Here is a 55,649-nt window from a genome sequence, read left to right on the forward strand (position 1 = left end):
TACGCGGCCAGATCGGCGATGTCCTGGTCGCTGAGCTTTTGCGCCTGCGGGGTCATCAGCATGTGGTCGCGGGTGCTTGCCCGGTAGGCCTGCAGCGCGTGGGCGAGGTAATCGCCGTATTGGCCGCCGAGTTTGGGATAGGTTGGGTCGATCGGGTTGTTGCCGTCGGCGCCGTGGCAGTCGATGCAGCTCTGCCCGGTGGCCTTGCCCTTTGCTGCTGCCAGATGCTCACCGGCGGCGATGCGACCAGCGGGCAAGCCTGCTGAGGAGCTGGAACCGTGTTCGCCACTGGCGTGGCCCGGGTCGGCCGCGGATTTGCCGCTGGACTCGACCTCCGACTGCGTACAGGCAGCCAGACCCATGACGGCGAACAGGGCGATGGACAAACGCAGTGCGTGCGTGGCTTTCGTCATGGTCGGCGCTTATTTGAGGGTGGACAGGTAGGCGGAGAGATCAGCAATGTCCTGCGGGCTGAAACTCATGGATTGCGCCTGCATCGTTGGATGCTTGCGCTTGCCTTCGCGGTACTCGGTCAGCGCCTGGGTCAGGTATTGCGGCGACTGCCCACCGATCTTCGGCACACGGTAGCTGGGGTAGGCGTTCTTGTAGCCGGTGATACCGTGGCAGCCCTGGCAGGTATAGGCCAGAGTCCGGCCGGTAGCAGCATTGCCCGTGCTGGCTGGTGCCGGTGTGGCGGCGGGGGCAGTAGCGGCGGGGGCGACGGCGGGTGTAGCAGACTGCGGATCAGCCTGGGCGGCCCCGAAGGTCAGGGCAAAAGCCAGAGCGAAACAAGCGGCGAGCGGCTGCGAGCGCATGGTTTCCTTATCCGGTGAGCGGGTCTGGGGTTCCGCCGTGGGATACGGAACGGGCCGAGTATAGCCCGCGTATTTACCCGTTCGGAACAGGCACTTGGATGTTGCAATGCGGTAGGCGGAAGCAAAGGTGCAGGTACCCATGACTTTCGGGGCATGGTGTTGGTGTGGGGTGGTGCAATACTTTGCTACAACACCTGCCTACGCATCCCCAGGGACAAGACGATGTCGCGACTTTTCACTCTGCACGCCCGCACCGGAAGCTGCGCTGCTGCACTCCTGATCACCACTTCCCTGTTGCTCGGCGGCTGCAAAGCCGGTGGCGAGGAGGCCAAGGCCAAGACGCCGGATGAGCAGAAGGCCAGTGACGCCGTACCAGTGGAAGTGGCCAAGGCCGAGCGCCGTGCCATTGCCGCCAGCTATACCGGTACCGCGGCGCTGGAGCCGCGCGCTGAGTCGCAGGTGGTCGCCAAGACTTCCGGTGTGGCGCTGGCGGTGCTGGTCGAGGAAGGCCAGCAGGTCCGCGCCGGCCAGCCGCTGGTACGGTTGGACCCGGACCGTGCGCGCCTGAGCGTGGCGCAGAGCGAGGCGCAGATGCGCAAGCTGGAGAACAGCTATCACCGCGCCGAGAAGCTGGTGCAGCAGCAGCTGGTCAGCGCTGCCGACGTGGACCAGTTGCGCTATGACCTGGAGAACGCGCGGGCGATGTACCGGATGGCGACGCTGGAGTTGTCCTACACCACGGTAGTCGCGCCGATTTCCGGAGTGGTCGCTTCGCGCGACATCAAGCCGGGCAACTTCGTGCAGATCAACTCGCCGATCATCCGCATCGTCGACAGTGCCCAGCTCGAAGCAACCCTCAATGTGCCGGAGCGCGAGATCGCCAAGCTCAAGCCGGGCCAGGCGGTGTCGCTGCAGGTTGATGCGCTGCCGGGCAAGCCGTTCACCGGCACGGTGGATCGCGTTGCGCCAGTGGTGGACAACGGCACCGGCACCTTCCGCGTGGTGACTACGTTTACCGGCGAAGATGCATTGCAGGCCGGTATGTTCGGCCGCCTGAGCATCAATTACGACCAGCGCGCCGATGCACTGGTGGTACCGCGTACCGCGTTGCTGGAAGACGGTGGCAAGCCGGCAGTCTATGTGGTGCGCGATGGCAAGGCCGTGCGTACCGAGTTGGCTCTTGGTTACGACGATACCGGCTTCATCGAGGTGCGCAACGGTCTGAAACAGGGTGATGAAGTCGTCATCGCTGGCAAGGCAGCTCTGCGCGAGGGCAGTGCGGTGCAGGTGATCGGCAAGGAGAAGGCGGTCGCAGCGGCGGCCAAGGCGCCGGCAGCTGCACAGGCGACCAAGCAATGAGTGACCACGGACCGTCGGCTTCCGGCGGTGGCTTCGATCTGATCGAGTTCGCCACCCGCCGCCGCGTCACCATCGCGATGATGACGCTGACCCTGGTGTTGTTTGGCCTGATCTCGCTGTCCAGCCTGAAGGTCGAACTGCTGCCGGACCTGAGCTATCCCACCCTGACCGTGCGTACCGATTACGAAGGTGCGGCACCGGCCGAGGTGGAAACCCTGATCTCGCAGCCGGCCGAAGAAGCGCTGGGCATCGTCAAGGGTCTGCGCAAGCTCAAGTCGATCTCGCGCACCGGTCAGAGCGACGTGGTGCTGGAGTTCGCCTGGGGCACGGACATGCAGCAGGCGGGCCTGGACGTACGCGACAAGATGGAGACGCTGCAGTTGCCGCTGGAGGCCAAGCCGCCGGTACTGCTGCGCTTCAATCCCTCGACCCAGCCGATCATGCGGCTGGCACTGTCCTCCAAGCAGGAAGCCGGCAACGACGCCGATGCCGTGCGTCGCCTGATGGAACTGCGTCGCTATGCCGATGAAGACCTCAAGCGCAAGCTCGAGCCGGTCAGCGGTGTGGCCGCGGTCAAGGTCGGCGGTGGTCTGGAGGATGAGATCCAGGTCGATATCGACCAGCGCAAGCTGGCTGCTCTGGGTCTGTCGTTGGACACGGTGATCCAGCGCCTGCAGCAGGAGAACGTCAACCTGTCCGGCGGTCGTCTGGAAGAGGGTTCGCAGCGTTACCTGGTGCGTACCGTCAACCAGTTTGCCACCGTTGAACAGATGCGCGAGATGCTGCTGACCACGGCAAGTGGGTCCAGCACTGCAAGCTCGGCCGGGGAAAACCGCCAGCTGATGTCGGCCATCCTCGGCAGCAGCGATCCCAACGTGATCGCTGCGATGCGCAGCGATGGCAGCAGCAGTGCGCCCAGCGTGCGCTTGAAAGATGTGGCACAGGTAAGCCAAGGCTATAAGGAACGCGAGGCGGTGATCCGCGCTGGCGGTCATGAGGCTGTTGAGCTGGCGGTCTACAAGGAAGGCGATGCCAATACCGTTTCCACTGCCGATGCGTTGGAAGCCAAGCTCGAAACGATCCGCAAGGAAATGCCCAAGGACATCGAGATGACGATGGTGGAGGACCAGTCGGTCTTCATCCGTCACGCCATCAAGGACGTCAAGATCGATGCGGTGATCGGCGGCCTGCTGTCGGTGCTGATCATCTTCCTGTTCCTGCGCGATGGCTGGAGCACCTTCGTGATCTCGCTGTCGCTACCGATCTCGATCATCGCCACCTTCTTCTTCATGGGCCAGCTCGGCCTGAGCTTGAACGTGATGTCGCTGGGCGGCCTGGCGCTTGCCACCGGTCTGGTGGTAGATGACTCGATCGTGGTGCTGGAATCGATTGCCAAGGCGCGTGAGCGCGGCATGGGCATTCTGGAAGCGGCGATCAAGGGCACCCGTGAAGTGTTCATGGCGGTGGTTGCCTCGACCCTGACCACCATCGCGGTGTTTCTGCCGCTGGTGTTCGTCGAAGGCATCGCTGGTCAGCTGTTCCGCGACCAGGCCTTGACCGTGTCGATCGCCATTGCGGTGTCGCTGGTGGTGTCGATGACGCTGATTCCGATGCTGAGCGCGCTGAAGGGCCGCCCGCCATTGGAGTTCCCGGCCGAGGATCCGCGTGAGCCGTGGCGTCCTGAAAGCCGTTGGAAGAAGCCGGCTGCGTATGCAGGCCGTGGCATCGGCGCGATGTTCCGCTATGGCTTCTATTTCCTGGCCTGGAGCGTGGTGCGGATTTTCCGTGGCATTGCTGCGGTGGTCGGCCCGGTGATGCGCAAGGCCAGCGACCTGGCGATGGCGCCGTACGGCCGTGCTGAAGCCGGCTACCTGCGCGCGCTGCCGGCGGCATTGAAGCGTCCGTGGCCGATCCTGGGTTTCGCGACGCTGGCCTTCGGTCTGACCTTGGCCGCACTGCCGCTGCTGGGCGTGGACCTGCTGCCGCAGCTGGCCCAGGACCGCTTCGAGATGACTGCCAAGCTGCCGCCAGGCACCCCATTGGCGCAGACCGATGCACTGGTGCGCGAAGTGCAGCGCAAACATGCAGGCGAAGAAGGTGTGCGTCTGCTGTACGGCGTCTCCGGTACCGGTACGCGACTGGATGCCAGCCCGACCGAGAGCGGCGAGAACATCGGCAAGCTGTCGGTGGTGATGAATGACACCAAGCTGGAGCCGGCACTGACCGAGAAGCTGCGCGAAACCATGAAGGCCTGGCCGTCGGCGCAGGTGGATTTCGCCCGCCCGGAACTGTTCGCGCTGTCGCCGCCGCTGGAGATCGAAATCGAGGGCAATAATCTCGAAGACATCCGCGTCGCCGGCAATCGTCTGGCCGGCATGCTGCGCGAGAACCCGCACTACGCCGACGTCAAGTCGACGGTGGAGCAGGGCTTCCCGGAAATCCAGGTGGTGTTCGACCAGGACCGCGCTGCGGCACTTGGCCTGACCACGCGCCAGATCGCCGATGCGGTAGTCAACAAGGTCAAGGGCAATGTCGCCACCCGCTACAGCTTCCGTGATCGCAAGATCGACGTGCTGGTGCGTGTGCAGGAGTCGGAGCGTTCGTCGGTGAATGACATCCGCCGCCTGATCGTCAACCCGACCGGCGCCAAGGCGATTGAACTGGGCTCGGTGGCTGACGTCATCGCCACCACCGGCCCGAGCGAAATCCACCGCGCCAACCAGCGCCGCGTGGCGATTGTCTCGGCCAACCTGCGCGATATCGACCTGGGCAAGGCCATCACCGAAGTGCAGAACATGGTGGCCAAGAACCCGCTGGGCACCGACGTAGGCATGCACATCGGTGGCCAGGGCCAGGAGCTGGGTGAGTCGATCCGCTCGCTGCTGTTTGCCTTTGCATTGGCGGTGTTCCTGGTCTACCTGGTGATGGCATCGCAGTTCGAATCGCTGCTGCATCCCTTCGTCATTCTGTTCACCATTCCGCTTGCCTTGGTTGGCGCGGTTGCGGCCCTGCTGCTGGCGCGCTCGCCGGTCTCAGTGGTGGTGTTCATCGGTTTGATCCTATTGGTCGGTCTGGTGGTGAAGAACGCCATCATCCTGATCGACAAGGTCAACCAGCTGCGCGAAGAGGGTGTGGCAAAGCGTGACGCATTGGTGGAAGGCGCACGTTCGCGTCTGCGTCCGATCATGATGACCACGCTGTGCGCGGTGTTCGGCTTCCTGCCGCTGGCCCTGGCCTTCGGTGAAGGTGCCGAAGTGCGCTCGCCGATGGCGATCACGGTGATCGGTGGCCTGCTGGTCTCGACCATGCTGACCCTGCTGGTGATCCCGGTGGTGTACGACCTGCTGGACCGCAAGCCGGACGAGTATTACGCCGAGCGCGGCCGTCGGGCGCGCCAAGCGATGGCCCAGGCCGAGCAGGTGCTGAGCCATGAGCAGGACCCCATCGGCGGCATCAAGGACTGAGCGGATGAATATCACCGAGCTGTCCATCCGCCGCCCCGTCACCACCATCATGCTGTTCGTATCGATGGTGGTGATCGGCCTGATCGCTGCGTTCAAGCTGCCGCTGGAGTCGGAGCCGGAAGCATCGATCCCGTTCTTCTTCATTGCACTGCCGTACCCGGGCTCGACCCCGGAAGAAGTGGAACGCAACCTGCTGCGGCCGGTTGAAGAGGCCATCGCCACGATGCCCGGCATCAAGACGATGAACTCGCGTGCCAACGCCGAGGGCGGCCAGATCCAGGTCGAATTCAGCGATTGGAACCGCGACATCGCCATGGCCGCATCCGAAGCGCGTGAGCGTATCGACGCGGTGCGCGACGAGTTGCCGGATGACTTCCGCCGTTATTACGTGCAGCGCTGGAGTACCAGCGACCAGGAGGCTATCAGCCTGCGCCTGAGCAGCGCCGAGGACCTGACCGCGCGCGCTGACATGATCGAACGTGCCATCAAGCAGCGCCTGGAGCGTCTGCCTGGCGTGGCCCGAGTCGAAGTGGAAGGTGTGGCCAAGCAGGAAGTGCTGATTGCGTTGGACAAGGATCGCATCAGTGCGCACGGCGTGGCGCTGAACGATCTTGTGCAGAAGCTGCAGGCAGCCAACTTCGCGGTATCGGCCGGGCAGATCACCGAGGATGGCCGCCGTCTGCGTGTGCAACCCAGGGGTGAGCTGCTGGAAGTGCAGGAGCTGCGTGACCTGCCGGTCAACAACCGCGGTACCCGCCTGTCCGATATCGCCGAAGTCAGCCTGCAGCCGCAGCGCATGAGCTATGTGCGGCGCATGGAAGGCAAGCCCAGCGTAGGCGTGGACATCTACAAGGAGCGCTCGGCGAACCTGGTGGACCTGTCGCGCGCTGTGACCAAGGAGGTCGCGCTGTTGGGCGAGGACCCGGCCCTGCGCGGTGTCGATATCGAGATTGCATGGGACTCGGGCAAGGCGGTCACCAGTTCGCTGCTGGCGCTGGCCGAGGCCGGTGCGATCGGTTTGTTGTTGTCGGTGATCGTGCTGTACGCCTTCCTGCGCCATTGGCCGTCAACGCTGATGGTGTCGATGGCGATCCCGATCTGTTTCATCATGACGCTGGGCTTCATGTACTTCACCGGTATCAGCCTGAACATCATCTCAATGATGGGCTTGTTGCTGGCGGTGGGCATGCTGGTCGACAACGCCGTAGTGGTGGTGGAGAGCATCTACCAGGAGCGCGAGAAATACCCTGGCAAGCCGGAGATGGCGTCGATCATTGGTACCCGCCACGTGGCGATCGCGCTGTCGGCAGGCACCTTGTGCCACTGCGTGGTGTTCCTGCCGATGATGTTCGGCGAGAAGAACATCATCACCATCTACCTGACCCAGCTGGCGTTGACCATCTCGTTCTCGTTGCTGGCCTCGTGGCTGGTGGCGGTGAGCTTGATTCCGATGCTGTCGGCACGGATGAAGACCCCGCCGGCATTGAAGTCGCCGTTCATCAGCCGCCTGCAGGAACGCTATGCGCGGATCCTGCGCTGGACCTTGCAGAATCGCGGCTGGAGCGTGGCGGGTATCGTGCTGGTGTCGGTGCTCAGCGTGTGGCCGATGACCCATACCACCGGTGGTGGCGATGACAATGATCCGGATGAGATCAACATCTTCTACCAATGGAAGGGCTCCTATTCCAAGGAGGAGATGGGCAAGGAAGTGCAGCGGGTCGAGGACTTCGTCAATGCCAACCGCGACGAGTTCAAGATCAAGCGCGTCTACAGCCGCTTTGCCGAGCAGGGCTGGGCGCAGACGCGCCTGTACCTGACCGTGGACGACCGCGAGCAGAGCAAGAAGATCGAGGAAGAGGTGCGCAAGGGGTTGCCGCAGTCGGCGCGCGCCAAGATCGGTATCGGCTGGCCGGGTGGCATGGGCAGCGAGGGAGGAGGGCTGCGTTTCAGTCTGGTCGGTGATTCGAGCCAGACCTTGCGCGAGCTGGCCGATGACATCGTGCCGATTCTGGCGCGTGACCCCAAGTTGCGCGACGTGCGTGTGGACGTGGGTGATGCCAATGCCGAGCTTGCGGTGCGGGTAAACCGCGAACGTGCAGCTTCGTATGGCTTCAGTGCCCAGCAGGTGGCGCAGTTCGTCGGTATGGCGTTGCGTGGCTCATCGCTGCGCGACTTCCATCGTGATGACGTCGAGATCCCGGTCAACGTGCGCTTCTCGGGCTCGGAGAACTACAGCATCGAGGACTTGTCGTCGTTCATGGTGCGCAGCTCCAGTGGCAAGGAGATTCCGTTGCTGGCGATGGTGGACGTGAACGTCAATCCGGCGGCCAACTCCATCCAGCGCCTGAACCGGCAGACCATGCTGCGGATCGAGGCCGGGCTGGCCAAGGACGTGCCGATGGACCAGGCGCGCAAGTCCGTCGAGGAGACCTTGGACCGCGTGCAGTTCCCGCCCGGCTATGGCTATACGTTCAACGGTGCGGGCTTCAACATCAACTTCGACGGCATGGACCAGATGGTGAGTGCGATCTTCATCGCCCTGATCCTGATGGTGGTGATCATGGCCGCGGTGTTCGAGTCGCTGTTGTTCCCGGCCGCGATCATGTCCTGCGTGCTGTTCTCGATCTATGGCGTGTACTGGCTGTTCTGGCTGACCGGTACCGAGATGAACATCATGGCGGTGATCGGCATCCTGGTGCTGATGGGCGTGGTGGTGAACAACGGCATCGTGATGATCGAGCACATCAACAACCTGCGCCGACGTGGGGTGTCGCGGACCGAGGCGTTGATTGAGGGCAGCCGGGAGCGGTTGCGGCCGATCATGATGACGATGGGCACGGCTATCCTGGCGATGGTGCCGATTGCCTTGAACACGACCACGGCTGATGGCATGCCGCCGTACTACCCGATGGCGCGTGCGATTGCTGGCGGTTTGGCATTCTCGACGGTAGTGAGCCTGCTGTTCCTGCCGACCATCTATGCGTTGCTGGATGATATGCGTACGGGCACTGCACGGCTGGTGCGGCGTGCGCGCGGCTTGCCGCCGGTGGAACATGCGGCTGTTGCAGAGGGCTGATTGCTTGATGGGCAGGGCGGCTGTAGCTGCTGCGATTGCAAGCAGCGAAGGCAATAGCAACAGCTGAAGCAAGAGCTGCCCTCACCCCAACCCCTCTCCCGCATGCGGGAGAGGGGACAGCCAAGGCAAAGGCTGGATCAAAGGCCGAAGCAACAGCCAAAGCTGGCGATCGCGCTTCCGCAGCCGAAGCCGGCGATGCAGCAGCAAAAGAAAATGCAGGAGAGCCAATCCCCTCTCCCGCATGCGGGAGAGGGGTAGGGGTGAGGGCGCTTCTAAGCTTTTAAAGCACTTATAGCTTTTAAACCAAAGCTCAAGGCCAAAACCTCACCCAGCCAACTTTCCATAAACACTGAAGCCGGTCAGCCACAAACCGAGCATGCTGCCAAGATTGGTCAGCATGAAAGTCAGCACGATCCGGGTAACACGGTTCCGATACCAGCCTTTCACGCTCTGCGCATCATCACGCAGCTGCAGGAAGTCCTGATACGTCGGCTTGCGCAGCCGCGTCTCCACCAGCGCTGAAAACGCACCGGTGGGAATGCTCAAACGGAAAGGCTTGAAAGGCGCAACCACGATCGCGGTCAGAATGCTCAGCGGATGGCTGGCAGCAAGCAATGCACCCAAGCCAGCCAAGCCGCCGGTAAACATCGCCCAGGTCAGCAGCATGTTGGCACCCATGCCCATGCCGCCCTTCCAGAAGCCAAAGGCAATACCGCCTAGCACGATGGCCAGAATGCCCAGCGTGATCCACGGGATGTTGCGCTTCTTTGGCACCGACTCCAGCTGCTCGCGCAGCGGGCCAGGAGCGTCGGTGTCGGTCTCCAGATAGCGGGCCAGGCCAGCCAAGTGACCAGCACCAACCACCGCCAGCACATTGCGCTGCTCGCTGTTGTGCTCTTCGCGCAGGCGCGTGGCCATGTAGCGGTCGCGCTCGCCGATGATGGCCTTATAAAGCTCCGGGCTCTCGTTGGCGAACTCGCCGAAGCTCGACTCCAGCATGTCACCCTGCTTGAGCTTCTCGATCTCTTCTTCGCCCACATCTTCGGACGAGAACAGGCCGGCGCCCAGGCCCATCACCAGTTTCAATTTTCCGAAGAAACCCAGGCTCTGCGAGGCGCGGCGGAAGGTCAGGCCGACATCGCGGTCGATCAGATGTACCGGCAGGTCGTTGGCATTGGCCAGTTCGACTGCACGCTTGAGTTCGGCGCCAGGCTCGATGCCCAGCTGCTCGGCGAGACGGCGCTGATAAGCGGCCAGCGCGAGGTTGGCAGCAAACAGCGCCACGCGACCCTTGCGGATCACCTCGACCAGGTCCAGCTGGGCAAGTGCGTTGGGATTGGTCAGTGCCTGCAGGCGCTGCGGGTCCAGCTCGACCGCGACCGCGTCGTACTGACCGCTGGCGATGGCCTGCTCAACCGCTTGGACGCTGGCGGCCGAAACGTGGGCAGTCCCCAGCAAGGTGTAGCGCACGCCGTCGCGTTCAACCACGCGCACGGGCTGGCCGGCCAGCAGTTCGCCGCCGGTTTCAATAGAGGAGTCAGTCATTGCTTCATTCATTGGAGGGGGCGCTGTCGGCACCGTCGCCGAGTGCGCGTTGCATCTGTACCGTGTCCAGCCAGCGGCCATGCTTGCGGCCGAGGCCGCGGAACACACCGACCAGCTCGAAGCCGAAACGTTCGTGCAGCTTGATCGATGCGGTATTGGTCGGCTCGCCGATCACCGCGATCATCTGCCGGAAGCCACGTGCGGTGCATTCATCGATCAGCGCCTGCATCAAGGCTTTGCCTACGCCTTTGCCCTGGAAGCGGGCATCGACGTAGACCGAGTTCTCCACGGTCCATTGATAGGCGATGCGGGCACGGTAGCTGTTGGCGTAGGCGTAACCGGCTACCTCGCCGTCGATGGTGGCGACGAGATAGGGGAAGCCGCGTGCGGTGATGTCCTGCATGCGCTGCGCCATTTCCGACGCGGCGGGAACTTCGTACTCGTAGGTGTTGACCAGCTCGCGCACCTCCACCGCGTAGATCGCGGTGATGGCCGGGATGTCAGCGGGTGTGGCGGTGCGCAGCTGGAGAGTCATGTCAGGTCCGGTCAGTCGATGTAGCGCTTGAGCAGGTCGCCGTAGGCATCAATGCGGCGGTCACGCAGGAACGGCCAGATGCGGCGCACGTGCTCGCTGCGCTGCAGGTCGACTTCGCAGACCAGCAGGGTTGCGTCGGTGCCGGCTTCGGCGATGAATTCGCCCTGCGGGCCCAGCACGTGGCTGTTGCCCCAGAAGTTGATGCCCGATGCGCCCAGCGGCGAGGCTTCGTGGCCGACGCGGTTGCAGCTCAGTACCGGCACGCCGTTGGCGACGGCGTGGCCACGGTGGCTCAGCACCCAGGCATCGCGCTGGCGGTTTTTCTCGTCCTGCACGTCGGCCGGGTCCCAGCCGATCGCGGTCGGGTAGAGCAGCAGTTCGGCACCAGCCAGCGCCATCAGGCGTGCGGCTTCCGGATACCACTGGTCCCAGCAGACCAGCACGCCGAGGCGACCGACCGAAGTCTCGATCGGCTTGAAGCCGATGTCGCCCGGGGTGAAATAGAACTTTTCGTAGAAGCCCGGGTCGTCGGGGATGTGCATCTTGCGGTACTTGCCCAGCAAGGTGCCGTCCTTCTCGAAGACCACGGCGGTGTTGTGGTACAGGCCAGCGGCGCGGCGCTCGAACAGCGAGCCGACGATGACCACGCCGTGTTTCCTGGCCAGTGCGCCGAGGTGCTCGGTGCTGGGGCCGGGGATCGGTTCGGCCAGATCGAATTCGTCCACCGATTCGTGCTGGCAGAAGTACGCGCCGTTATGCAGTTCCTGCAGCAGCACCAGTTTCGCGCCCTGCGCGGCAGCCTCGGCGACGCGTGCGTCGATCACGGCCAGGTTGGCGGCGGCATCACCGTGGTTTCGCTCCTGCACCAGGGCGACGGTAAGAGGGCTGCGCGAGTTCATTGCTGCGATCCTGCGGGGGAAAACATCAATGTTAACGCGGATGCGCGTCGGCAATGCGGTCAGGGCTGAACGGATGGGGAGGTGGATGTACGCGGTTGCTGGCGCTTCTTATGTAGAGCCGAGCCATGCTCGGCTGAGCAAGCACCTGACAGATCCGGTTTGCATGGCGTCGAAACGAAAGGCTGCCGAGCATGGCTCGGCTCTACGCTTTGAGCCCCTCTCCCGTGTGCGGGAGAGGGGGTGGGGTGAGGGCGACTTTTCGCTCGTAGAGCCCCTGCCGAGCATGGCTCGGCACTACGCTTGCGCCCCTCTCCCGTGTGCGGGAGAGGGGGTGGGGTGAGGGCGGCTTTTCGCTCGTTAAGCCTCTGCCGAGCATGGCTCGGCACTACAGGTGCGGCGTTTAGTTTTTTAGCAGGCCGGCTGGCAGCTGCATGGTGATGCAGTGCAGGCTGCCGTTCTGCCAGATCAGCGAGCGGCAGGGAACCTGCACGATTTCGCGGTCCGGGAAGGCCTGGGCCAGTACGTCACGCGCGACATCATCGGCAGCATCGCCATAGGCTGGCATCAGTACCGCGCCATTGATGATCAGGAAGTTGGCATACGAGGCTGCCAGGCGGCGGCCTTGGTCGAGAACAGGTTCGGCCCACGGCAACGGGAACAGGCGGTAGGGCTTGCCCTCGGCGGTGCGCAGGGCGGCCAGTTCGGCGCCCATGGCCTGCAGCTCGGCGTAATGCGAGTCCTGTGGGTCGTCGCAGTTCTGGTAGACGATACTGTCGACCGAGGCAAAGCGGGCGAGGGTGTCGATATGGGCGTCGGTGTCGTCGCCTTCCAGGTAGCCATGGTCCAGCCACAGCACGCGGTCCTGCTGCATCCAGGCGGCCATGTCGGCGCTGAGCGAGTCGCGCTCGCGTTCCGGGTGGCGTTCGTGCAGGCACTTCCAGGTGGTCAGCAGGGTGCCGGCACCGTCGGTGTCGATGGCGCCGCCTTCCAGTGCGAACGGAATGCTGCGGACCTGCGCGTTGTTGAACACCTGCTCCTGGTCGAGCGCGCCGACCAGCTGATCATCAAGGCTGGCCTCGAACTTGCCGCCCCAGCCGGTGAAGCGGAAATCCAGCAGCTGGAAGCTGCCGTCGGCACGCTTGAGGGCGATCGGACCGGAGTCGCGCAGCCAGGTGTCGTCGTAAGGCGCGGTGACGAACTGCACGCGCTCCATGTCCACGCGGTTCGAGCGCAGGCGCATTTCCGCGTAGGTCTCGATGTCGTCATCGGCCACGCAGATCAGCACCGGCTGGTAGCGGGTGATGGCGCTGACCAGCGCGATGTAGGTTTCCTCAACCTCGGCCAGGCGCTCGGCCCAGTCGGTGTCGGCGTTCGGCCAGGCGATCAGTACGCCGGACTGGGTTTCCCATTCGGCTGGAAAGCGGAGCGTGTCGTTCATTCTTCTCGGATGCGTTCGGCCCGGGTGGGCATTGGAGCAGCAGGCCAGGGCCTGCTGCCGGGAAAGGATTCAGCGGATCGGCGGCTTGGGCCCGACTTCATCCGGGCTGGCCTGGCGGGCCACCACGTCGATCACGCGCTGCTTTTCGAAGTACACGGTAAACGCCGGGTAGACCCAGCGGTTGATGGTCGGCCATTGGCGCTTCTGGCCGCCGCGCGGGTCCATGCGTTCGCTGGGTGCGCCGAAGCGGGCTTCCACCTCGGCCATGCTCTGGCCACGGGCCGGAATGGCCTGGGCAGGCTTTTCCTGCGCGCGCTCGATCAACAAGGTATCGGCGTGCACTGCCGGTGCGGTAGCCAGTACGGCGATCAGGCTCAAAATCTTGAATGCGTGGTTCATGGTCACATCTCCCCAGAGGACAGGGTGCGATTACAGCAAAAAATGGCAACGAAAGTGCAGTCCTGCGTCGGTATTGCTGCACGCACTCAGCAATGCGTCATTGCCGTACTCGGCCCGGTACGCAAAAAGCCGCCCAAGGGCGGCTTTTTGGCGTTGCCCGATCCTTGCGGATCAAGCGCTGGCTTGCGCCAGTTGGCTCAGCGCTGGCGAGCCTTGAAGCGCGGGTTCGACTTGCAGATCACGAAGATCTTGCCGCGACGGCGCACAACTTTGCAATCACGGTGACGGGTCTTCGCCGACTTCAGGGAGGACAGAACTTTCATGACATACCTCGGCGGATACTGGTAAGGAGATCTTAGGAGCGTGGCCGCGGATATGCAGGATAACGCCCGTTCAAGCCCGCCATTCTACTGGGTATTTCTGCGCCAGTTCAAGTGCTTGCGTGCAAGCGGGTGCAGTCAGGGTGGTGCGGGGCGTTAGAATAGCCTGATTCTCGTTCCAGACAGGCCTTTAAATGAGCCAGCTGCCCCCTGTTCTTACCATTGATGGCCCGTCCGGGGCCGGCAAGGGTACCGTCAGTCGCATCGTTGCCCGTCAATTGGGCTGGCATTACCTCGATTCCGGCGCGCTGTACCGCGCGGTGGGCGTGGCTGCCAGCTGGGCCGATATCGATACCTCCGATGCCTCGGCGCTGGTGCGCTGCACCTTTGACACCAAGGTGCAGTTTGTCGAGCAGGGCGAGAGCCTGCGGGTGCTGGTCAATGGTACTGACGCCACCGATGAGTTGCGTCTGGAGACCACCGGTGCGCTGGCATCGGCCATTGCGGCCATCCCGGAGGTGCGGGCTGCGCTGAAGGAGCGTCAGCGCGCATTCAGGGTTTTGCCTGGTTTGGTGGCCGATGGTCGCGATATGGGCACCGTCATCTTCCCGGACGCCCCATTCAAGGTTTTCCTGACTGCGAGCGCCGAGGAGCGGGCGGAGCGGCGGCATAAACAGTTGAAAGAAAAAGGGGTTTCGGTTAACTTTGAAGACCTCCTGCGTGAGATCATGGCCCGCGACGCCCGTGATGCACAGCGCGCAGTGGCGCCCCTGAGGCCGGCCGACGACGCCATCCTCATCGACACCAGCGGTATTGGCATCGACGACGTCGTTGCCAAGGTGCTGGGTCTGGTTTCCAAGGAAGCCTGATCCCCGCAGCGTTGAGTGCGATCAGTTGATCGATCGCAGTCGTAGCAAAGATGTTGCAACAACCCGCTGCGCAATGGTGCGTGGTGGGCTTTTTCATTCACATTCGGCCGCTGCCATGGGGTCGTCCAACAGGCTGGACAGTACGGGTTTTCGCAACAGATCCGCTGTCCATATGTTCAACTGAGTAAATCTAATGACCGAATCATTTGCAGAACTGTTTGAAGCCAGTCAGGCCAATCTGGCCAAGCTGAAGCCCGGTGCCATCGTTATCGGTACCGTCGTTGAAGTCCGCGGCGACGTGGTCGTGATCAACGCCGGCCTGAAGTCCGAAGGCATCGTGCCGATCGAACAGTTCCGTAACGACGCTGGTGAAATCGATGTGGGCGTGGGCGACCAGGTAAAGGTTGCACTGGACTCGATCGAAAACGGCTTCGGCGAAACCATCCTGTCGCGCGAGAAGGCAAAGCGCGCCATGGTGTGGGACGAGCTGGAAGAAGCGTTGGAAAAGAACGAAACCATCACCGGCCGCATCAGCGGCAAGGTCAAGGGTGGTTTCACCGTGGACATCAAGGATGTCCGCGCATTCCTGCCTGGTTCGCTGGTCGATGTGCGCCCCGTGCGCGACCCGGCCTACCTGGAAGGCAAGGAGCTGGAATTCAAGCTCATCAAGCTGGACCGCAAGCGTAACAACGTGGTCGTGTCGCGTCGTGCAGTTGTCGAGAGCGAGCACTCGGAAGAGCGCGAGCAGCTGATGGACAAGCTGCAGGAAGGCGCAATCCTGAAGGGTGTCGTCAAGAACCTGACCGATTACGGCGCATTCGTGGACCTGGGCGGTATCGACGGCCTGCTGCACATCACCGACATGGCATGGAAGCGCGTGCGCCATCCGTCCGAAGTCGTGAACGTCGGCGACGAGCTGGACGTGCGCGTGCTGAAGTTCGACCGCGAGCGCAACCGCGTTTCGCTGGGTCTGAAGCAGCTGGGCGAAGATCCGTGGGACAACATCGCACGTCGTTACCCGGCCAACAGCCGCGTGTTCGGCAAGGTCTCCAACGTGACCGATTACGGCGCATTCGTTGAGATCGAGCCGGGCGTTGAAGGCCTGGTGCACGTGTCCGAGATGGATTGGACCAACAAGAACGTCAACCCGTCCAAGGTTGTCCAGGTTGGTGATGAAGTCGAAGTGATGGTGCTGGACGTTGATGAAGAGCGTCGTCGTATCTCGCTGGGCATGAAGCAGGTTGCTGCCAACCCGTGGGAAACCTTCGCCGCCATCTTCAAGAAGGGCGACAAGGTTTCCGGTCAGATCAAGTCGATCACCGATTTCGGTATCTTCATCGGTCTGGACGGCGGCATCGACGGCCTGGTTCACCTGTCGGACATCAGCTGGAACACCACCGGCGAAGACGTGGTTCGCAACTTCAAGAAGGGCGACACCCTGGACGCAGTGGTCCTGGCCGTCGATCCGGAGCGCGAGCGCATCTCGCTGGGCGTCAAGCAGCTTGAGCAGGACCCGTTCGGCCAGTACATGGCTGCCAACCCGAAGGGTTCGAAGGTCGAAGGCGTTGTCAAGGAAGTTGATGCCAAGGGCGCAACCATCGAGCTGGCTGACGGCATCGAAGGCTACGTTTCGGCACGTGACGTTGCCAACGAGCGCGTCGACGACGCGACCCAGTTCCTGAAGGTCGGCGACAAGGTCGAAGCCAAGTTCGTGGGCATGGACCGTAAGGGCCGTACCCTGCAGCTGTCGATCAAGGCCAAGGATGATGCCGAAATGCGCGAAGTGCTGGAGGAATACCAGTCCTCTTCGGCTTCCAGCGGCACCACCCAGCTGGGCGCGCTGCTGCGTGCACAGCTGAACGGCAACAAGTCCGAGTAATCGGCTTCCTGTTGTAGATTTGACCTGGCGGCCCGGACATCAGTCGGGGCCGTTTCAGGGTAAGACCCTGCCATTGACGAGTACGCAATGACCAAATCCGAATTGATCGAAATCCTCGCGCGCCACCAGGCGCACCTGAAGGCTGATGATGTCGATCTGGCGGTGAAGTCGTTGCTGGAAATGATGGGTGGGGCGCTGTCCTCCGGTGACCGCATCGAGATCCGCGGTTTCGGTAGTTTTTCCCTGCATTACCGCCCGCCGCGCCTGGGCCGTAACCCGAAGACGGGTGAGTCGGTTGCGCTGCCGGGTAAGCATGTTCCGCACTTCAAGCCGGGCAAGGAGCTACGCGAGCGCGTGAGCTCGGTGGTGCCGCTGGAAAGCGACCCTGCCTGAGTAAGCTTGTCTGAGTGCTTCGTAGCAGATTGACTGCTGCCATTTCATCCGCTGAACGGTAAGCTACGGGCTCTTGTAACAGGAGTAAGCCGGCGCATGAAGACCGTTCGATTAGTGATTCTGCTGGCGGTGTTGATAGGTGGCCTGGTGATTGGCTCGCTCAACTCGCAGCCCATCGAAATCAGCCTTGCGTTCTGGGTGCTCAAGACCACCTCGGGTATCGCAATCATTGCATCGCTGTTGCTCGGCGCCCTGGTTGGCGGTGGTATGGTGATGGCTGCCCTTGTGGTGCCGATGTACACCAAGCTGCGCCGCGCCAATAAAGCGGCCGCCGTAACGGCGACCGAGCCTGCTGCGCCTGCCGCGCAGACGCCTTCTCCTTTTGACGGACGCTGAGCAACGATGGACTTCATCAGTGAGTGGTTCTGGTTTTTCCTGTGCTTGCCGGTTGCCGCGATCGCCGGCTGGGTGATTGGTCGCCGCAGTGGCCAGCGCCATAGCGAGAATCAGGTCACTCGACTTTCCAGTACCTATTTCCGAGGCTTGAACTATCTGCTCAACGAGCAGCCGGACAAGGCCATCGAGTTGTTCCTGCATATTGCAGAGCTGGACAAGGAAACCTTCGAAACCCAGGTTGCGTTGGGACATCTGTTCCGCCGCCGTGGCGAAGTGGATCGTGCGATCCGCCTGCATCAAGGTCTGGTCAATCGCAACGATCTGAACGACACACAGCGCGTGCAGGCTTTGCTCGCGCTCGGCGAGGACTATATGAAGTCCGGCCTGCTGGATCGCGCCGAAACCGTATTCACCGAGTTGGCGCAGCTCGACCAGCGCGCCCCGCAGGCATTGAAGCATCTGATCGGCATCTATCAGGCCGAGCGTGATTGGGAAAAAGCCATCGAGAACGCAACCCGCTATGAAGCGGTCACCGACGAGCCGATGGGCAAGTTGATCGGTCAGTTTGAATGCGAACTGGCCGAGCGCTACCGCGCGGCGGGGCGGTTGGATGATGCGCGTGCGGCGATCAATCGGGCCAATGTCGCCGATGCGATGAGCGTGCGCGCCGGCATCATCGAAGGACGTCTGGAAAGTGATTTCGGCAATGACGAAGCGGCGGTGCGCGCGTTTGAAAGGGCTGCACGCAATGACCCGGACTACCTGCCTGAGATCCTGCCGCAGCTGTTGAAGAACTACCGCAATGTCGGTGATCTCGCCGGCGCGCGCGCGTTCCTGGCTGAAATGACCGAGCACTATCGAGGCATCGCGCCGGTATTGGCGCTGACCCGCTTGATGGAAGAGCAGGAGGGGCCGGCGCCTGCGCGTGCCTACCTGGGGCGCCAGCTCAAGGATCGCCCGTCGGTACGCGGTGAGTCCGCCTTGATCGACCTGACCCTGGCCGAAGGTGCCGACCCGGTCGCCACCTTGCAGGATCTGAAGCACATCACTGATCAATTGCTGGTTCGCAACCCGGCCTATCGTTGCACGCGCTGTGGTTTCGGTGCGCGCACGCACCACTGGCAGTGCCCCAGCTGCAAGGAGTGGGGTACGGTCAAGCCGCTATTGAACTTCGCGGTGCTCTGAGTGCTGGAACTGCATTACTGGGTGGTGCTGCTGGTATTGGTTACAGCGGCGGCGATGACCTGGCTGGCGATCCGCTACGCGCGCTGGCAACAGCTGATTGATCAGCCCGGTGAGCGGCGCAGTCACAACGTGTCGACCCCGCGTGGCGGTGGTATCGGCATCGTCGTTTCGCAGCTGCTGGCCTGTTTGCTGGGGGCGCTGTTGTTGCCGGACCAGGCGCTGGTTCTGCTGGTATTCGCGCTGGGCCTGTTGATGGTGGCGGGGATTGGCTGGTGGGACGATCACCGCTCACTGCCCGCGTTGCCGCGGTTGTGCGTCCATCTGTTGGCTGGGCTGATGCTCGCGGCTTTGGTGTGGTTGGGCACCGGTAGCCTGCTAAAGGCGGTGTTCTGTCTTGGGCTGACCGTGTCGCTGGTGAACATCTGGAACTTCATGGATGGCATCAATGGCTTGGCCACTACCCAGGCCATCCTGGTCGGAGCGGGTGCCGCCTGGTTGCTGCCTGCGCCTTACGCCATGGCAGGGTGGGTGCTTGCGGCTGGCTGTGCGGGGTTTTTGCCGTTCAATTTCCCCCGCGCTCGGATCTTCATGGGTGACGTCGGTAGCGGTGCGCTCGGCTATCTGGTGGCGGGTCTACTGGCGCTTGGGCTGAGTGTTACCGACACCGCGCCGGTACTGTGGCTGATGCTGCCAGCGGCATTTCTGGCTGATTCGGGTTTCACGCTGTTGTCACGCATGCTGAAGGGCGAGCCTTGGATGCAGGCACATACCCAGCATCTCTATCAGCGTTTGGTGAAACGTGAATACAGTCACGCAGCTGTTACGCTGGGGTATTCGATCTTCGGTGTTGTGGGGCTTACACTTGCAGCGGAATTTTCAAGGCTTCCCCTAGGTTGGGGGTGGGCAGGGGGCGTTGCCTGGCTGGTTGCTACGGCACTGGCATGGGCGTTCCTCCGTGCTAAGGCACTTAATTAAGGACAGAGTTTTCTATGGCGTCTTGGTTCGAGCGCTTTGTAGGCGGTGGTCCGCGCTACGCGGTAATGCTGCACGACCTGGTCATGGTGTGGTTGTGCTGGCAGTTGCTCCTGACGGCGCGCTTTGCCTTGCTGGATGCAGGTCCTGTGCATCCTTGGTTCTCGCTTGATGTTGCGGCGGTCATTGCGCTCCAGGCGGTCGCGTTCTGGAAGGTTGGGCTGTACCGGGGTCTGTGGCGATTTGCGTCGGTTGCCGATCTGATCAACATCTTCAAGGCCAGTTTCATCGGGCTGTTGGCGATAGTCGTGGTGTTCTCCTACCGCCGTCTGGAGGGCATTCCTATTTCTGTGTTGGTGGTCTACCCGTTCGCGTTGTCTGCGATGTTGGGTGGGCCTCGTCTGCTTTACCGTGCCTGGAAGGACTATCAGGCGCAGCATTCGGACGCCCGCGCACGGCGTGTGCTGGTGCTCGGGGCCGGCCAGGCAGCTGAATCGCTGATCAAGGACCTGCGTCGTTCTGGTGACTATGAGCCGGTGGGCTTGCTGGATGACTCGCCACATCTACAGGGAGCCCGGCTGCACGGCGCGGCAATTCTTGGCACCTTGGACGAGGTTGCGGTGGTTGCCAAGGAGACCAGCGCCAAACTTCTGGTTATCGCCATTCCAACGCTTGATGCTGCGGGTATGCAGCGTGTGGTCGCGCTTTGCGAAAGTACCGGCTTGCCGTTCCGCACGGTTCCGCGTTTGACCGATGTTCTGGAAGGCAGCTCGCTGCCGGGCCAGCTCAAAGAAGTCGCCATCGAAGACCTGCTCGGGCGCAAGCCGATCCTTCCTGACTGGGAGCTGCTGCGTAGCTGGCTGCGCGGACGTACCGTGTTGGTGACTGGTGGCGGCGGCTCCATTGGTTCGGAGCTTTGTCGCCAATGTGCGCGGCACGGTGTATCTCGCATCGTGGTCCTGGAAATCAGCGAACTGTTGATGATCAATATCCAGGCGGAACTGAGCAGGAGTTTTCCGGATCTGGAGGTCCATGGCGTGCTCGGTGATTGCGGCGATCCTGCGGTCATCCGGCATGCGCTGCGAAGCTACAATCCGGATACCGTATTCCATGCCGCCGCCTACAAGCAGGTGCCTCTGCTGGAGGCACAGTTGCGCGAAGCCGTGCGTAACAACACCTTGTCGACCGAATGCGTTGCCACGGCCTGTATTGAGTCGCGGGTTGAGAACTTCGTCTTCATTTCCACCGACAAGGCGGTTGACCCGGCCAACGCATTGGGTGCAACCAAGCGCTACGCCGAGATGATCTGCCAGAGTTTGAATCGGCGCAGCGCCCACACTCGCTTTGTCACTGTCCGCTTCGGCAATGTGCTGGGCTCGGTGGGGAGCGTGGTGCCGATGTTCCGTGAGCAGATCCGCAAGGGCGGCCCGATTACCGTCACTCATCCCGATGTAAGTCGCTATTTCATGACGATTCCGGAGGCCTGTCTGCTGATTCTGCAGGCGGCGGCATCGTCTTCACGTGGTGCGATCTATATGTTGGACATGGGCGAGCCCGTGTTTATCCGCCACCTTGCCGAGCAGATGATCCGGCTGGCGGGCAAGCAGCCTGGGATCGATATTCCGATCCTCTACACCGGTTTGCGCCCAGGTGAGAAGCTGCATGAGAGCTTGTTCTACGCCGACGAGAATTGCCAGCCGACCGCGCACCCGAAAGTATTGGCTGCCGGGGTGCGCGAGTTCTCTCCCGAGCTGGTGTTGAACAACGTGACGGCGCTAAGAAAGGCTGTTGCGGCCTATGACATCGAAGCGATGCGTAATATCCTTGCGGCAACCATTCCCGAGTTCATGTCTGCAGAAGACGCAGCGGGGCAGACGGGCAGAGCCAACATCGTTCCGTTTCCCAACCCAAAAGAGGCTGGAAGAAGTCACTGATGCACGGTCGAATTAAAAAGGCGGTATTTCCCGTCGCCGGACTTGGAACGCGGTTCCTGCCGGCAACCAAGACGGTGCCCAAGGAAATGCTGCCGATCATTGATCGGCCGCTGATCCAGTACGCGGTGGATGAGGCGATTGAGGCGGGTTGCGATACGCTGATCTTCATCACCAACCGTTACAAGCACGCGGTGGCTGATTACTTCGACAAGGCGTACGAGTTGGAGCAGAAGCTTGAGCGCGCAGGTAAGCAGGAGCAGTTGGAGTTGATCCGCCACGTGCTGCCCAAGGGCGTGCGTGCTGTATTCGTGACCCAGACCGAGGCGTTGGGGCTCGGTCATGCGGTGCTTTGTGCCAAGGCGATTGTCGGTGACGAGCCGTTCGCTGTGCTGCTGCCGGACGATCTGATCTGGAACCGTGGCGAAGGTGCGCTCAAGCAGATGGCCGACCTCAATCAGGCCAGCGGTGCCAGCGTCATTGCGGTGGAAGATGTACCGCATGACAAGACCGGCAGCTACGGCATCGTTGCGACCGACAAGTTCGATGGTCGCAAAGGGCATATCACTCAGATCGTCGAAAAGCCCAAGCCGGAGGACGCGCCCAGCGATCTGGCGGTGGTAGGCCGCTACGTTCTCAGCCCGAAGATCTTCGAATTGCTGGAGGCTACTGGCACAGGTGCAGGTGGAGAAATCCAGCTGACCGATGCGATCGCGCAGTTGCTCAAGAGCGAGCAGGTGGATGCGTATCGTTTCGAAGGTACGCGTTTTGACTGCGGCACCCACCTTGGGTTGGTTGAGGCGACCGTGCGGTTTGCGCTGGAGAACGAGAAGCTGGCTGGGCCGGCGCGCGAGATGATGCAGAAGATGCTGGCAGAGTAAGCGCCGGCGAATAATCCGGAACCTGGCGTTGTTTGTCGGTTTTGGGGGAAAGAAAGGCAGCCGGAGGGCTGCCTTTCTGTTTCTGGCTTGGGCCTGCTGTCTTGTAGAGCGCAGCCACGCTGCGCTGGGGCTTTATCGGGAAGGCCTCTGCCGAGCATGGCTCGGCACTACATGTGCCAGGCGGGCTCGCGGAAATGCAAACAAAGAAGGCGGCCTTGCGGCCGCCCTCTGGAATCAACGCTGCAACGAACCGCTTACAGCGATTCGAAAATGCCTGCAGCGCCCATGCCGGTGCCGATGCACATGGTCACCATGCCGTACTTCTGCTGGCGACGGCGCAGGCCGTGCAGCAGGGTGGCGGTGCGGATCGCACCGGTGGCACCCAGCGGGTGGCCCAGGGCGATGGCGCCGCCCAGCGGGTTGACCTTGGACGGGTCCAGGCCGCAATCACGGATGACCGCCAGCGACTGCGCGGCGAAGGCTTCGTTGAGCTCGATCCAGTCCAGCTGGTCCTGGCTCAGACCGGCCTGCTTCAGTGCTTTCGGGATCGCCGCGATCGGGCCGATGCCCATCACTTCCGGGCGCACGCCGGCGACCGAGAAACTGACGAAACGGGCCAGCGGGGTCAGGCCGTAATCCTTGATCGCCTGCTCCGAGGCCAGCAGCACCGCACCGGCGCCGTCGCTCATCTGCGAGGAGTTGCCAGCGGTGACCGAACCGCCGAACTGGCCGTTGCGGAACACCGGACGCAACTTGGCCAGGCCTTCCGCGGATGAATCCAGGCGCGGGCCTTCGTCGGTATCGGCGAGCTTGTTGCGGGTGATGATGCGCTTGCCGTCGGCCAGATCAGGCAGGTGCGAGACGATGTCGTAAGGGCTGATCTCGTCCTTGAACTCGCCGTTCTGGATTGCGGCGATGGCCTTCTGGTGCGAGGCGAGGGCGAACGCGTCCTGCTCTTCGCGCGAGACCTTCCATTCTTCGGCGACCTTCTCGGCGGTAATGCCCATGCCGTAGGCGATGGCGACGTGGTCGTTGTCGAAAACGCTCGGTGCCATCGCGATCTTGTTGCCCATCATTGGCACCATCGACATCGATTCGGTGCCGCCGGCCAGCATCAGGTCGCTGTTGCCCAGACGGATCTGGTCAGCGGCCATCGCCACAGCCTGCAGGCCGGACGAGCAGAAGCGATTCACCGTCTGCGCGGCGATGGTGTTGGGCAGGCCGGCCAGCAGCACGCCGATGCGTGCCACGTTCATGCCTTGCTCGGCTTCGGGCATGGCGCAGCCGATGATGGCGTCGTCGATGCGGTTGACGTCCACGCCCGGGGCCTGTGCGACCACCGAGCGGAGCACGTGGGCGAGCATGTCGTCCGGACGGGTGTTGCGGAACATGCCCTTGGGCGCCTTGCCAACCGGAGTGCGGGTGGCGGCGACGATGTAGGCGTCCTGGATTTGCTTGGTCACTTTGCTTTCTCCGAAAGCCGGGAGTGGGGAGTGGGGAATGGGGAATCGACAAGGCGGTTCCACGAAGTCCGACGCATTCCTGTTCTCCGGCAAAAATTGGTGGAGGAGGGGAACCGGGTTCTGGTTGTTTCCATTCCCGATTCCCTGTTCTCTATTCCCGTTGATCAGTTCCGCAGCGGCTTGCCGGTGGTCAGCATGTGCGCGATGCGGGCCTGGGTCTTTTCCTGCTGGGCCAGTTCGACGAAGTGCTTGCGCTCCAGGGTCAGCAGCCACTCTTCGTCGACCACCGTGTTGCGGTCGACCTTGCCGCCGCACAGCACGGTGGCGATCCGCTCGGCGATCTCGTAGTCGTAAGGGCTGATGAAGCGGCCTTCCAGCATGTTGACCAGCATCATCTTGAAGGTGGCGATGCCAACGTCACCGGCCACGCGGATGCGGCGTGCCGGCATCGGCGGACGGTAGCCGCCTTCGGCCAGCGCGGTGACTTCCGCCTTGGCGATGTGCAGCAGCTCGAAGCTGTTGAACACGACCTTGTCGGTGGCGCGCATCAGGCCCAGTTCCTTGGCGTTGACCGCCGAGTTGGAGACCTTGGCCATGGCCACGGTTTCGAAGGTCTTCTTCAGCTCGGCGAACACGTCGCCGTCCGGGCCGGCCGCCTGCGAGGCACGCACGGCGATTTCCTTCAGGCCACCACCGGCTGGCAGCAGGCCGACGCCGGCTTCCACCAGGCCGATATAGCTTTCCAGTGCCGCAACCGACTTGGCCGCATGCATCTGGAATTCGCAGCCGCCGCCCAGCGCCAGGCCGCGCACTGCGGTGACAACCGGCACGGTCGCGTACTTGATGCGCTGGCTGGTGCGCTGAAAGTTGGCAACCATCGCCTCGAACTCGACGAACTTGCCGGCCTTCAGTGCGCCCAGTGCGCCGGACAGATCGGCACCGGCAGAGAAGGGCTCCTTGTTCTGCCAGATCACCACGCCCTTGAACTGCTTTTCGGACAGGCCGATGGCGTGCTGGATGCCGTCCAGGACCTGGTCGGAGACGGTGTTCATCTTGGTCTTGAAGCTGATGACGCCAATGCCGTCGCCGTCGGTCCACAGGCGGATACCGTCGTTCTCGAACACGGTTTCGCCCTGCGCGAACTTCTCGCCCAGCAGTGCATCCGGGAAACGCTGGCGCTGGTACACCGGCAGCGACGAGCGCGGCACCAATGCATTCTGCGACGGGCTGTAGCTGCCTTCGGCGGCGTGCACGCCGTCACGGCCGTCCAGCACCCAGGCCGGCAACGGCGCATTGCTCATGCTCTTGCCGGCGGCGATATCGTCGGCGATCCACTGCGCCACCTGCTTCCAACCGGCAGCCTGCCAGGTCTCGAACGGGCCCAGCGACCAGCCGTAACCCCAGCGGATGGCCAGGTCGACGTCGCGCGCGGTTTCGGCGATGTCGGCCAGGTGGTAGGCGCTGTAATGGAACAGGTCGCGGAACGTCGCCCACAGGAACTGCGCGTGCGGGTGCTGGCTCTCGCGCAGCTTGGCGAACTTCTCCGCCGGGTTCTTGATCTTCAGGATCTCGACCACTTCCGGTGCGGCAACGCGATCGGCCGGACGGTAGTCCTGCTTCTCAAGGTCGACGACCATGATGTCCTTGCCGACCTTGCGGAAGATGCCGGCGCCGGTCTTCTGGCCCAATGCACCCTTGCCGATCAGCGCGCCCAGCCATGCCGGCGCGTTGAAGTACTTGTGCCACGGGTCGTCGGGCAGGGTATCGCCCATGGTCTTGATGACGTGGGCCATGGTGTCCAGGCCGACCACGTCGGAGGTGCGATACGTCGCCGACTTCGGGCGGCCGACCAGCGGGCCGGTCAGACCGTCCACCTCGTCAAAGCCCAGGCCGAACTGCTGGGTGTGGTGGATGGTCGACAGGATCGAGAACACGCCGATGCGGTTGCCGATGAAGTTCGGGGTGTCCTTGGCGTAGACCACGCCCTTGCCCAGGTTGGTGGTCAGGAAGGTTTCCAGGCCTTCCAGCACCGACTTGTCGGTGGTCTTGGCCGGGATCAGCTCGGCCAGGTGCATGTAGCGCGGCGGGTTGAAGAAATGCACGCCGCTGAAACGGTGGCGCAGTTCTTCCGGCAGCACGTCGGCCAGCTTGTTGATGCCCAGGCCCGAGGTGTTGGAGGCCAGTACCGCATGCTCGTTCACGAACGGCGCGATCTTCTTGTACAGGTCCTGCTTCCAGTCCATCCGTTCGGCGATGGCTTCGATGATCAGGTCGCAGTCGCGCAGCTGTTCCAGGCCGGAGTCGTAGTTGGCCGGGGTGATGGCTTCGGCCAGCGCCTTGCTGGCCAGCGGGGCCGGGCTCAGCTTGCCGAGGTTGGCAATGGCCTTGAGCACGATGCCGTCGGCAGGACCTTCCTTGGCGGCCAGGTCGAACAGCACCGTGTCGACGCCGGCATTGGTCAGGTGGGCGGCGATCTGCGCACCCATGACGCCTGCGCCAAGTACGGCGGCGCGGCGGACAAGCAGGGAATTGGACATATCGATAAACCTTTGGTCTGCGATGACGGTTGGATCAGGGAACGACGGGGGAGGTCGGATTACGCACGCTGGCGCGGAACCCGGCTTCGGCGAAATGGATCAATTCCTGCGCGGCCTTGCTGCGGTGCTCGGCCTCGCTGATGTTGTGCGGGCGCTTGATCAGCCCGAAGTCGGCCATGGCGTAGGTCAGTGAGCCGGCGAGGAAATCCAGCCGCCAGTACAGCTCTTCCTTGCTCAGGCCCGGGATGCAGGCGTCGATGGCCTTGCCGAACTCGCGCAATACATGGCCGTAGTGATCGGACAGGAACTTGCGCAGGTTGTCGTTCTTCTCCGCATAGGCGCGGGCGATGACGCGGACAAAGGCACCGCCGCTCTGGCGGTCCTGGGCCAAGGCCAGGGCTGGCTCGACGAAGGCGGCCAATACCGCGCGCAGATCGCCGGGCTGACTGCTGCGTGCCAGCTGCAGCTGGCCGAGGCGGGCGGCGGTCATTTCGTCCATGCGGCGGCGGAACACTTCATTGACCAGGTTGTCCTTGGATCCGAAGTGGTAGTTGACCGCAGCAATGTTTACATCGGCGTGACTGGTTACCTGGCGCAATGAAGTGCCGGCAAAGCCGTACTGGGCAAACAGTTCCTCGGCCGCGCCGAGGATGCGGTCCTTGGTGGAGAAGCTGGCGGGTTTGCCCATGGCTGGCTCAATCAATCAAACGATTGTTTGGATCCTACGCCCGGCTGGTCGTTCAGGTCATGCTGCGTCGCAGCATCATTCATCTGCCGCTGTGCAAACGTCGGGGTCACCCGGTAGAATTGGCCACCGCAATTCAGGCTAAGCCCGCGTCCGCACGCGGGTTTTTTCATGTACCCTCGGGCCGACCGGCCCACTACCGGAGAATTCCCATGGCGCTCGAGCGCACTCTTTCCATCATCAAGCCCGACGCCGTTGCCAAGAACGTGATCGGCGAAATCTACGCCCGCTTCGAAAAGGCCGGCCTGAAGGTTGTGGCCGCCAAGTACAAGCAGCTGTCGCGCCGTGAAGCCGAAGGCTTCTACGCCGTGCACCGCGAGCGTCCGTTCTTCAACGCACTGGTCGAGTTCATGATCTCCGGCCCGGTGATGATCCAGGCCCTGGAAGGCGAGAACGCCGTCCTGGCCCACCGCGACCTGCTGGGCGCCACCAATCCGAAGGACGCAGCGCCGGGCACCATCCGCGCTGACTTCGCTGATTCGATCGACGCCAACGCCGCGCACGGTTCGGATTCGGTCGAGAACGCAGCCAATGAAGTCGCTTACTTCTTTGCTGCCACCGAAGTGGTTTCGCGTTAATTAGAGGTTGAAGTCGTGAACGAGGTCGTACAGACACCCGCCATCCAGCCGTTGCCGAAAACGGCAGCCAAAGCTGGCAAGCAGAACCTGCTCGACCTTGATCGCGCGGGCTTGGAGCATTTCTTCGTCGATATCCTCGGCGAGAAGAAGTTCCGTGCCCATCAGGTGATGAAGTGGATCCACCATCGCTACGTCACCGATTTCGATCAGATGACCGACCTCGGCAAGTCGCTGCGCGCCAAGCTGCAGCAGCATGCCGAGGTCGTCGTCCCGAACATCGTGTTCGACAAGCCGTCCACCGATGGCACCCACAAGTGGTTGCTGGCGATGGGCGTGGATGGCAAGAACGCCATCGAAACCGTCTACATCCCCGACAAGACCCGCGGCACGCTGTGCGTGTCCTCGCAGGTCGGCTGCGCGTTGAACTGCACCTTCTGTTCAACCGCCACCCAGGGTTTCAATCGCAACCTGAGCACCGCCGAGATCATCGGCCAGGTGTGGATTGCTGCGCGTCACCTGGGCAACGTGCCGCACCAGATGCGTCGTCTCACCAACGTGGTGATGATGGGCATGGGCGAGCCGTTGATGAATTTCGACAATGTCATCCGCGCGATGAGCATCATGCGCGATGACCTGGGCTACGGCCTGGCCAACAAGCGCGTGACCTTGTCCACCTCGGGTCTGGTGCCGCAGATCGATCGCCTCTCGGTCGAGAGCGATGTCTCGCTGGCAGTGTCGCTGCATGCGCCGAACGACGAGCTGCGCGAAACGCTGGTGCCGCTCAACAAGAAATACCCGATCGCCGAGTTGATGGCTTCCTGCGCACGTTACCTGCGCGGCAACAAGAAGCGCGACTCGGTGACCTTCGAATACACCCTCATGAAGGGTATCAACGACCAGCCCGAGCATGCCCGCCAGTTGGCGCGGTTGATGCGCCAGTTCGACAACGCCGTGCAGGCCAAGGATTCGGGCAAGGTCAATCTGATTCCGTTCAACCCGTTCCCGGGTACGCGCTATGAGCGTTCGGACGAAGAGCAGATCCGTGCCTTCCAGAAAATCCTTCTGGATTCGCAGGTGCTGACCATGGTGCGCCGTACCCGTGGCGATGACATCGACGCTGCCTGCGGCCAGCTCAAGGGTCAGGTCATGGACCGTACCCGTCGCCAGGCTGAGTTCAATCGTCTGCTGCAGGAACAGGAAGGCGGGGATGCGGTCGCCTGACCGTTGGTTGTTGCTGCTGGTTCTGGTCGCGCTCACTGCAGCGTGCGGGCGGGGCAATCTCAAAATTACCGGCGCCGAGTCGGTAGCGCCGGACTACAGCATCAAGCAGGACAAGAATGCGGGTAAACGGCTGCGGTATCAGGAGTACCTGAGGTTGTCCGGCGACCGTTTTGGCCGCGGCCAGCTGGACGAAGCGCTGCAGTTCGCGCGCTCAGCCCAGAAGCTGGAGTCCGGATTGCCTGACGCCTACACCATGCAGGCGGTGATCGAGGGGCATAAGGGCAACGCCGAGGCGGCAGGTACGCTGTACCGCAAGGCAGCCGAACTGGCCCCGCAGCAGGGCGATGTACTCAATAACTATGGTGCCTGGCTGTGTGGCAGTGGCCACCCCGCAGAGGCCCTTGTCTGGTTTGATCGCGCCTTGGCTGACCCGAACTACGCGGGGCGCGCTGATGCTTTGGCCAATGCTGGCGGTTGCGCTCTGGATGCCGGGCAGCTTGAGCGGGCCGAGGACAATCTCCGCCAGGCACTGGCGTTGGCACCGGATAATGCCTATGCGCTTGAGGCCATGACCCGCAATGAAGTGCTGCACGGTCGCTATTTTGAGGCCAGGGCCTTCTACCAGCGGCGTTTGGCGGCTGCGCCAGCCACGGTTTCCGTGTTACAACTTGCCATTCAGATTGAAGAGCGACTCGGCGACAGGACGGCTGCCGGTCGGTTCCAGCAGCGGTTGCGCGAAGAGTTTCCTTCGCCAGCAACCTCGAATCCCCAGGGCTGACGCATTGTGATCAATGATCCGGGTGTAAATGCTTTAGATGGTGTAGTGGGTTGTGGTGAGCAGCTGCGCAGGGCGCGAGAGGCTGCCGGGTTGTCGTTGGATCAGGTTGCCGCCCAGTTGCGCATGCCTCAGCAGGTAGTCGCCGCGCTGGAAGCTGAGCAATGGTCACGCCTGGGGGCATCGGTATTCGTGCGCGGTCAGCTGCGTAGTTACGCGCGCTTGCTGAAGGTCGATCTGGGGGGCTTGCTGGAACAGGCGCGGATCGCACCGGTCGAGCCGCCCAAGCTGGTTAGTCATACCCACACCCCGCGACTGCGGCGGGCGGCCGAGAGTCTCGGGCGCCGAGCGGTCTATGTGGTGATCACCGCAGTGCTGGCGGTGCCGGTCTGGTATGTGATCAGCGGCAATTCCAACAGCGCCCCGCCGAGTACGGCTTCGTTGGACGTGGTGCCATCACCGGCGCCAGCGGTTGCCGGGCAGTCGGTCGGGCCTGTTCAGGCCGCAGCTGCAGCGCCGGCGCCAGATACTGGTCCCTACATTGCCTCGATGGCTCCCATGGCGCGTCCGGTCGCTACCGCTCCGTCGGCATTGACCCTGAATTTCAAGGGTGACAGCTGGGTGGATATCACCGCTCCAGATGGCAAGACCGTCGAAAAAGCCCTGATACGCGCCGGTGAAAGCCGTAGCTTCGCAGCAGGTCAGGTGGGGCGCATGGTGCTGGGCAATGCGGCCGAGGTTGAGGTTCAGCAGGCGGCGGGTAACGTCGATCTGGCTCCGTACAAGCGCGGCAATGTGGCCCGCTTTACGGTATCCTCTGAAGGCTCCGTGGCGCCGGTTTCACACTGAAACCAGGCGTCTGACAAAACAACAAGGCTCCCCGCCAGGGTGAGCGAGAGTACGCATGGCGATTGACGACCTGCTCGACGAGCACGAACAAAGCGAACGTGTCCGCACGTGGCTGCGCAAGAATGGCGCCGGAATTCTCGGCGGAGTAGTTCTCGGCATTGGCGCTATTGCCGGTTGGCAGTGGTGGCAGAAAGAGCAGGTCGGCAAACTTGCCGAGGCCAACGTCCGTTACGAAGCCGTCTCTCGCAGCCTGCAGTCCAAGAATCTGGATGAGGCGGCCAAAGAGGTTGCGGCGCTGGGCGGTGGCAAGGCCAGCATCTACGCCGATCTGGCATCGCTGGAACTGGCCAAGGCCCAGGTCGAAGCGGGCAAGTATGATGACGCGATCAAGACCTTGCGTGCGCTCAAGACCGAGGGTGAGTTCAAGGCCTTGATCGACCAGCGCATTGCACGCCTGCTGATTGAAACCGGCAAGCCGCAGGACGCAGTCGCCCTGTTGGGCAAGGCTGACGACAGCGCGGGTCTGGAAATCCGTGCTGATGCTTTGATGGCGCAGAACAAGCGTGATGAAGCGCGCGAGCTGTACACCCAAGCGCTGGCCAAGCTGGACGTGGCTGCACCGCAGCGCCGCTTGCTGGAAACCAAATTGATGGACGCCGGCGGTACTGTGGCTGATCCTGCAGCGGAGAAGAATTGATGAAGTTCAAGCAAGTTGCAGGCATTGCCTTGATGGCAGTTGCATTGACCGGCTGTTCCACCGTCAAGGGTTGGTTTGCAGGCAAGGACGCGGCGGCCAAGAAGGCGCTGGAGCCGGCTGAGCTGACCAAGTTCGAGCCGACTGCAAAGGTCAACAAGATCTGGTCGGCAAACGTTGGCAAGGGCGAGGGTCGTATCGGCCTGCGTCAGGCGCCGGTGGTTGCCGATGGCCGCGTGTACGCGGCGGCGGTGCAGGGCGGCGTGCATGCGCTGGACCTGCAGACTGGCAAGGAAGTCTGGGAATACAGCCCGGCCAAGGAAAAGAAGAAGCCCAAGCTGCGTCTTTCTGGTGGTCCGGGCGTTGGCGATGGTCTGGTGGTGATCGGTACGCTGGACGGTCAGGTAATTGCGCTGGACGCGGCCAATGGCAGCGAAAAGTGGAAGTCCAAGGTGACCGGCGAAGTGATTGCCGCGCCGGCCGTGGCCCAGGGCCTGGTGTTCGTGCGCAGCAACGATGGCCGCACCACCGCACTGGATGCCGCCACTGGCGAGCAGCGTTGGTTCAATTCGCAGGAACTGCCGTCCTTGACCGTGCGTGGCAACGCGCCGGTCGTGGCTGGTCCGGGTGTATTGTTCATCGGTAACGACGACGGCACCGTCGCCGCGTTGGCAATGCAGGATGGCCGCCCGTTGTGGGAGCAGATGGTGGGTACGCCGGAAGGCCGTACCGAGCTGGAACGCATGGCTGACATCGATGGCGCGCCGGTTTTGGAAGGCAACACGCTGTTTGTAACCAGCTTCAAGAACGAAACCATGGCCATTGAAGGCCCGACTGGTCGTCCGATGTGGTCGCGTGACCACGGCGGTGGCGGTGGTGTTGCGGTGTCCTCGGGCAATGTCGTGGTCACCGATGGCAAGGGTGTGGTGTACGGGCTGGATAAGACCTCCGGCTCGGCAATGTGGTCACAGCAGGCGCTGGCGCGCCGCTCGCTGACCGGTGCCGCCATCCACGGCGACTATGCCGTGGTGGGGGACTACAAGGGATATCTGCATTGGCTGCGGTTGAGCGATGGCGAATTGGCAGCGCGTGAGAAGAGCGGTGGTGATGCTCTGCTGGCGCAGCCGGTCGTCGCTGACGGCATCCTGCTGGTGCAGAACGTTGATGGAAAGCTGACCGCATTCCGGTTGGCCCAATAAGGAGTCATAGCGATGCTGCCTTTGGTCGCCCTGGTTGGACGACCGAACGTCGGTAAGTCCACCATTTTCAATCTGTTGACCCGTACGCGCGATGCGCTGGTGCATGACCAGCCGGGTGTTACCCGCGATCGCAATTACGGTGTTTGCCGTCTAGATGAGGACAATCCCTTCCTGATCGTCGATACCGGTGGTATCGCCGGTGAAGAGGAAGGGCTGGCTGGCGCCACTGCGCGCCAAGCCCGTGCCGCCGCCGGTGAGGCGGATCTGATCGTATTTGTTGTTGACGCGCGTGATGGCACGTCGGCCCTGGATGACGAGATCCTGTCTTGGCTGCGCAAACTTGCGCGGCCCACCCTGCTGTTGATCAACAAGATCGACGGTACGGACGAACATGCCGTTCGTTCGGAGTTTTCCCGTTATGGCTTCAGCGAGATGCTGACTGTCTCTGCCGCGCATCGGCAGGGCATCGATGATCTGGTTGAAGAGGTTGTCGGCCGCCTGCCGGAAGAAGGCACCGCCGAGACCCTGGACAACGATCCGAACCGTATCCGCATTGCCTTCGTTGGCCGCCCCAACGTGGGCAAGTCGACGCTGGTGAACCGCATCCTCGGTGAGGAACGGATGATCGCCTCGGAAGTGCCCGGCACCACCCGCGATTCGATCGCGGTGGATCTGGAGCGCGACGACCAACTGTACCGTTTGATCGACACCGCTGGTCTGCGTCGCAAATCACGCGTGGACGAAGTGGTCGAGAAGTTCAGCGTGGTCAAGACGCTGCGCTCGATCGAGCAGTGCCAGGTGGCGGTGCTGATGCTGGACGCCCATGAAGGCGTGACCGATCAGGACGCCAGCGTGCTGGGTGCGGTGCTGGATGCCGGTCGCGCCTTGGTCATTGCGATCAACAAGTGGGACGGCTTGAGCGAGTACGACAAGCAGCAGGCTGAAACCCTGTTGTCGCTGAAGCTGGGCTTCGTGCCGTGGGCCGAGAACGTGCGGATTTCCGCGCTGCATGGCTCGGGCCTGCGCGAGTTGTTCAAGGCGATTCACCGGGCGCATGCCTCGGCGACGCACGAGTTCAGCACGTCCGAGGTCAACAAGGCGCTGGAAGTGGCGTACGAGACCAATCCGCCGCCGAGTATCCGTGGTCATGTCTCCAAGCTGCGTTATGTGCATCCGGGCGGCAGCAATCCGCCGACCTTCATCGTGCACGGTACGCGCCTGAAGGAACTGCCGGATTCGTATAAGCGTTACCTGGAAAACTTCTTCCGCAAGCGCTTCAAGCTGGTGGGTACGCCGGTGACCTTCCTGTTCCGTGAGGGTGCAAACCCGTACGAGGGCAAGAAGAACGTGTTGACGGACCGCCAGGTCAAGGCCAAGCGGCGCCTGATGAAGCACGTCAAGGGCAGGAAGTGATTCAGGCCTGGGACGCGGTTCAAGCGTACTGAGTGATATAGACGAAAGCGGCCGAAAGGCCGCTTTTGTTTTTGCTTGGTTTTTTTTGACTTTGGCCGTGGGTTCTTAGCCTGGGGTTGCGCTATTTGCCCGGCATGGCCGAAAAATGATTTCGTCATTCCCGCGCAGGCGGGAATCGCTCTTGCTCTTGCCTTTGAATTGGCGTGGAGGCATTGGGATGGCCAAAGCCATGCCCAAGCCCAAGCCAGAGCCAGAGCCAGAGCCAGAGCGATTCCCGCCTGCGCGGGAATGACGAGCACTAGAAGCCCAAAGCCCAAAGCCCAAAGCCGTTCCTCCCTTGGCTCCCGTTTGGCCGATAATCCAAATATGAGCATCCGCGAACTGACCCCGGAACAGGCCCGTGCCCGCCACGCAGATGGCGCATTGCTGGTCGACGTGCGTGAGGCGCACGAGCGTGCAGGCGGCATGGCTGAAGGTGCACTCGGCATTGCAAAGGCAGAACTACTCGCCAGCCCCGCGCAGCACCTGCCGACCCCCGAGCGCGAAATCCTGCTGATCTGCCAGAGCGGCAAGCGCTCAGCCGACGCCGCGCTGGCGCTGCAGGACCTCGGCTACACCAATCTGTCTTCGGTAAGTGGCGGCACAGTTGCCTGGCGGACAGCGGGTTTGCCCTTGGTCCAGCCCATGCTGGATGCAGGAGAGCGCGACTTCTACGATCGCTATTCGCGTCACCTGCTATTGCCCCAAGTGGGTGAGGCTGGCCAGCGCCGCTTGCAGCAATCCAGAGTGCTGGTGCTCGGTGCCGGTGGGCTTGGTGCCCCGGCAGCGTTCTATCTGGCTGCGGCTGGAGTGGGCAGGCTGCGTATCGTCGATGACGACGTGGTTGAGCGCAGCAACCTGCAGCGGCAGATCATTCATACCGAAGCGGCCTTGGGCACAGCCAAGGTGGACTCGGCACGGCAGCGCTTGCTGGCCTTGAATCCGCATATCGACGTCGAGGCGATCACCGAGCGAGTCACCTCGGCCAATATCGATGTCCTGCTGCAGGACGTGGACGTGGTGCTGGATGGCTCCGACAATTTCCCGCTGCGCTACCTGCTCAACGATGCCTGCATCAAGCACGCCAAGCCCTTGGTCTACGCCGCTATCGAGCGCTTCGATGGGCAGGTCAGTGTGTTCGATGCGGGGCGCCAGCGTGGTGTGGCACCGTGCTATCGCTGCCTTTTTCCGGAGCCGCCGCCACCTGAATTCGCTCCCAACTGTTCCGAGGCTGGCGTGCTGGGTGTGCTGCCCGGGTTGGCCGGGGTGATGCAGGCGACCGAGGTGTTGAAGCTGTTGCTGGATATCGGCGAGCCATTGATCGGGCGGTTGCTGCGTTTCGATGCCCTGCAGATGCGCTTCCGCGAGACCCGCGTGCATGCCGATCCGGCCTGCCCGTTGTGTGCGCCCGGCGTGCCATTCCCCGGATATATCGATTACGCAGCGTTCTGTTCGCATTCGCCATGAGTTGAAAAGCCGCAGGCGCTGACCGGTTCTGCACGTTTTTTGCTTTATCGTGCGCCTAGGCGATTACAAGGTGGTGCGGCATGGCAGCGGAATCCTCGCAGGAATTGGTAAAGGTCGTTGCCCTGTTGGGCGCTGCGGTGGTGGCCGTGCCCTTGTTCAGGCGGCTCGGGTTGGGTTCGGTACTGGGCTATTTCGTCGCCGGCTTGGCCATCGGCCCGTTTGGGTTCGGATGGTTCTCCGATCCGCAGGCCATCCTGCATGTGGCCGAGCTGGGCGTGGTGATGTTCCTGTTCGTGATCGGCCTGGAAATGCGGCCGTCGCACCTATGGAGCCTGCGCGGCGAAATCTTTGGCCTGGGCACGGCGCAGATTGTTACCTGTGCCGTAGTCCTTACCGGCGTCGCAATCCTGTTTGGCTACCGCCCGCAGATTGCGTTCATTGCCGCCGCTGGTTTCGTGCTGACTTCGACCGCAGTGGTGATGCAGCTGCTGGGTGAGCGCGGTGACCTGACCCTGCCGTCCGGGCAGAAGATTGTTTCCATTCTGCTGTTCGAGGACCTGTTGATTGTGCCGCTGTTGGCCGTGGTGGCGTGGATGGCGCCAGCGCAGATCGGTGCGCACGAAGGTTCGCGTTGGACGAGTATCGCCATCGGTGCGGGCGCCATCGTTGGCCTGGTGCTGGTCGGGCGTTACCTGCTCAATCCTTTGTTCCGCATCCTCGCTGCCGCCAAGGCGCGAGAGGTGATGACGGCGGCGGCATTGCTGGTGGTGTTGGGCGCGGCCTTGCTGATGCAGCTGGGTGGCTTGTCGATGGCGATGGGCGCGTTCCTGGCCGGCGTTCTACTGTCCGAATCCACGTTCCGCCATCAGATTGAAGCTGACATCGAGCCGTTCCGCGGCATCCTGCTTGGCCTGTTCTTCCTCAGTGTTGGCATGGCGCTGGATCTTTCGGTGGTGGCGGCCAACTGGAAAGTGATCGCGCTGCTGGTGCCGGCAATGATGCTGGCCAAGGCAATCTGCATCTACGGCGTGGCGCGGGTGATGGGCAGTGATCATCGCCAGGCTTTGGACCGCGGCGTGCTGATGGCGCAGGGTGGCGAGTTCGCCTTCGTGTTGTTTGCCGCCGCTGCGACCACTGGGGTGATCGATGCAAAGGTCAACGCCAACCTCACCGCTGTCGTGGTGCTGTCGATGGCGCTGACGCCGCTGTGCATGCTGGTTTACCGGCTGCTGGTGAAGGAAGGGCAGGTCTCCGCTGACGATGTGGATGCGGCTGACGGGCTCACCGGCAGCGTGTTGGTGATCGGCTTCGGGCGCTTCGGTCAGGTCTCCAGCCAGTCGCTGCTGGCGCGGGATGTGGATGTGACCATCATCGACAACGATATCGACATGATTCGCAGCGCCACCCGGTTTGGCTTCAAGATCTATTACGGAGATGGCACGCGATTGGATGTGCTGCGCGCTTCCGGTGCCGAAACTGCACGCGCGATTGCCGTCTGCGTTGATGATCGCGCCGCCGCTGATCGCATTGTCGAACTGGTGCGGCATGAGTTCCCGCTGGCCAAGCTGCTGGTGCGTTCGTTTGATCGCGAGCATTCGCTATCGCTGATACATGCCGGTGTGGATTTCCAGATCCGCGAGACCTTCGAGTCGGCGGTGGAATTCGGCCGTGCGGCACTGATGCAGCTGGGCGTGGATGAAGACGAGGCCGATGTGGTCGCGCGCGAAATCCGCCGGCGCGATGCTGAGCGCTTCGAGCTGGAAATGGCTGGTGGCGGGCTGCAGGCCGACACCGGCTTGATGTATAGCAATACGCCTGGAGCACCAACGCCGACGCCGTTCACCACGCCGCGGCGTGAAGCGCGTCCGCTCAATCCTGACGCCATTGCCGGGGCAGGGGAGCCGGCCGGCGCCGATTCAGGCGGGGCGGCGGCGCCATGACAAGGTGTGGCGTTGGCCGGAATCAGGGACAATAGCCACCCCCGTGTTCATCGCCATACCCCATGACTGTCCTCGCCGACGCCTCCACCCAGACCTCCCGCATCCTTGATGGCCGCCGTATCGCCGAGGAACTGCTCGACGATTTGAAGGTGCGCGTCGACGCCCGCTTGGCCGCTGGCGGTACCCGCCCCGGTCTGGCGGTGGTGTTGGTGGGTGGCGACCCGGCGTCATCGGTGTATGTGCGCAACAAGCGCCGTGCGGCCGAAAAGGTAGGCATCGAGGCGTTTGATTACGATTTGCCGGAAGGCACCAGCGAGGCGCAGTTGCTGGATCTGATCGACCAGCTCAACGCTGATCCGAAGATCCACGGCATTCTGATCCAGCTGCCGCTGCCGGGCATCCCCGATGCCAATCGCCTGATCCAGCGCATCGACCCGCGCAAAGATGTGGACGGCTTCCACCCGCAGAACGTCGGTCATCTGGTGCTGCGCGAGTTTGGCCTGCGTCCGTGCACGCCGCGTGGCATCACCACGCTGCTTGGCCATACCGACCAGCCTGTACGCGGGCGCAATGCCACCATCGTTGGCGTCAGTAACCACGTCGGCCGGCCGATGGGCTTGGAATTGCTGATCGCCGGTTGCACGGTGACCAGCTGCCACAAGTTCACCCCGAAGGACGTGCTGGAACAGGCTGTGCGCAACGCCGACATCCTGGTCGTCGCGGTGGGTATTCCGCAGCTGATCCCGGGTGAATGGGTGAAGCCGGGCGCAGTGGTGATTGACGTCGGCATCAACCGCCTGGACGACGGCCGTCTTGTCGGCGATGTCGGCTTTGAAGCGGCTGCGCAGCGGGCCAGCTGGATCACCCCGGTGCCGGGTGGCGTTGGCCCGATGACGGTAGCCACGCTGATGCAGAACACGATCGAAGCGGCCGAGGCCAGCGCCGAAGGTTTGAAGTTCTGAAGATCCGTAGTGCCGAGTCATGCTCGGCAGAGGCTTCCCCGGTACAGCATCAATGTAGTGCCGAGCCCGGCGGGGCGAAGGAAATAAAAATATAAGCAAAAAACCGCCCCGCGCGGCCGCCCACTAACCCCCCCCCCCACGCCCCCCACACCACCACCCCCCCCCCCCCCGCCCCCCCCCCCCCCCCCCCCCACTACATGACACCGGCCAATCCCTGAACACCTCCCCGCCAGCGCGACACTGCGTCGCACTTGCCCCCTGACATCGGCGGGCAAATAAGGGTAAAATGTCGCGCTTCCCCACATCTACCGGGCACGCCGATGCTGCGCATCCAGGCTGAAGCACTAACGTACGATGACGTTTCTCTCGTCCCCGCTCACTCCATCGTTCTGCCTAAGGACGTTGACCTCGGCACGCGGCTGACGCGCGACCTGCGGTTGAAGTTGCCGATTGTCTCGGCCGCCATGGATACCGTCACTGAAGCTCGCCTGGCCATCGCCATGGCCCAGATCGGTGGCATCGGCATCCTGCACAAGAACCTGACCGTCGAGCAGCAAGCTGCCGAAGTGGCCAAGGTCAAGAAGTTCGAATCCGGCGTCATCCGCGACCCGATCACCGTTGGTCCGGAAACCACGATCCGTGACGTGCTGGCCCTGACCCAGGCGCACAACATCTCCGGCGTGCCGGTGGTGGGCAACGACGGCCAGCTGGCCGGCATCGTCACCCACCGTGACATGCGCTTTGAAACCGAGCTGGACGATCCGGTCCGCCACATCATGACCAAGAAGGATCGCCTGATCACGGTCAAGGAAGGCGCGGCCTCGGACGAAGTGCTGTCGCTGCTGCACAAGAACCGCATCGAAAAAGTCCTGGTGGTCAACGATGCGTTCGAACTGCGCGGCCTGATCACGGTCAAGGACATCCAGAAGAAGAGCGACAATCCGAACGCTGCCAAGGACGCTGCAACGCGCCTGCTGGTTGGCGCTGCGGTCGGCGTTGGTGGTGACACTGATCGCCGCGTCGAAGCGCTGGTCGCTGCCGGCGTGGACGTGCTGGTGGTGGACACCGCGCACGGCCATTCGCAGGGCGTGTTGGACCGCGTGCGCTGGGTGAAGAAGAACTTCCCGAACGTGCAGGTAATCGGTGGCAATATCTGCACCGGCGACGCCGCACTGGCATTGCTGGATTGCGGCGCCGATGCAGTCAAGGTTGGTATCGGTCCGGGCTCGATCTGCACCACGCGCGTTGTCGCTGGTGTCGGTGTGCCGCAGATCACCGCGATCGACCTGGTTGCAGAAGCGCTGCAGGATCGCATTCCGCTGATCGCCGACGGTGGTATCCGTTACTCCGGTGACATCGGCAAGGCGCTGGCCGCTGGTGCTTCGACGGTGATGATCGGTGGCCTGCTGGCTGGTACCGAAGAATCGCCGGGCGAAACCGAACTGTTCCAGGGCCGCTCCTACAAGAGCTACCGTGGCATGGGTTCGCTGGCTGCGATGGAAAAGGGTTCCAAGGACCGTTACTTCCAGGACGCCGCCACTGCCGACAAGCTGGTGCCGGAAGGCATCGAAGGCCGTGTGCCGTATCGCGGCCCGGTCGGCGGCATCATCCATCAGCTCATCGGTGGCCTGCGCGCGACCATGGGTTATGTGGGCTGCGCCACCATCGAAGAAATGCGCACCAAGCCGAACTTCGTCAAGATCAGTGGTGCCGGCCAGCGTGAGAGCCACGTCCATGACGTGCAGATCACCAAAGAGCCGCCGAACTACCGCGCTTGATGCGGTAAGCAGAAGAGGAACGTGGACCTGGTCCCGTTCCTCTTTCTCTATCCGCCATTCGTTTTGCATCGACCCCCGTTTTCATTGATCACTTGCCGGGCTTTATGACCAACATCCATAACGACAAGATCCTCATCCTCGATTTCGGCGCACAGTACACGCAGCTGATCGCGCGTCGCATCCGCGAGTTCGGTGTGTACTGCGAAGTCTGGGCCTGGGACCACGATCCGGCCGAGATCGCCAGCTTTGGTGCCAAGGGCATCATCCTGTCCGGCGGCCCGGAAACCACCACGCTGCCAGGCGCGCCGGCTGCACCGCAGGAAGTGTTCGACAGCGGCCTGCCGCTGCTGGGCATCTGCTACGGCTTGCAGACCATGGCCAAGCAGTTGGGCGGTGGCACTGAAGCCGCCGATCAGCGTGAGTTCGGCCACGCCGAAGTGAAGCTGCTGGGCAACGACGCGCTGCTGGGCGGCCTGTCCGACCACAACGGTGAGCCGCGTCTGGACGTGTGGATGAGCCACGGCGACCACGTCACCCACGTGCCGCCGGGCTTTGCCATCACTGCCGTTACCGATCGCATTCCGGTGGCCGCGATGGCCAACGAAGACAAGCGCTGGTACGGCGTGCAGTTCCACCCGGAAGTGACCCACACCAAGCAGGGCTCTGCACTGCTGAAGCGTTTCGTCACCGACATCTGCGGTTGCGACACGCTGTGGACCGCGGCCAACATCATCGACGACCAGATCGCCCGCGTGCGCGAGCAGGTTGGCAGCGATGAAGTGATCCTGGGCCTGTCCGGCGGCGTTGATTCCTCGGTGGTTGCAGCACTGCTGCACAAAGCCATCGGCGAGCAGCTGACCTGCGTGTTCGTCGACACCGGCCTGCTGCGCTTCCAGGAAGGCGACCAGGTCATGAAGATGATGGCCGACAACATGGGCGTCAAGGTCGTGCGCGTGAACGCCGCCGACCGCTACTTCAAGGCACTGGAAGGCGTCAGCGACCCAGAAGCCAAGCGCAAGGTCATCGGCAACCTGTTCGTCGAGATCTTCGATGAAGAGTCGAACAAGCTCAGCAACGCCAAGTGGCTGGCACAGGGCACGATCTATCCGGACGTGATCGAGTCGGCCGGTAGCAAGACCGGCAAGGCACACGTCATCAAGAGCCACCACAACGTGGGCGGCCTGCCGGAAGACATGAAGCTCAAGCTGGTCGAGCCGCTGCGCGAACTGTTCAAGGACGAAGTGCGCCGCCTCGGCGTCGAACTCGGCCTCCCGCGTGCGATGGTCTATCGCCATCCGTTCCCGGGCCCGGGCCTGGGTGTGCGCATCCTCGGTGAAGTGAAGCGCGAGTACGCCGAACTGCTGGGCAAGGCCGACGCGATCTTCATCGAAGAACTGCGTGCCGCCGATCTGTACGACAAGGCCAGTCAGGCCTTCGCCGTGTTCCTGCCGGTCAAGTCGGTGGGCGTGGTTGGCGATGCACGTGCCTATGAGTGGGTGATCGCACTGCGTGCGGTTGAGACCATCGACTTCATGACCGCGCATTGGGCGCACCTGCCGTACGACTTCCTCGGCCGCGTGTCTAACCGCATCATCAACGAGTTGCGTGGCGTCTCGCGCGTGGTCTACGACATCTCCGGCAAGCCGCCGGCGACGATCGAGTGGGAGTGAATTGACGTCCTTCGAGGACTATCGCCAGCTATCGAAAAACTGACGTAACGTGTTGATTTAGAAGAAAATACGTCGCACCAGCTATCGGTAGCTATCGCCGGCCAGCAGAAAAAGTTGACGGTAGAGCTGACGGTAAAAATCGAGGCCGGATTAAGACACTCTCGTTCACTATTCAGACTTTTACCGTCTTTGACGGTAAAAGCCTTCTCGGGAAAGCTTGTTTTATGGGGCTTTCCGGGCATCAGCAGGTCTCCAAGTCCCTGACGGTAAAACCTGACGGTAAATCCGTCACATGCCGGAGGAAACCTCGATGCTGACCGACGCTGCACTACGCAATTTCAAACCTAAGTCCAAGATTTATAAGGCTTCTGACCGAGACGGGATGTACGTGACGGTATCGCCTGGCGGAACGATCACGTTCCGCTACGACTACCGGCTCCACGGCCGCCGCGAGACGCTGACCCTCGGACGCTATGGCCCTGGTGGCATCTCGCTGGCAATGGCGCGCGAACTGCTGCTGGACGCGCGCAAAGCCGTTCTCAAGGGTGTCTCGCCCGCGCTGGAGAAGCAGCGTGAGAAACGCCGGGTGGTCGCCATCAAGACCTTCGGCGCGGCGATGGAGACGTGGCTGGCCAACGCAAGGCTGGCCGACAGCACCCGCGCCATGCGCAAGCACATCATCGACCGGGACATCCTGCCGGTCTTCCAGAATCGCCTGCTGACCGAAATCCAGGCCGAAGACCTGCGGGCCTTGTGCAACAAGGTCAAGGATCGTGGGGCGCCGGCCACGGCGGTACAGATTCGGGACATCGTGAAGCAGGTCTACATCTACGCCATCGCCCACGGTGAGAAGGTGGACAACCCCGCCGACAGCGTGGGCGCGGCCTCGATCGCCACCTTTGTGCCGAAAGATCGCGCCTTGTCGCCGCTGGAGATTCGGCTGTTCATGCAGCAGATGGAATCGGTGGCGACCTATCCGACCATCAAGCTGGCGCTGCGCTTGATCCTGCTGACGCTGGTACGCAAGAGCGAACTGATCCACGCCACCTGGGATGAGGTCGATTTCGAGAGCAAGACCTGGACGATTCCTAAGCAGCGGATGAAGGGGCGCAACCCGCACGTGGTCTATCTATCGCGCCAGACGCTCGACATCTTCGTGACGTTGCACGCCTGCGCGGCGGGATCAAGGTTCGTTTTTCCGTCTCGCTATGACGCAGAACGGTGCATGTCCAACGCTACTTTGAATCGCGTCACAGGGCTAGTAGTGGAGGCGGCAAAGACCAAGGGGCTGCCGCTGAAACCCTTCACCGTCCATGACCTGCGCCGGACCGGCTCGACACTGTTGAACGAAATCGGCTTCAACCGCGACTGGATCGAGAAGTGCCTGGCGCACGAGGACGGGCGTTCCTCGCGCTCGGTTTACAACAAGGCCGAGTACGCCGAGCAGCGGCGCCACATGCTGCAAGAGTGGGCCAACCTAGTCGATGCCTGGGGCGGTGGGCAGACCTACGTGCCGAAGCTGTTACCGGCGAACGTGGTGGTGCCGGCGTTGAGCGCGATAGCCTGAAACAGTGGCTTGGTTGTCACTTGACAACCAAGCCAATCATCCCCATACTGGAGATCATTGATGGCTCGTTCCCCTCATCCGAAGAAAGATGTCGAGGAAGCTCTCAGGCACGCCGAAGGGCAGGGCTGGCGCGTCGAAGTCGGCGGCAGCCACGCTTGGGGGCGGATGTATTGCCCTTACAACGATGAAGAATGTCGCTGCGGCGAGTTCTGCATCACCAGTGTATGGAGCACGCCGAAAAATCCCGGCAACCACGCGCGCTCCTTGCGGCGCGTCGTGGACAACTGCACCACGCACCGGCCGCAGCGCGACGCTGATGATGGTGCCAAGGAGTAGCGCGATGGAATACACCTTCACTCTGAAATATCAGCTCACGGATGCTGACCGCGACCCGGATGCACTGGTGGAGCGCCTGGGCGAAGCCGGCTGCGACGATGCCTTGGTCGGCATCGGGCAGCCGGGTCGGTTGGCGCTGGAGTTCACCCGCGAGGCAGCGGATGCGGACGAGGCCGTGCGTAGCGCGCTGGCCGATGTGCGCTGCGCCGCGCCGACCGCGCGATTGATCGAAGTAGCGCCGGATCTGGTGGGTCTGACTGACGTGGCCGACATTGTTGGCGTGTCGCGGCAGAACATGCGCAAGCTGATGCTGGCGCATCCGGGCAGCTTTCCGGCGCCGGTGCATGAGGGCAGCGCGTCGATCTGGCATTTGGCGGACGTATTGGCGTGGTTGCAGGCCAAGGGCAGCTACTCGCTGGCCAAAGACGTGTTTGAGGTGGCACGGGTGGCCTTGCAGGTCAACGTGGCGAAGGAGGGGCGGCGATTGCCGCGCTCGACATCCAAGGCACTGGAGGCTTTGATTGGATGAGCGCCGCTGCTTGGCCTTATGCCTCGCTCGAACCCGCCCGGACAGGGCGGGCTTTTCGTAGGTAGACATCCGGTTTCGACACGCCGGCGCGCGGAGCCTGCTTTCGTTCTTCGACCCAGGCTTCCACTTCTGCCAAGTCCCATACGACGCAGCGTGGCGTCAGGTTGAAGCGACGTGGGAACTCACCGCGACGCTCCATTTCGTAGATCGTCGTTTCGGCGAGGGGAACGATCTGCCGCAGTTCCTGCCGGCGAATGGTGCGACGGAAGGGAAGGACACTGCGCTTTGGAAATTGCGGCAAAGCCTCGTAGGCATCCGTGCCTGGCAAGGGGAGGCCGACATCGGTGCCGGCAGTATTGGGGGCTTGCGATAGCTGTTCCACCTCGGACTCCATGGTTCTGCTGCATGGAGACATGGTGAAGTTCAATACCTATCGGGACAACTTGCTGCGGCGTAGTGGAGCGGGTTCGATGTGGTATTTGGATGTTGCGTCCCGGCGTACCGCCGTCGGGTTCGCGGGCTGCGCCCCGCGCTTCGTGCCGAATCGCGGCCATCCGGCTTTGATCCCTGACGCCTTCGGCCCTGTTGGGCCTGCGCGCTGCGCTTGCTCAACGGCGGGTGTGTGCAGTGGGCGGGGTGTGGGCGGTCTTGCTGTTCCCTTCACCATATCACGGCGTTCTCGCCGTCAAGGGCGGCGCGCGCTTGTGCGCGCTTGCGTCCTGGCGGCCGTCTGCGACCCCTGACTGCTTGCGCTGCGCCGTGCTGGCGACGGTTCCGGGCAATTCCGCCCGAGCAACCGGAGCACGATCATGTCGCAACTGTCCTTTTCCTCGTTCGATGCCTCGCTGATGGTGCGTGATGCACAGGGCCGCTATCTGCTGGCGACGACTGACCAGATTCTGGAGGCCGCGCGCCAGGCTATCGAGCACAAGATGCAGCGCGGTGCGTCATTCAGTTCGCCGGTGGCGGTCAAGGAGTACCTGCGCGCCAAGCTGGCTGGGTTCGAGCACGAGGTGTTCGCCGTGCTGTTCCTCGATACGCACCATTGCTTGATCGAGTATGCCGAGATGTTTCGAGGCACCATCGACAGCGCATCGGTGTATCCGCGCGAAGTGGTCAAGCAGGCGCTGCGGCTCAATGCGGCGGCGGTCATCGTTTCGCACAACCACCCGAGCGGGAATCCTGAGCCGAGCGCGGCCGACAGGGCACTGACCCAGCGGCTCAAGGAGGCGCTGGCACTGGTGGACGTTCGCATTCTGGATCACGTCATCGTCGCGGGCGGCAACACCGCGTCATTCGCCGAACGCGGCCTGATCTGACCAAGGGGGCTTCGGCCCCCTTTTTTGCTGCGTCCGGTGGCGCAACTCCGGCCCGCGCCGGCCTGCGCGGGCCTGCGCGCTTCGCTTGCCGAGAACCGGGGAACGTGAAGGTGCAAGGGAGGCGGTCTTGCTGTTCCCTTCATCGTGCCACGGCGTGCTCGCCGTCAAGGGCTGCGCGCCGATGGCGCTGGCGTCCTGGCGGCCGTCGTTGACCCCTGACTGCTTGCGCTGCGCCGTGCCCTGGAAGGGGTGGGCAATTCCGCCCGGCAACCTTTCAGGAGTTCACCATGAACTGCGCATTCATCACCGACGAGCAGCGCATCGTGCTGCTGGCCAATGGCCGCGAATCCTTGCTGAACCCGGACTTCGATCCGGCCCCCGTGGTCAAGCTGTTCACGCCGGATGCCGGCGCGACCTGGCTGCTGACCGAGATTGATCCCGATGACCACGACCACGCCTTTGGTCTTTGTGACCTGGGCCTGGGGATGCCGGAAATCGGCTGGGTCAGCCTGGGCGAACTGGCGACCGTGCGCGGCGGGCTGGGCCTGCCAATCGAACGCGACCTGTCTTTCCGGGCCGAAAAGCGGTTGAGCGCCTATGCGCGCGATGCGCGCCTGGCCGGGCGAATCGTTCAATGATTGCGCGGGGCGTCGCAAGATGCCCCGTTCAAGGTCTCAGCAGATCCGGCAGGCAGTCGGCGAATGCCGGCTGGATCTTGCTCACGGGCTTGGCCACGGTTTCATCGCCGGTGAGGACAGCCATCGTCATGCCGGTCATGGTCGTCAGACCGTTCGAGCTGCGCAGTACTTGCAGCGCAAGATCGACCGGGAAGCCGTCGGCACTACGCCGCAGCGGATGAATGCCGCCATGCACGAATGAGTTCATGCCGTGCCAGGTCACATCCTTGAAGTGCAACAGCATCTGGTGCGCGGCTGCCGGCGCGCCTTGTCCGACTCGCTTGCCGATCTGCTCAATCATTTCGCTGGCGCCAGGCAAGTTCTTGGCTGCCCGTTCGCTCTGCTGCGTCAGTGGCGCCAGCAACTTATCGATCGCTGCGTCGCTAGCTGCGTAGAGCAGCCACATTGCCCGTGTCAGGGCCTCGAACTGCAGGCGCATGAGGCCGACGGCAGACGTGGGCAGTCGCAGCGACATCAATGCTCGCATTGCCGCCGCATGTTCCATAGCGACCAAGCACATGCCGAGGGTTGATTCGCCGCGGGGCGATCCATCGAAATCGGCATCGCCCAGCAGTTCATCCAGCCGCTCGTGCAAGGTATTGGAACGGTGGAGCATGTGCTCCAACGGGTCGTTGTTGATGATGGTTTCCTCCATAGAGGGATGGTAGGACAGTCGTGCGTCCCCGGCCAAGCAGACATGGCCGGTCGCGCTGTCGTGCTTCGCATCGAGCCGCCTGCGGCGTCTCGCCCCTGATGGGCTTCCATCGTTCCCTCGCTCCGCTCGGCTGACGCCTCCGGCCCGGATTCCTAGATCCGGGCCTGCGCGCTTCGCTTGCCGTGCGGTCGGCGTGTTGAGGGGCCGTTGCCATGTCCAGCCGTCTCCCCTGACTTCATCACCTTCACCGCGACTGTAGCCCGCGCCCGTGTGCCGTCAAGGCGCGCAGGGCCGTGTCCTCGGCTGCGCCTGCGGGCCGCACCAACCCTGCGCTTGCCTCCTTGACGGCACCCGTTCGCGCGCTCCTGACCGTCGCGGGCGATGAACTCAGGAAAGACGGTGGCAACAGGGCCAACCGGGTTCCTCGTGCCGACCGCACCGAACAGCCGAAAGGCTGGGCTTCCGAATCTAGGAATCCGGTGTGCGGTGTGAACAGCAAACCCTTTTTTCTTTGTCAGGAGAAATGCCATGCAACTCGCATCCCGCTTCGCTTCCCGTTCCCCGGTGCTGCGTTCGGAACGCCCCTTGTCCGATGACCAAATCCGGGCCGTGGCCCCGTCCATCTTCGCGGACGCCCCGCACGAAAGCCGCTCCGAGCGGTACAGCTACATCCCCACCGCGACCGTGCTGCAAGAACTGCGCGGGGAAGGCTTCGAGCCGTTCATGGTGACGCAAACCCGCGTGCGTCACGACGACCGCCGCGACTACACCAAGCACATGATCCGGCTGCGCCACGCCAGCCAGATCAACGGCCGCGAGGCCAACGAAATCATCCTGCTGAACTCCCATGACGGCACCAGCAGCTACCAGATGCTGGCCGGGATGTTCCGCTTCGTTTGCAGCAATGGCCTTGTCTGCGGCGACACCGTGGCCGACGTGCGCGTTCCCCACAAGGGCGACGTAGCCGGGCACGTCATCGAAGGCGCTTACGAAGTCCTGCACGGCTTCGACCGGGCGCAGGAATCCCGCGATGCCATGCGCGCCATCACGCTGGACGCCGGGGAATCGGAAGTGTTCGCCCGCGCTGCGCTGGCGTTGAAGTACGACGAGGACAAGCCCGCGCCCATCACGGAATCGCAAATCCTAGTGCCGCGCCGCCATGACGACGACCGCCGCGACCTGTGGAGCGTGTTCAACCGCACGCAGGAGAACTTGACCAAAGGCGGCCTGTCCGCCCGCGCCGCGAATGGCCGCCGCCAGACCACCCGGCCCGTGCAGGGCATCGACCAAAGCGTGCGCCTCAATCGCGCCCTGTGGCTGCTGGCCGATGGTCTGCGTCAGTTGAAAGCCTGAATCCCCACGCGGCAGGGGCAGGCAGCAGCCCTTGCCGCTTCTCTCGCTGCTGCATCCCAACCGCTAGGAGTTATCACCATGAACGCCGTACTCAAAACCGAAGCCATCACCATCGAAGCCGCCGCCCCGCTGGAAATGGCCGACCCGTCCAAGAACCTGATTCTGGTTCCGCTCTCGCAGTTGCTGCCGCGCCGCTCCAAGCGCAACGCCCGCAAGATGCCGCGCCTGTCCATCCCCGAACTGGCCGCGAGCATTGCCCGCATCGGCCTGCTGCAAAACCTTATCGTCATCCTTGCCACCGATGGCGAGGCTTACGAAGTGGTGGCAGGCGACCGCCGCCTGACCGCCTTGAAGCTGCTGGCGAAGAAGAAGCGCATCCCCGCCGACTACGAAGTGCCGTGCCTGCTGGTGCCCGATGCGTCCGCTCGTACCGTCAGCCTCGCGGAAAACCTGATGCGCGAGCAGATGCACCCCGCCGACCAGTTCGAGGCGTTCGCCGCGCTGGTCAAGGAAGGCCGGCCCATCGAGGACATTGCCGCCGACTTCGGCGTGTCCCCGCTGGTGGTGCAGCGCCGCTTGAAGCTCGCCCACATCGCGCCGCGCCTGATGGCCGACTACCGCGCCGGAACCGTCACGCTGGAACAGTTGATGGCCTTGACCATCACCGACGACCACGCCGCGCAGGAAGCCGCGTTCTATGGTGCGCCGGAATGGCAGCGCAGCCCGCCCAAGCTGCGCGAGCGCCTGACCGAGCGCGAAATCGACGCCGCGCACGCGCTGGTGCGCTTCGTCGGGCTGGACACCTACCGGCAGGCAGGCGGCGGCATCCGCCGCGACCTGTTCGCAGAAGGCGCTGCCGGAACCTACCTCACCGATACCGCAGTGCTGGAAACGCTGGTGCGCGACAAGCTGGCAACGCTGGCCGAGGACGTGCGCGCCGAGGGCTGGGCGTGGGTGGAGGCCGTGCCGCATCTGGCCTACGAGGAACGGCAGGCGTTCCAGAACGCCCCGCGCCATCGCCGCGAGCCGACCACCCGCGAGGCCCGCCGCATCGCCTCGTTGGAAACCCGCCTCGAAAAGATCGACGCCGAACTGGAAGAAGCCTGCGACGCCGAGGACGAGGCCAAGGCCGAGAAGCTGGAACAGCGGCGCGATCAGGTGGTCGGGGAACTGCAAGACGCGGAGGACGCCTTACAAGGCTATGCGCCCGAGGTGCGCGAGGTGGCCGGTGCCATCGTCACCATCGACCGCAACGGCGAGGCCGTCATTCATCGCGGCCTGCTGCGCGAGGCCGAGGCCAAGGCGCTGCGCACGCTGGAAAAGCTGCGGCGCGGTTTCAGCAACACCGAAGGCGAAGCCGCCAACGACGAGCACGAGGACGCCGACGACGCGCCCAAGGCCGCGAGCCTGTCCGACCGGCTGGCGCAGCGGTTGAGCGCCCACCGCACGGCGGCGCTGCAAATCGAAGTCGCACGGCATCCGCACGTCGCGCTGGCCGCGCTGGTGCATGGCATGGTGCAGACCGTCTTGCAGCCCGACGCCTACGGCGATGGCCTGCCGCTCGGCGTGCGCCTCACGGCGCAAGACCGACTGGAAGGCATGGCCCCGGACTGGCCGGAATCGCCCGCTGCCGTGGCGCTGCGCGAACTGCAACAGGTGGCCGGTGAAGCCTTGCCGGAGGACAGCGCCGAACTGTTCGCCGCGCTGCTGGCGAAGCCGCAAGACGAACTGGTGCGGCTGCTGGCCGTGTGCGTGGCTTCCACGGTGGACGTGGTGACGCCTCGCGCCACGGCGCACCAGCCCGGCGGGGAACTGGCGCAGGCCGTGGGCCTCGACATGGCCGCATGGTGGAAGCCGACCGCAGAAGGCTATTTCAAGCACGTTTCCAAGGCCGTGATTCTGGATGCCGTGGGGGAGTACGCGCCCGAGCAGGTCAACCGGCTGGCGAAGTTGAAGAAGGCCGACATTGCCAGCGAGGCCGAGCGGCTGGCCGATGGCACGGGCTGGATGCCCGGCATCTTCAAGGCCGCAGGCCCGCAGGATGCCGCGCAGGAGGAAAGCCCGGAGCAGGACGCCCCGGAGGATGCCGAAGCAATGGCGGATGAACCCGCCGAGGCGCTGGCCGCTTGACCCGCGCCGAAGGCAAGCGCCCCGGCCTCGACCGGGGCGCTTCGCTGCAAGGAGAAGCCCCCATGACCCGTACCACCACCAGTCGCCCGCGCATGGCGGCCATCTACGCCGCCGGCACGGTACGCGCCCGCCGCTGGCACGGCGCAGGCGACGTGCGCGGCTACCGCCCGCCCTCGGGCTGGTCAGCCCGCGCAGACCTCACCGACATTCATCCCCTCACGGGCCGCGCCTTGCCGCGTGCCGTGTGGTGGCTTATCGAGACGAAGGAATAACCGCGTTCAGCACCGCGCCCAGGCCGTGCCGTCCTGGGCGCGGTGAAATGCAAATCCGGTCGCGGCAGTGGCCGCGCCCGGTGTTCAAGGCCAGCAGCCGATTCAGAACGCCGCCGCCTTCGCGCTGGCTCAGGCGGCGGCGTTGAAAGCATCGCTGTAGTGCGCGATGCCTTCGGGAACCGGCCCATGTAGGGCCAGCGCCATGAAGTAGCCGGGCGGCACGCCCGGCAGTTGCAGGCCCGCATGGGCCTGAAAACCAAAACCCGCGTAGTACGCGGGATCGCCCAGCAGCACGCAGCCTGCGGCCTGCATGGCCCGCAGTTCAGACAGCGCCTGTTCCATCAGGCGCGAGCCGATGCCGTGCCCTTGCCTTTGCGGCAGGACGAAGATCGGCCCCAAGCCGTACCAGCCTTCGGCCTTGTGGCCGTTGCGATCGGTGATGGTCACGGGCGACAGGGCCACATGGCCGACGACCTGGCCGTGTTCCTCGGCCACGATGGAAAGCGTCAGTTCGCCGGCGGCGCGCAGGGCGCGCATGATGAACTGCTCGGTGTGGCTGGTGTGCGGTGCATCGGCGAAGGCGGCGACCGTGACGGCCTCGATGGCGGCCATGTCGTCAGGTGTTTCGTGTCGTAGCTGGATGGTCATGGACTGCTCTTGGATTCCTTCCTGAAAATATAGAACGGCCTGGGCGTGTCGGCGCTTCGCCCCGCCGGGCTTTCGGGCTACGCCCCGTGCCGTCTTTGTCGTCACGGCCATTCGACTTCAATCCCTCACGCCTTCGCGCCTGCGGCGCTGCGCGCTTCGCTTGCCTCCAGGGGAAAGCCCTGCGGGCTATCCCCGCCGCGCAATGCTTGGCGCCCCTCGATGCGACCGAACCGGCTGCGCCGGATCGCCCCGCCGCAATGGACGGGATGCTGGCGAACACGCTGGCGCTTGCTGCGGCAGGTTGTGCAGATGCGTGCCGTCCTCAACGCTGGCGGTTCCTGCCCATCACGTTACGAAGGACGGTTCACGGACAACCCAACCGGCATCGCTGGTCTTGTTCCACGCCACGCCTCAAGACCGGCACCGCAAGGTGCGGCGGGGGCGTTCTCGCCTGTCATTGGGTGGTTGACCTTGCCCGCGTCAGTGGGCGAGCCGGAGAAGCCTTCGGGCGGGGATGCCGAGTCGGCTCCATCTCCTTTCGGAGCGGTTCGTCCCAAGGCGTCCTTGTCTCGTTGTGAATCCTGGCGGGGGCGCGGCTGCGCCTCGGGCTTCATGGCTGCAACCGTCCGGCGAAAACAATTTCCCCGCTGCTGCGCGGCTTCCTCGCGCAGCAAATTGTTTTCGCCTCCCGGCTCTCCACTGCGTTTCGACCGCAAGCGGTGCAGCCAGCCCGTCCCCCGCTGGCCGGATCACAACAAGGACGCGATGGGCGCGAACCTTGTTCCACCGAAAGGAGAAATCATCATGGCCAACATCGGCACCTTCACCGCAGACAAAGACGGCTTCACCGGCACGCTCCGCACCCTGACCCTCAACGTCAAGGTCAAGCTGGTTCCCAACGACAAGGGCAGCAGCGAGAACGCCCCCGACTTCCGCCTCCAGGCCGCCGGCCACGACATCGGCGCGGCGTGGAACAAGACCAGCGAGGCCGGGCGGGAATACAAGTCCGTGACCCTCGACGATCCTTCGTTCCCGGCTCCGGTCTATGCCCGCCTGATCGAAGGCGAGGACGGCACGCACGACCTGATCTGGTCGCGCAGCAAGCCCCAGGCGGCGTGACCGCCGCAGCGCCCCGTCCATTGCGGCGGGGCGCTGCGCTATCACTACGTCCCATACCAGACCGAGATAGGCAGTGGCCTTTTTCGGGTCGCATCTTCATGTTGGGAAGCCAGCACCAGCGGCTGCGATCAAAGCATGGCGTTTCGGCGCGTTGCGCCACCGGGCTTTGCGGGCTGCGCCCCGTGCCGTCTTTGCCGTCACGGCCATTCGACTCCAATCCCTCACGCCTTCGCGCCTGCGGCGCTGCGCGCTACGCTTGCCTCCAGGGGATCGGCGCAAGGCCCATCCCCGCCGCGCTGCACTTGGCGCCCCTTGAACACCGCCGAACCGGCCTGCGCCGGATCGACCCCGCCCAGCCTACGGCAGGGCTGCCGCTGCGAGCTGGCTTTCAGCCTCGCTCATCAGCACCGCCGTGCTGCATTCGAGCGCGCCGGCAATCTTGAAGATGATCGCCAGCGTTGGCATGTGCTCGCCGCGCTCGATCTTGCCCATGTGCGAACGTTCGACGCCAGCCAGGTGCGCCAGCGATTCTTGCGCGATACCGCGCTCTATCCGCAGCGCACGCACCGCAGCGCCGAAGGCGTGAGCCAACTCGGCGTCATGGGTGGTGGAGCCAGCCGGTCGGCCGGGCTGGACGGATCGCTTCTGCATGGACAGAAGCGTCGATTCGCCGCACAATTAAAACCACGTTATCTTTAACTCATTCATCAAAACCCCACCGTTTTACGCTTCTGCAGAAATCCGTATTTACGGACTCCGACAAAGGCGCAGACCCACGGAATCACAATCGTGTTCATGCCCAAATCCGCCGATACGGTTTTGCGCCTTCACGCTTTGGCGGATTCGTGCAGCCGACGGGAATCGCCATGAATCCGCTCATCACCGAGGACGACCGTGTGTGCCTGCTGGCCCACGGCCAGGCCCGCGCCGCTGGCCGGGCCATCGACCCGGTGCCCGTGGTCCGGTTGTTCACGCCGGACGCGCATGTGACTTGGCTGCTGGCCGCGCTCGATCCCGCCGATGGCGACACCGCCTGGGGACTTATCGACCTGGGGATCGGTATACCGGCGCAAGGCACCGTCAAGCTATCCGAGCTGGCCGGCATCGTCGGGCCGCGCCAGCAGCCCGTGATGCGTGACCTCTATTTCTGCCCAACGCGCACGCTGTCGGAATACACCCGGCTGGCCCAGCGCGACGGGGCTATCCCGGACTGAACAAGGCTGACTGTGATTTTTTCAGTCTGGTGTCATGCCGGTCAGGTCTCAATCGGCATTCTTGCGGCATACCCCGGCCAGTCTGATCGAAACAGTCATGATGCGTGGCGCGGGTTGCGGCAGGCTGGACAATGCAGCGCTCCAAGTTCGGAGTGCTGCCGCCGCCGCATTGAGACAAACACTGCTACGCATCGGAGCCATTCGGTCTTGACCCCTTCCACCTATCTTGAACCTCCAAATTTTCCAACGATGGCGATGTAGCGCGTAGTCCCTTCCGTGACGGCGAATCCTGTTCTCAGGGAGGAGGCGCCATGGTCAATCCCCATCACCTCGCGCACTGGTATCCCACTGCGGCGTACCTGTTTGTCCTGTGGCTCGATGCGCTCGCGCTGGCTTGGGAATACCTGCGCAGGAATCCCGACTACCGGCTTGACTGGCTGCGCCATCATCGCCGGCTGCAAGCTGCGCAGCAGGCGGCTCAACGCTGGGGCTTGCGCTTGCTGGAAGACCCAGCCCTGGATGCGCGCGACGCGCATCCGGCCTGGCTGCCCGGCTCCGATGCCGTGGTGCAGCTCTACCCGGATGCCGATCCACCACTGGACGCCGCCGCGTTCGCGTTCTGGCACATCCCCGGCCACAAGCACCTGCTGCATGATGGCAAGGGCCTGGCGCTGATCGCGCGCAGTCCTGGTCGCTGCCTGCGCTTCGCGCTGGCGCCCGGCCTGCAAGACGGCATGGCCGTGGTCCATGCCTATCGCGGCGGCACTACCGCGCCTGCGCGCGGCTATGCGCCGGGCGCAGCCATTGCCGATGCCAAGCCCAGGCCAACACCGGCCGCGCTGCTGGAACTGCATACCCTGCAAGCGCTCGACGCCACCCTGGCGGGCGCGTCCTTGCGCGAGGTCGGTGAAGGCTTGTTCGGCGTGGATGCCTTGGCCGATTGGTACAGCGACGGTGGCCTGCGCTCGAAGGTGCGCCGTCTGGTGCGGCGAGGCGATGCAATGATGCGCGGCGGCTATCGCCGGATAGCACAAATTTCGCCGCTTGAGAAGGGTCGTTCTGATGATGGCGCAAAACGACCCTGAGCAGAACAGCTTGGTTTTCTGAGACTGCCTCCATCCGGTTGCGCTGTGTGGCCGGAGCTTTGAAAGCTATGGAGGTTTACACCATGCGTCCCGCTCCCTTGCGGCCTGCCGCCACTGCTGTCGCTGCGTCCATGCAGCCTCAACGCTACCTGACCAACGACGAAGCTGCCGAGTACCTGCGCCTGTCGCCGCGCACCCTGGAGAAACAGCGCGTGATCGGTGGTGGCCCGCGCTTTCGCAAGTTCGGTCGCCGCGTCATGTACGCCGTGGCCGACCTCGACATATGGGCGGCCGACCGCAGCTTCGAGACGACTTCCGATCCCGAATACGCCGAGCATCATGCGGCGGACAGCCGTGCGCGCTGAACGCTGGCGCGCAGGTGGCCTTTGCCATGTCCAGCCCTGCGCTGCCGCACCGGCAGCAGCCGATGCAGGAACGCGAACAGCTCGACCTGTTCCGCGCCTTGCCCGGCGACATGGCGCCGCGCGACAGCCAGGATTTGATGGCCTATCCGTTCTTCTCGCTCGGCAAGTCCAAGCGGGTCAAGCCGATCGACTTCCGGGCGGGCAACATCACGATCCGCGTGGAAGGCACGCAGGAGCACGGTATCGCCACTATTTGGGATGCGGACGTGCTGATCTGGGCGGCCTCGCAGATCGTGGAGGCGAAGGACGCGGGCCTGCGGCCCTCGCGGCTGATGCGCGCCACGCCCTACGAGATCCTGCGCTTCATCGGGCGCGGCAAGTCGCTGCGCGACTACCAGCGCCTCAAGGCCGCGCTGGATCGCCTGCAATCGACCACGGTGGCCACGTCCATCCGCGAGACGACCGGGCGGCGCCTGAACCGCTTCTCGTGGATCAACGAATGGAAGGAACTGGCCGATGCCAATGGCACGCCGCTGGGCATCGAGCTGATCCTGCCGGACTGGTTCTATGCCGGCGTGCTCGACGCCGCCCTGGTGCTGACCATCGACCCGGCGTATTTCCGGCTGACGGGTGGCATCGAGCGGTGGCTTTATCGCCTGGTGCGCAAGCATGGCGGCAGGCAGGCGCACGGCTG

The 55,649-nt window shown here is 63.3% G+C and carries 51 protein-coding genes (2 of these 51 running past the window's edge); 36 read left to right on the forward strand and 15 right to left on the reverse strand.

The window, feature by feature from the left end:
* On the reverse strand, nucleotides 1-413 hold the 5' portion of the coding sequence (locus ACVOLZ_RS02290) for a c-type cytochrome (RefSeq protein WP_481514895.1). It extends 49 nt beyond the left edge of the window; only the first 413 of its 462 coding nucleotides appear in the window; it begins with the start codon at nucleotides 411-413; its stop codon lies off the left edge, out of view.
* Nucleotides 414-422: 9 nt separating this feature from the next.
* Complete coding sequence (locus tag ACVOLZ_RS02295) at nucleotides 423-815, reverse strand: c-type cytochrome (protein ID WP_481514896.1); 393 nt, start codon at nucleotides 813-815, stop codon at nucleotides 423-425.
* Between the two features lie 222 nt (nucleotides 816-1,037).
* On the opposite strand from ACVOLZ_RS02295, the gene ACVOLZ_RS02300 reads away from it, so the two are divergent.
* The 3 genes from ACVOLZ_RS02300 to ACVOLZ_RS02310 are packed head-to-tail and all read left to right on the forward strand — an operon-like array spanning nucleotide 1,038 to nucleotide 8,714.
* Nucleotides 1,038-2,174: an efflux RND transporter periplasmic adaptor subunit gene (locus ACVOLZ_RS02300; RefSeq protein WP_481514897.1), complete on the forward strand. Its 1,137-nt coding sequence runs from the start codon at nucleotides 1,038-1,040 to the stop codon at nucleotides 2,172-2,174.
* Nucleotides 2,171-5,638 carry an efflux RND transporter permease subunit gene (locus tag ACVOLZ_RS02305; RefSeq protein ID WP_481514898.1) on the forward strand — a complete coding sequence of 1,156 codons (3,468 nt, stop codon included), beginning with the start codon at nucleotides 2,171-2,173 and terminating at the stop codon, nucleotides 5,636-5,638. Before ACVOLZ_RS02300 ends, ACVOLZ_RS02305 begins: the two co-directional genes overlap by 4 nt.
* Before the next feature lie 4 nt (nucleotides 5,639-5,642).
* Complete coding sequence (locus tag ACVOLZ_RS02310; protein ID WP_481514899.1) at nucleotides 5,643-8,714, forward strand: efflux RND transporter permease subunit; 3,072 nt, start codon at nucleotides 5,643-5,645, stop codon at nucleotides 8,712-8,714.
* Nucleotides 8,715-9,038: 324 nt separating this feature from the next.
* Here ACVOLZ_RS02310 and ACVOLZ_RS02315 read toward each other — a convergent pair whose 3' ends face one another.
* The 6 genes from ACVOLZ_RS02315 to ykgO all read right to left on the reverse strand — a co-directional run bounded on the left by ACVOLZ_RS02315 (nucleotide 9,039) and on the right by ykgO (nucleotide 13,853).
* Entirely contained in the window at nucleotides 9,039-10,271 is a 1,233-nt protein-coding gene (locus tag ACVOLZ_RS02315; RefSeq protein WP_481514900.1) for a TraB/GumN family protein, read from the reverse strand.
* A complete protein-coding gene (locus ACVOLZ_RS02320) occupies nucleotides 10,264-10,794 on the reverse strand; it encodes a GNAT family N-acetyltransferase (RefSeq protein WP_303749709.1) in 531 nt (176 codons plus the stop codon). The genes ACVOLZ_RS02315 and ACVOLZ_RS02320 overlap by 8 nt, the downstream gene beginning before the upstream one ends.
* An 11-nt stretch (nucleotides 10,795-10,805) precedes the next feature.
* Nucleotides 10,806-11,693, reverse strand: a complete 888-nt coding sequence (locus ACVOLZ_RS02325) for a carbon-nitrogen hydrolase (RefSeq protein WP_481514901.1) — start codon at nucleotides 11,691-11,693, stop codon at nucleotides 10,806-10,808.
* Between the two features lie 400 nt (nucleotides 11,694-12,093).
* Nucleotides 12,094-13,131, reverse strand: a complete 1,038-nt coding sequence (locus ACVOLZ_RS02330) for an agmatine deiminase family protein (RefSeq protein WP_481514902.1) — start codon at nucleotides 13,129-13,131, stop codon at nucleotides 12,094-12,096.
* 69 nt (nucleotides 13,132-13,200) lie between these two features.
* Nucleotides 13,201-13,530, reverse strand: a complete 330-nt coding sequence (locus tag ACVOLZ_RS02335; protein WP_481514903.1) for a hypothetical protein — start codon at nucleotides 13,528-13,530, stop codon at nucleotides 13,201-13,203.
* A gap of 197 nt (nucleotides 13,531-13,727) precedes the next feature.
* Complete coding sequence (ykgO, locus tag ACVOLZ_RS02340) at nucleotides 13,728-13,853, reverse strand: type B 50S ribosomal protein L36 (protein ID WP_057628212.1); 126 nt, start codon at nucleotides 13,851-13,853, stop codon at nucleotides 13,728-13,730.
* Between the two features lie 191 nt (nucleotides 13,854-14,044).
* On the opposite strand from ykgO, the gene cmk reads away from it, so the two are divergent.
* From cmk to galU, 8 genes are all read left to right on the forward strand, one after another.
* Complete coding sequence (gene cmk / locus ACVOLZ_RS02345; protein WP_481514904.1) at nucleotides 14,045-14,719, forward strand: (d)CMP kinase; 675 nt, start codon at nucleotides 14,045-14,047, stop codon at nucleotides 14,717-14,719.
* Nucleotides 14,720-14,912: 193 nt separating this feature from the next.
* Nucleotides 14,913-16,598 carry a 30S ribosomal protein S1 gene (rpsA, locus tag ACVOLZ_RS02350; protein ID WP_481508286.1) on the forward strand — a complete coding sequence of 562 codons (1,686 nt, stop codon included), beginning with the start codon at nucleotides 14,913-14,915 and terminating at the stop codon, nucleotides 16,596-16,598.
* A gap of 87 nt (nucleotides 16,599-16,685) precedes the next feature.
* Nucleotides 16,686-16,991, forward strand: a complete 306-nt coding sequence (locus tag ACVOLZ_RS02355; protein WP_057628209.1) for an integration host factor subunit beta — start codon at nucleotides 16,686-16,688, stop codon at nucleotides 16,989-16,991.
* Nucleotides 16,992-17,087: 96 nt separating this feature from the next.
* Nucleotides 17,088-17,387, forward strand: coding sequence for a lipopolysaccharide assembly protein LapA domain-containing protein (locus ACVOLZ_RS02360; RefSeq protein ID WP_481514905.1), 300 nt, complete (start codon nucleotides 17,088-17,090; stop codon nucleotides 17,385-17,387).
* 6 nt (nucleotides 17,388-17,393) lie between these two features.
* The gene (gene lapB, locus ACVOLZ_RS02365) at nucleotides 17,394-18,572 is read left to right on the forward strand and encodes a lipopolysaccharide assembly protein LapB (protein WP_481514906.1); all 1,179 of its coding nucleotides are present in this window, start codon (nucleotides 17,394-17,396) and stop codon (nucleotides 18,570-18,572) included.
* Between the two features lie 54 nt (nucleotides 18,573-18,626).
* Nucleotides 18,627-19,547, forward strand: a complete 921-nt coding sequence (locus ACVOLZ_RS02370; protein WP_481514923.1) for an MraY family glycosyltransferase — start codon at nucleotides 18,627-18,629, stop codon at nucleotides 19,545-19,547.
* 14 nt (nucleotides 19,548-19,561) lie between these two features.
* Nucleotides 19,562-21,478, forward strand: coding sequence for a polysaccharide biosynthesis protein (locus ACVOLZ_RS02375; RefSeq protein WP_481514907.1), 1,917 nt, complete (start codon nucleotides 19,562-19,564; stop codon nucleotides 21,476-21,478).
* A complete protein-coding gene (galU, locus tag ACVOLZ_RS02380) occupies nucleotides 21,478-22,356 on the forward strand; it encodes a UTP--glucose-1-phosphate uridylyltransferase GalU (RefSeq protein ID WP_481514908.1) in 879 nt (292 codons plus the stop codon). The genes ACVOLZ_RS02375 and galU overlap by 1 nt, the downstream gene beginning before the upstream one ends.
* Nucleotides 22,357-22,610: 254 nt before the next feature.
* Here galU and ACVOLZ_RS02385 read toward each other — a convergent pair whose 3' ends face one another.
* The 3 genes from ACVOLZ_RS02385 to ACVOLZ_RS02395 all read right to left on the reverse strand — a co-directional run bounded on the left by ACVOLZ_RS02385 (nucleotide 22,611) and on the right by ACVOLZ_RS02395 (nucleotide 27,044).
* Nucleotides 22,611-23,819, reverse strand: coding sequence for an acetyl-CoA C-acyltransferase (locus ACVOLZ_RS02385; RefSeq protein ID WP_057628198.1), 1,209 nt, complete (start codon nucleotides 23,817-23,819; stop codon nucleotides 22,611-22,613).
* Between the two features lie 164 nt (nucleotides 23,820-23,983).
* Nucleotides 23,984-26,356, reverse strand: coding sequence for a 3-hydroxyacyl-CoA dehydrogenase/enoyl-CoA hydratase family protein (locus tag ACVOLZ_RS02390; RefSeq protein ID WP_481514909.1), 2,373 nt, complete (start codon nucleotides 26,354-26,356; stop codon nucleotides 23,984-23,986).
* Nucleotides 26,357-26,390: 34 nt separating this feature from the next.
* Nucleotides 26,391-27,044 carry a TetR/AcrR family transcriptional regulator gene (locus ACVOLZ_RS02395; protein ID WP_282267645.1) on the reverse strand — a complete coding sequence of 218 codons (654 nt, stop codon included), beginning with the start codon at nucleotides 27,042-27,044 and terminating at the stop codon, nucleotides 26,391-26,393.
* Between the two features lie 209 nt (nucleotides 27,045-27,253).
* Here ACVOLZ_RS02395 and ndk point away from each other — a divergent pair, with 209 nt between their 5' ends.
* The 15 genes from ndk (at nucleotide 27,254) to ACVOLZ_RS02470 (ending at nucleotide 44,118) form a co-directional block, all read left to right on the forward strand.
* Nucleotides 27,254-27,679 (forward strand): nucleoside-diphosphate kinase, encoded by a 426-nt coding sequence (gene ndk, locus ACVOLZ_RS02400; protein ID WP_057628193.1) that lies wholly within the window; start codon nucleotides 27,254-27,256, stop codon nucleotides 27,677-27,679.
* 15 nt (nucleotides 27,680-27,694) lie between these two features.
* Nucleotides 27,695-28,900 carry a dual-specificity RNA methyltransferase RlmN gene (rlmN, locus tag ACVOLZ_RS02405; protein ID WP_346498585.1) on the forward strand — a complete coding sequence of 402 codons (1,206 nt, stop codon included), beginning with the start codon at nucleotides 27,695-27,697 and terminating at the stop codon, nucleotides 28,898-28,900.
* A 10-nt stretch (nucleotides 28,901-28,910) separates the two neighbouring features.
* Nucleotides 28,911-29,678, forward strand: coding sequence for a type IV pilus biogenesis/stability protein PilW (locus tag ACVOLZ_RS02410; RefSeq protein ID WP_481514924.1), 768 nt, complete (start codon nucleotides 28,911-28,913; stop codon nucleotides 29,676-29,678).
* Between the two features lie 6 nt (nucleotides 29,679-29,684).
* Nucleotides 29,685-30,524 carry a RodZ domain-containing protein gene (locus ACVOLZ_RS02415; protein ID WP_481514910.1) on the forward strand — a complete coding sequence of 280 codons (840 nt, stop codon included), beginning with the start codon at nucleotides 29,685-29,687 and terminating at the stop codon, nucleotides 30,522-30,524.
* A gap of 55 nt (nucleotides 30,525-30,579) precedes the next feature.
* Nucleotides 30,580-31,221, forward strand: coding sequence for a YfgM family protein (locus ACVOLZ_RS02420; protein ID WP_481514911.1), 642 nt, complete (start codon nucleotides 30,580-30,582; stop codon nucleotides 31,219-31,221).
* A complete protein-coding gene (bamB, locus tag ACVOLZ_RS02425) occupies nucleotides 31,221-32,417 on the forward strand; it encodes an outer membrane protein assembly factor BamB (RefSeq protein ID WP_481514912.1) in 1,197 nt (398 codons plus the stop codon). Before ACVOLZ_RS02420 ends, bamB begins: the two co-directional genes overlap by 1 nt.
* A 12-nt stretch (nucleotides 32,418-32,429) precedes the next feature.
* Nucleotides 32,430-33,830 carry a ribosome biogenesis GTPase Der gene (gene der, locus ACVOLZ_RS02430; protein ID WP_481513684.1) on the forward strand — a complete coding sequence of 467 codons (1,401 nt, stop codon included), beginning with the start codon at nucleotides 32,430-32,432 and terminating at the stop codon, nucleotides 33,828-33,830.
* A 348-nt stretch (nucleotides 33,831-34,178) separates the two neighbouring features.
* Nucleotides 34,179-35,336 (forward strand): molybdopterin-synthase adenylyltransferase MoeB, encoded by a 1,158-nt coding sequence (gene moeB / locus ACVOLZ_RS02435; RefSeq protein ID WP_481514913.1) that lies wholly within the window; start codon nucleotides 34,179-34,181, stop codon nucleotides 35,334-35,336.
* A gap of 80 nt (nucleotides 35,337-35,416) precedes the next feature.
* The gene (locus ACVOLZ_RS02440; protein WP_481514914.1) at nucleotides 35,417-37,276 is read left to right on the forward strand and encodes a monovalent cation:proton antiporter-2 (CPA2) family protein; all 1,860 of its coding nucleotides are present in this window, start codon (nucleotides 35,417-35,419) and stop codon (nucleotides 37,274-37,276) included.
* Nucleotides 37,277-37,338: 62 nt separating this feature from the next.
* On the forward strand, nucleotides 37,339-38,238 hold the full coding sequence (gene folD / locus ACVOLZ_RS02445; RefSeq protein WP_481514915.1) for a bifunctional methylenetetrahydrofolate dehydrogenase/methenyltetrahydrofolate cyclohydrolase FolD: 900 nt from the start codon (nucleotides 37,339-37,341) through the stop codon (nucleotides 38,236-38,238).
* A gap of 320 nt (nucleotides 38,239-38,558) precedes the next feature.
* The gene (gene guaB, locus ACVOLZ_RS02450) at nucleotides 38,559-40,016 is read left to right on the forward strand and encodes an IMP dehydrogenase (RefSeq protein WP_481513301.1); all 1,458 of its coding nucleotides are present in this window, start codon (nucleotides 38,559-38,561) and stop codon (nucleotides 40,014-40,016) included.
* Between the two features lie 104 nt (nucleotides 40,017-40,120).
* Nucleotides 40,121-41,686 (forward strand): glutamine-hydrolyzing GMP synthase, encoded by a 1,566-nt coding sequence (gene guaA / locus ACVOLZ_RS02455; protein ID WP_481514916.1) that lies wholly within the window; start codon nucleotides 40,121-40,123, stop codon nucleotides 41,684-41,686.
* A gap of 310 nt (nucleotides 41,687-41,996) precedes the next feature.
* A complete protein-coding gene (locus ACVOLZ_RS02460; RefSeq protein WP_053505376.1) occupies nucleotides 41,997-43,253 on the forward strand; it encodes a tyrosine-type recombinase/integrase in 1,257 nt (418 codons plus the stop codon).
* 60 nt (nucleotides 43,254-43,313) lie between these two features.
* Nucleotides 43,314-43,589 (forward strand): hypothetical protein, encoded by a 276-nt coding sequence (locus ACVOLZ_RS02465; RefSeq protein WP_080376526.1) that lies wholly within the window; start codon nucleotides 43,314-43,316, stop codon nucleotides 43,587-43,589.
* A gap of 4 nt (nucleotides 43,590-43,593) precedes the next feature.
* On the forward strand, nucleotides 43,594-44,118 hold the full coding sequence (locus tag ACVOLZ_RS02470) for a helix-turn-helix transcriptional regulator (RefSeq protein ID WP_053505377.1): 525 nt from the start codon (nucleotides 43,594-43,596) through the stop codon (nucleotides 44,116-44,118).
* 16 nt (nucleotides 44,119-44,134) lie between these two features.
* Here the strand turns inward: ACVOLZ_RS02470 and ACVOLZ_RS02475 are convergent, their stop codons facing one another.
* On the reverse strand, nucleotides 44,135-44,512 hold the full coding sequence (locus ACVOLZ_RS02475) for a helix-turn-helix transcriptional regulator (RefSeq protein WP_053505378.1): 378 nt from the start codon (nucleotides 44,510-44,512) through the stop codon (nucleotides 44,135-44,137).
* A gap of 415 nt (nucleotides 44,513-44,927) precedes the next feature.
* On the opposite strand from ACVOLZ_RS02475, the gene radC reads away from it, so the two are divergent.
* Together radC and ACVOLZ_RS02485 are read left to right on the forward strand one after the other, a co-directional pair.
* The gene (gene radC, locus ACVOLZ_RS02480; RefSeq protein ID WP_053505379.1) at nucleotides 44,928-45,437 is read left to right on the forward strand and encodes a RadC family protein; all 510 of its coding nucleotides are present in this window, start codon (nucleotides 44,928-44,930) and stop codon (nucleotides 45,435-45,437) included.
* A gap of 287 nt (nucleotides 45,438-45,724) precedes the next feature.
* Nucleotides 45,725-46,075 carry a DUF2958 domain-containing protein gene (locus ACVOLZ_RS02485; RefSeq protein WP_053505380.1) on the forward strand — a complete coding sequence of 117 codons (351 nt, stop codon included), beginning with the start codon at nucleotides 45,725-45,727 and terminating at the stop codon, nucleotides 46,073-46,075.
* 28 nt (nucleotides 46,076-46,103) lie between these two features.
* On the opposite strand, the gene ACVOLZ_RS02490 is transcribed toward ACVOLZ_RS02485, so the two are convergent.
* A complete protein-coding gene (locus ACVOLZ_RS02490) occupies nucleotides 46,104-46,769 on the reverse strand; it encodes a DUF6988 family protein (protein WP_053505381.1) in 666 nt (221 codons plus the stop codon).
* Nucleotides 46,770-47,297: 528 nt separating this feature from the next.
* Between ACVOLZ_RS02490 and ACVOLZ_RS02495 the strand changes: the two genes are divergently transcribed.
* The 3 genes from ACVOLZ_RS02495 to ACVOLZ_RS02505 all read left to right on the forward strand — a co-directional run bounded on the left by ACVOLZ_RS02495 (nucleotide 47,298) and on the right by ACVOLZ_RS02505 (nucleotide 50,524).
* Nucleotides 47,298-48,122, forward strand: a complete 825-nt coding sequence (locus ACVOLZ_RS02495) for a DUF932 domain-containing protein (RefSeq protein ID WP_053505382.1) — start codon at nucleotides 47,298-47,300, stop codon at nucleotides 48,120-48,122.
* A gap of 78 nt (nucleotides 48,123-48,200) precedes the next feature.
* Nucleotides 48,201-50,252 carry a ParB/RepB/Spo0J family partition protein gene (locus ACVOLZ_RS02500; protein ID WP_070207188.1) on the forward strand — a complete coding sequence of 684 codons (2,052 nt, stop codon included), beginning with the start codon at nucleotides 48,201-48,203 and terminating at the stop codon, nucleotides 50,250-50,252.
* A gap of 62 nt (nucleotides 50,253-50,314) precedes the next feature.
* The gene (locus ACVOLZ_RS02505) at nucleotides 50,315-50,524 is read left to right on the forward strand and encodes a hypothetical protein (RefSeq protein ID WP_053506338.1); all 210 of its coding nucleotides are present in this window, start codon (nucleotides 50,315-50,317) and stop codon (nucleotides 50,522-50,524) included.
* Between the two features lie 129 nt (nucleotides 50,525-50,653).
* On the opposite strand, the gene ACVOLZ_RS02510 is transcribed toward ACVOLZ_RS02505, so the two are convergent.
* Complete coding sequence (locus tag ACVOLZ_RS02510; RefSeq protein WP_053506339.1) at nucleotides 50,654-51,172, reverse strand: GNAT family N-acetyltransferase; 519 nt, start codon at nucleotides 51,170-51,172, stop codon at nucleotides 50,654-50,656.
* 804 nt (nucleotides 51,173-51,976) lie between these two features.
* Here ACVOLZ_RS02510 and ACVOLZ_RS02515 point away from each other — a divergent pair.
* The gene (locus ACVOLZ_RS02515) at nucleotides 51,977-52,291 is read left to right on the forward strand and encodes a DUF736 domain-containing protein (RefSeq protein WP_023103964.1); all 315 of its coding nucleotides are present in this window, start codon (nucleotides 51,977-51,979) and stop codon (nucleotides 52,289-52,291) included.
* 357 nt (nucleotides 52,292-52,648) lie between these two features.
* On the opposite strand, the gene ACVOLZ_RS02520 is transcribed toward ACVOLZ_RS02515, so the two are convergent.
* Nucleotides 52,649-52,942, reverse strand: coding sequence for a helix-turn-helix domain-containing protein (locus ACVOLZ_RS02520; protein ID WP_053506350.1), 294 nt, complete (start codon nucleotides 52,940-52,942; stop codon nucleotides 52,649-52,651).
* 215 nt (nucleotides 52,943-53,157) lie between these two features.
* Here ACVOLZ_RS02520 and ACVOLZ_RS02525 point away from each other — a divergent pair, with 215 nt between their 5' ends.
* From ACVOLZ_RS02525 to ACVOLZ_RS02540, 4 genes are all read left to right on the forward strand, one after another.
* Nucleotides 53,158-53,505: a DUF2958 domain-containing protein gene (locus ACVOLZ_RS02525; RefSeq protein WP_053506340.1), complete on the forward strand. Its 348-nt coding sequence runs from the start codon at nucleotides 53,158-53,160 to the stop codon at nucleotides 53,503-53,505.
* 311 nt (nucleotides 53,506-53,816) lie between these two features.
* A complete protein-coding gene (locus ACVOLZ_RS02530; RefSeq protein ID WP_047289076.1) occupies nucleotides 53,817-54,590 on the forward strand; it encodes a DUF2285 domain-containing protein in 774 nt (257 codons plus the stop codon).
* A gap of 83 nt (nucleotides 54,591-54,673) precedes the next feature.
* Complete coding sequence (locus ACVOLZ_RS02535) at nucleotides 54,674-54,955, forward strand: helix-turn-helix transcriptional regulator (RefSeq protein WP_023127562.1); 282 nt, start codon at nucleotides 54,674-54,676, stop codon at nucleotides 54,953-54,955.
* A gap of 26 nt (nucleotides 54,956-54,981) precedes the next feature.
* Nucleotides 54,982-55,649, forward strand: partial view of a replication initiator protein A gene (locus ACVOLZ_RS02540; RefSeq protein WP_053506341.1) — the 5' portion only. 190 nt of this gene lie beyond the right edge of the window; 668 of the gene's 858 nt are visible here — the first part of the coding sequence; the start codon lies at nucleotides 54,982-54,984; its stop codon lies off the right edge, out of view.

This window comes from Stenotrophomonas sp. STEN020 (genome assembly GCF_056760195.1).

What these genes read in the sequence shown, in the direction of transcription:
- ACVOLZ_RS02295 (WP_481514896.1), bottom strand. Translation starts at nt 815, where the DNA reads ATGCGCTCGCAGCCGCTCGCCGCTTGTTTCGCTCTGGCTTTTGCCCTG.
- ACVOLZ_RS02300 (WP_481514897.1), top strand. Translation starts at nt 1,038, where the DNA reads ATGTCGCGACTTTTCACTCTGCACGCCCGCACCGGAAGCTGCGCTGCT.
- ACVOLZ_RS02305 (WP_481514898.1), top strand. Translation starts at nt 2,171, where the DNA reads ATGAGTGACCACGGACCGTCGGCTTCCGGCGGTGGCTTCGATCTGATC.
- ACVOLZ_RS02310 (WP_481514899.1), top strand. Translation starts at nt 5,643, where the DNA reads ATGAATATCACCGAGCTGTCCATCCGCCGCCCCGTCACCACCATCATG.
- ACVOLZ_RS02315 (WP_481514900.1), bottom strand. Translation starts at nt 10,271, where the DNA reads ATGAATGAAGCAATGACTGACTCCTCTATTGAAACCGGCGGCGAACTG.
- ACVOLZ_RS02320 (WP_303749709.1), bottom strand. Translation starts at nt 10,794, where the DNA reads ATGACTCTCCAGCTGCGCACCGCCACACCCGCTGACATCCCGGCCATC.
- ACVOLZ_RS02325 (WP_481514901.1), bottom strand. Translation starts at nt 11,693, where the DNA reads ATGAACTCGCGCAGCCCTCTTACCGTCGCCCTGGTGCAGGAGCGAAAC.
- ACVOLZ_RS02330 (WP_481514902.1), bottom strand. Translation starts at nt 13,131, where the DNA reads ATGAACGACACGCTCCGCTTTCCAGCCGAATGGGAAACCCAGTCCGGC.
- ACVOLZ_RS02335 (WP_481514903.1), bottom strand. Translation starts at nt 13,530, where the DNA reads ATGAACCACGCATTCAAGATTTTGAGCCTGATCGCCGTACTGGCTACC.
- ykgO (WP_057628212.1), bottom strand. Translation starts at nt 13,853, where the DNA reads ATGAAAGTTCTGTCCTCCCTGAAGTCGGCGAAGACCCGTCACCGTGAT.
- cmk (WP_481514904.1), top strand. Translation starts at nt 14,045, where the DNA reads ATGAGCCAGCTGCCCCCTGTTCTTACCATTGATGGCCCGTCCGGGGCC.
- rpsA (WP_481508286.1), top strand. Translation starts at nt 14,913, where the DNA reads ATGACCGAATCATTTGCAGAACTGTTTGAAGCCAGTCAGGCCAATCTG.
- ACVOLZ_RS02355 (WP_057628209.1), top strand. Translation starts at nt 16,686, where the DNA reads ATGACCAAATCCGAATTGATCGAAATCCTCGCGCGCCACCAGGCGCAC.
- ACVOLZ_RS02360 (WP_481514905.1), top strand. Translation starts at nt 17,088, where the DNA reads ATGAAGACCGTTCGATTAGTGATTCTGCTGGCGGTGTTGATAGGTGGC.
- lapB (WP_481514906.1), top strand. Translation starts at nt 17,394, where the DNA reads ATGGACTTCATCAGTGAGTGGTTCTGGTTTTTCCTGTGCTTGCCGGTT.
- ACVOLZ_RS02370 (WP_481514923.1), top strand. Translation starts at nt 18,627, where the DNA reads ATGACCTGGCTGGCGATCCGCTACGCGCGCTGGCAACAGCTGATTGAT.
- ACVOLZ_RS02375 (WP_481514907.1), top strand. Translation starts at nt 19,562, where the DNA reads ATGGCGTCTTGGTTCGAGCGCTTTGTAGGCGGTGGTCCGCGCTACGCG.
- galU (WP_481514908.1), top strand. Translation starts at nt 21,478, where the DNA reads ATGCACGGTCGAATTAAAAAGGCGGTATTTCCCGTCGCCGGACTTGGA.
- ACVOLZ_RS02390 (WP_481514909.1), bottom strand. Translation starts at nt 26,356, where the DNA reads ATGTCCAATTCCCTGCTTGTCCGCCGCGCCGCCGTACTTGGCGCAGGC.
- ACVOLZ_RS02395 (WP_282267645.1), bottom strand. Translation starts at nt 27,044, where the DNA reads ATGGGCAAACCCGCCAGCTTCTCCACCAAGGACCGCATCCTCGGCGCG.
- ndk (WP_057628193.1), top strand. Translation starts at nt 27,254, where the DNA reads ATGGCGCTCGAGCGCACTCTTTCCATCATCAAGCCCGACGCCGTTGCC.
- ACVOLZ_RS02420 (WP_481514911.1), top strand. Translation starts at nt 30,580, where the DNA reads ATGGCGATTGACGACCTGCTCGACGAGCACGAACAAAGCGAACGTGTC.
- bamB (WP_481514912.1), top strand. Translation starts at nt 31,221, where the DNA reads ATGAAGTTCAAGCAAGTTGCAGGCATTGCCTTGATGGCAGTTGCATTG.
- der (WP_481513684.1), top strand. Translation starts at nt 32,430, where the DNA reads ATGCTGCCTTTGGTCGCCCTGGTTGGACGACCGAACGTCGGTAAGTCC.
- ACVOLZ_RS02440 (WP_481514914.1), top strand. Translation starts at nt 35,417, where the DNA reads ATGGCAGCGGAATCCTCGCAGGAATTGGTAAAGGTCGTTGCCCTGTTG.
- folD (WP_481514915.1), top strand. Translation starts at nt 37,339, where the DNA reads ATGACTGTCCTCGCCGACGCCTCCACCCAGACCTCCCGCATCCTTGAT.
- guaB (WP_481513301.1), top strand. Translation starts at nt 38,559, where the DNA reads ATGCTGCGCATCCAGGCTGAAGCACTAACGTACGATGACGTTTCTCTC.
- guaA (WP_481514916.1), top strand. Translation starts at nt 40,121, where the DNA reads ATGACCAACATCCATAACGACAAGATCCTCATCCTCGATTTCGGCGCA.
- ACVOLZ_RS02460 (WP_053505376.1), top strand. Translation starts at nt 41,997, where the DNA reads ATGCTGACCGACGCTGCACTACGCAATTTCAAACCTAAGTCCAAGATT.
- ACVOLZ_RS02465 (WP_080376526.1), top strand. Translation starts at nt 43,314, where the DNA reads ATGGCTCGTTCCCCTCATCCGAAGAAAGATGTCGAGGAAGCTCTCAGG.
- ACVOLZ_RS02470 (WP_053505377.1), top strand. Translation starts at nt 43,594, where the DNA reads ATGGAATACACCTTCACTCTGAAATATCAGCTCACGGATGCTGACCGC.
- ACVOLZ_RS02475 (WP_053505378.1), bottom strand. Translation starts at nt 44,512, where the DNA reads ATGGAGTCCGAGGTGGAACAGCTATCGCAAGCCCCCAATACTGCCGGC.
- radC (WP_053505379.1), top strand. Translation starts at nt 44,928, where the DNA reads ATGTCGCAACTGTCCTTTTCCTCGTTCGATGCCTCGCTGATGGTGCGT.
- ACVOLZ_RS02485 (WP_053505380.1), top strand. Translation starts at nt 45,725, where the DNA reads ATGAACTGCGCATTCATCACCGACGAGCAGCGCATCGTGCTGCTGGCC.
- ACVOLZ_RS02490 (WP_053505381.1), bottom strand. Translation starts at nt 46,769, where the DNA reads ATGGAGGAAACCATCATCAACAACGACCCGTTGGAGCACATGCTCCAC.
- ACVOLZ_RS02495 (WP_053505382.1), top strand. Translation starts at nt 47,298, where the DNA reads ATGCAACTCGCATCCCGCTTCGCTTCCCGTTCCCCGGTGCTGCGTTCG.
- ACVOLZ_RS02500 (WP_070207188.1), top strand. Translation starts at nt 48,201, where the DNA reads ATGAACGCCGTACTCAAAACCGAAGCCATCACCATCGAAGCCGCCGCC.
- ACVOLZ_RS02505 (WP_053506338.1), top strand. Translation starts at nt 50,315, where the DNA reads ATGACCCGTACCACCACCAGTCGCCCGCGCATGGCGGCCATCTACGCC.
- ACVOLZ_RS02510 (WP_053506339.1), bottom strand. Translation starts at nt 51,172, where the DNA reads ATGACCATCCAGCTACGACACGAAACACCTGACGACATGGCCGCCATC.
- ACVOLZ_RS02515 (WP_023103964.1), top strand. Translation starts at nt 51,977, where the DNA reads ATGGCCAACATCGGCACCTTCACCGCAGACAAAGACGGCTTCACCGGC.
- ACVOLZ_RS02520 (WP_053506350.1), bottom strand. Translation starts at nt 52,942, where the DNA reads ATGCAGAAGCGATCCGTCCAGCCCGGCCGACCGGCTGGCTCCACCACC.
- ACVOLZ_RS02525 (WP_053506340.1), top strand. Translation starts at nt 53,158, where the DNA reads ATGAATCCGCTCATCACCGAGGACGACCGTGTGTGCCTGCTGGCCCAC.
- ACVOLZ_RS02530 (WP_047289076.1), top strand. Translation starts at nt 53,817, where the DNA reads ATGGTCAATCCCCATCACCTCGCGCACTGGTATCCCACTGCGGCGTAC.
- ACVOLZ_RS02535 (WP_023127562.1), top strand. Translation starts at nt 54,674, where the DNA reads ATGCGTCCCGCTCCCTTGCGGCCTGCCGCCACTGCTGTCGCTGCGTCC.